51 protein-coding genes and 1 tRNA gene (1 of these 52 only partly in view) are annotated in these 57,671 nt (G+C 60.5%); 9 read left to right on the top strand and 43 right to left on the bottom strand.

The window, feature by feature from the left end:
* The 14 genes from DW645_RS02730 to DW645_RS02670 form a co-directional block, all read right to left on the bottom strand.
* Positions 1–14: the 5' end (the start) of a DUF192 domain-containing protein gene (locus DW645_RS02730; protein ID WP_233540698.1), read on the bottom strand. Its footprint begins 346 nt before the window's first position; only the first 14 of its 360 coding nucleotides appear in the window; the start codon lies at positions 12–14; the stop codon falls past the left edge of the window.
* Positions 11–487: a TadE/TadG family type IV pilus assembly protein gene (locus tag DW645_RS02725; RefSeq protein WP_117759589.1), complete on the bottom strand. Its 477-nt coding sequence runs from the start codon at positions 485–487 to the stop codon at positions 11–13. Before DW645_RS02725 ends, DW645_RS02730 begins: the two co-directional genes overlap by 4 nt.
* Positions 487–2,547 (bottom strand): hypothetical protein, encoded by a 2,061-nt coding sequence (locus DW645_RS02720; protein WP_118226160.1) that lies wholly within the window; start codon positions 2,545–2,547, stop codon positions 487–489. The genes DW645_RS02725 and DW645_RS02720 overlap by 1 nt, the downstream gene beginning before the upstream one ends.
* A gap of 64 nt (positions 2,548–2,611) precedes the next feature.
* Positions 2,612–3,148 (bottom strand): TadE/TadG family type IV pilus assembly protein, encoded by a 537-nt coding sequence (locus DW645_RS02715; protein WP_118226158.1) that lies wholly within the window; start codon positions 3,146–3,148, stop codon positions 2,612–2,614.
* Positions 3,084–3,302, bottom strand: coding sequence for a hypothetical protein (locus DW645_RS09875; RefSeq protein WP_147356623.1), 219 nt, complete (start codon positions 3,300–3,302; stop codon positions 3,084–3,086). The genes DW645_RS02715 and DW645_RS09875 overlap by 65 nt, the downstream gene beginning before the upstream one ends.
* Before the next feature lies 1 nt (position 3,303).
* Positions 3,304–3,867: a hypothetical protein gene (locus tag DW645_RS02710; protein WP_147326459.1), complete on the bottom strand. Its 564-nt coding sequence runs from the start codon at positions 3,865–3,867 to the stop codon at positions 3,304–3,306.
* Positions 3,831–4,064 (bottom strand): hypothetical protein, encoded by a 234-nt coding sequence (locus DW645_RS02705; RefSeq protein WP_117628991.1) that lies wholly within the window; start codon positions 4,062–4,064, stop codon positions 3,831–3,833. Before DW645_RS02705 ends, DW645_RS02710 begins: the two co-directional genes overlap by 37 nt.
* Positions 4,065–4,074: 10 nt before the next feature.
* Positions 4,075–4,716 (bottom strand): type II secretion system F family protein, encoded by a 642-nt coding sequence (locus tag DW645_RS02700; protein ID WP_055250542.1) that lies wholly within the window; start codon positions 4,714–4,716, stop codon positions 4,075–4,077.
* Entirely contained in the window at positions 4,713–5,639 is a 927-nt protein-coding gene (locus tag DW645_RS02695; protein WP_118226154.1) for a type II secretion system F family protein, read from the bottom strand. The genes DW645_RS02700 and DW645_RS02695 overlap by 4 nt, the downstream gene beginning before the upstream one ends.
* Positions 5,612–6,940 carry a CpaF family protein gene (locus tag DW645_RS02690; RefSeq protein WP_117634305.1) on the bottom strand — a complete coding sequence of 443 codons (1,329 nt, stop codon included), beginning with the start codon at positions 6,938–6,940 and terminating at the stop codon, positions 5,612–5,614. Before DW645_RS02690 ends, DW645_RS02695 begins: the two co-directional genes overlap by 28 nt.
* The gene (locus DW645_RS02685; RefSeq protein WP_118226152.1) at positions 6,937–8,586 is read right to left on the bottom strand and encodes a P-loop NTPase; all 1,650 of its coding nucleotides are present in this window, start codon (positions 8,584–8,586) and stop codon (positions 6,937–6,939) included. The genes DW645_RS02690 and DW645_RS02685 overlap by 4 nt, the downstream gene beginning before the upstream one ends.
* Positions 8,586–9,245, bottom strand: a complete 660-nt coding sequence (gene cpaB / locus DW645_RS02680; protein ID WP_226790441.1) for a Flp pilus assembly protein CpaB — start codon at positions 9,243–9,245, stop codon at positions 8,586–8,588. The genes DW645_RS02685 and cpaB overlap by 1 nt, the downstream gene beginning before the upstream one ends.
* 252 nt (positions 9,246–9,497) lie before the next feature.
* The gene (gene rsgA, locus DW645_RS02675; RefSeq protein ID WP_192934547.1) at positions 9,498–10,451 is read right to left on the bottom strand and encodes a ribosome small subunit-dependent GTPase A; all 954 of its coding nucleotides are present in this window, start codon (positions 10,449–10,451) and stop codon (positions 9,498–9,500) included.
* A gap of 469 nt (positions 10,452–10,920) precedes the next feature.
* The gene (locus DW645_RS02670; protein WP_118226150.1) at positions 10,921–13,602 is read right to left on the bottom strand and encodes a cation-translocating P-type ATPase; all 2,682 of its coding nucleotides are present in this window, start codon (positions 13,600–13,602) and stop codon (positions 10,921–10,923) included.
* 442 nt (positions 13,603–14,044) lie between these two features.
* Between DW645_RS02670 and pyk the strand changes: the two genes are divergently transcribed.
* Positions 14,045–15,505, top strand: coding sequence for a pyruvate kinase (pyk, locus tag DW645_RS02665; protein WP_117563711.1), 1,461 nt, complete (start codon positions 14,045–14,047; stop codon positions 15,503–15,505).
* A gap of 212 nt (positions 15,506–15,717) precedes the next feature.
* Here pyk and DW645_RS02660 read toward each other — a convergent pair whose 3' ends face one another.
* The 6 genes from DW645_RS02660 to pheS all read right to left on the bottom strand — a co-directional run bounded on the left by DW645_RS02660 (position 15,718) and on the right by pheS (position 23,375).
* A complete protein-coding gene (locus tag DW645_RS02660) occupies positions 15,718–16,566 on the bottom strand; it encodes a hypothetical protein (protein ID WP_118226148.1) in 849 nt (282 codons plus the stop codon).
* Positions 16,567–16,646: 80 nt separating this feature from the next.
* Entirely contained in the window at positions 16,647–17,417 is a 771-nt protein-coding gene (locus DW645_RS02655) for an energy-coupling factor ABC transporter ATP-binding protein (protein WP_233540697.1), read from the bottom strand.
* Between the two features lie 44 nt (positions 17,418–17,461).
* Positions 17,462–18,298 carry an energy-coupling factor transporter transmembrane protein EcfT gene (locus DW645_RS02650; protein WP_118226172.1) on the bottom strand — a complete coding sequence of 279 codons (837 nt, stop codon included), beginning with the start codon at positions 18,296–18,298 and terminating at the stop codon, positions 17,462–17,464.
* A complete protein-coding gene (gene cbiM / locus DW645_RS02645) occupies positions 18,276–19,358 on the bottom strand; it encodes a cobalt transporter CbiM (RefSeq protein ID WP_118226145.1) in 1,083 nt (360 codons plus the stop codon). Before cbiM ends, DW645_RS02650 begins: the two co-directional genes overlap by 23 nt.
* A 326-nt stretch (positions 19,359–19,684) precedes the next feature.
* Positions 19,685–22,138 (bottom strand): phenylalanine--tRNA ligase subunit beta, encoded by a 2,454-nt coding sequence (gene pheT, locus DW645_RS02640; RefSeq protein ID WP_118226144.1) that lies wholly within the window; start codon positions 22,136–22,138, stop codon positions 19,685–19,687.
* Positions 22,139–22,298: 160 nt separating this feature from the next.
* Complete coding sequence (gene pheS / locus DW645_RS02635; RefSeq protein ID WP_118226143.1) at positions 22,299–23,375, bottom strand: phenylalanine--tRNA ligase subunit alpha; 1,077 nt, start codon at positions 23,373–23,375, stop codon at positions 22,299–22,301.
* Positions 23,376–23,880: 505 nt separating this feature from the next.
* Between pheS and DW645_RS02630 the strand changes: the two genes are divergently transcribed.
* The gene (locus DW645_RS02630; RefSeq protein ID WP_118226141.1) at positions 23,881–25,455 is read left to right on the top strand and encodes a carboxypeptidase M32; all 1,575 of its coding nucleotides are present in this window, start codon (positions 23,881–23,883) and stop codon (positions 25,453–25,455) included.
* Between the two features lie 213 nt (positions 25,456–25,668).
* On the opposite strand, the gene glmM is transcribed toward DW645_RS02630, so the two are convergent.
* From glmM to DW645_RS02575, 11 genes are all read right to left on the bottom strand, one after another.
* Entirely contained in the window at positions 25,669–27,000 is a 1,332-nt protein-coding gene (gene glmM / locus DW645_RS02625; protein WP_117786090.1) for a phosphoglucosamine mutase, read from the bottom strand.
* Positions 27,001–27,083: 83 nt separating this feature from the next.
* Positions 27,084–29,396, bottom strand: coding sequence for a DUF4012 domain-containing protein (locus tag DW645_RS02620; protein ID WP_117790185.1), 2,313 nt, complete (start codon positions 29,394–29,396; stop codon positions 27,084–27,086).
* Between the two features lie 143 nt (positions 29,397–29,539).
* Positions 29,540–30,562 carry a DMT family transporter gene (locus DW645_RS02615; protein ID WP_199575473.1) on the bottom strand — a complete coding sequence of 341 codons (1,023 nt, stop codon included), beginning with the start codon at positions 30,560–30,562 and terminating at the stop codon, positions 29,540–29,542.
* A gap of 125 nt (positions 30,563–30,687) precedes the next feature.
* The gene (locus DW645_RS02610; RefSeq protein WP_117786088.1) at positions 30,688–31,392 is read right to left on the bottom strand and encodes a signal peptidase I; all 705 of its coding nucleotides are present in this window, start codon (positions 31,390–31,392) and stop codon (positions 30,688–30,690) included.
* Positions 31,392–33,629 (bottom strand): DUF2357 domain-containing protein, encoded by a 2,238-nt coding sequence (locus DW645_RS02605; RefSeq protein ID WP_118226139.1) that lies wholly within the window; start codon positions 33,627–33,629, stop codon positions 31,392–31,394. The genes DW645_RS02610 and DW645_RS02605 overlap by 1 nt, the downstream gene beginning before the upstream one ends.
* Before the next feature lie 69 nt (positions 33,630–33,698).
* Entirely contained in the window at positions 33,699–35,399 is a 1,701-nt protein-coding gene (locus DW645_RS02600) for a hypothetical protein (protein ID WP_117786086.1), read from the bottom strand.
* Positions 35,392–36,141 carry a signal peptidase I gene (locus DW645_RS02595; protein WP_117634337.1) on the bottom strand — a complete coding sequence of 250 codons (750 nt, stop codon included), beginning with the start codon at positions 36,139–36,141 and terminating at the stop codon, positions 35,392–35,394. The genes DW645_RS02600 and DW645_RS02595 overlap by 8 nt, the downstream gene beginning before the upstream one ends.
* A gap of 60 nt (positions 36,142–36,201) precedes the next feature.
* Positions 36,202–37,008: a hypothetical protein gene (locus DW645_RS02590; RefSeq protein WP_117634339.1), complete on the bottom strand. Its 807-nt coding sequence runs from the start codon at positions 37,006–37,008 to the stop codon at positions 36,202–36,204.
* 2 nt (positions 37,009–37,010) lie between these two features.
* Positions 37,011–37,988, bottom strand: coding sequence for a hypothetical protein (locus DW645_RS02585; RefSeq protein WP_118226137.1), 978 nt, complete (start codon positions 37,986–37,988; stop codon positions 37,011–37,013).
* A gap of 13 nt (positions 37,989–38,001) precedes the next feature.
* Complete coding sequence (locus DW645_RS02580; RefSeq protein ID WP_118226136.1) at positions 38,002–38,838, bottom strand: hypothetical protein; 837 nt, start codon at positions 38,836–38,838, stop codon at positions 38,002–38,004.
* Positions 38,839–38,849: 11 nt separating this feature from the next.
* Positions 38,850–39,734 (bottom strand): hypothetical protein, encoded by an 885-nt coding sequence (locus tag DW645_RS02575; RefSeq protein WP_118226134.1) that lies wholly within the window; start codon positions 39,732–39,734, stop codon positions 38,850–38,852.
* Between the two features lie 231 nt (positions 39,735–39,965).
* On the opposite strand from DW645_RS02575, the gene DW645_RS02570 reads away from it, so the two are divergent.
* Positions 39,966–40,040 (top strand) — tRNA-Val (locus DW645_RS02570).
* A 60-nt stretch (positions 40,041–40,100) separates the two neighbouring features.
* Positions 40,101–40,442, top strand: coding sequence for an ATP-binding protein (locus tag DW645_RS02565; RefSeq protein ID WP_117765506.1), 342 nt, complete (start codon positions 40,101–40,103; stop codon positions 40,440–40,442).
* 228 nt (positions 40,443–40,670) lie between these two features.
* Here the strand turns inward: DW645_RS02565 and DW645_RS09925 are convergent, their stop codons facing one another.
* A complete protein-coding gene (locus tag DW645_RS09925; RefSeq protein WP_158559600.1) occupies positions 40,671–40,820 on the bottom strand; it encodes a hypothetical protein in 150 nt (49 codons plus the stop codon).
* A 224-nt stretch (positions 40,821–41,044) separates the two neighbouring features.
* On the opposite strand from DW645_RS09925, the gene DW645_RS02560 reads away from it, so the two are divergent.
* Both DW645_RS02560 and DW645_RS02555 read left to right on the top strand, forming a co-directional pair.
* Positions 41,045–42,103, top strand: a complete 1,059-nt coding sequence (locus tag DW645_RS02560) for a DUF262 domain-containing protein (protein WP_117842766.1) — start codon at positions 41,045–41,047, stop codon at positions 42,101–42,103.
* 5 nt (positions 42,104–42,108) lie between these two features.
* Positions 42,109–42,915, top strand: coding sequence for an MAE_28990/MAE_18760 family HEPN-like nuclease (locus DW645_RS02555; RefSeq protein WP_117842765.1), 807 nt, complete (start codon positions 42,109–42,111; stop codon positions 42,913–42,915).
* On the opposite strand, the gene DW645_RS02550 is transcribed toward DW645_RS02555, so the two are convergent.
* Entirely contained in the window at positions 42,912–43,988 is a 1,077-nt protein-coding gene (locus tag DW645_RS02550; protein WP_118226132.1) for a DNA cytosine methyltransferase, read from the bottom strand. The two genes, DW645_RS02555 and DW645_RS02550, sit on opposite strands and share 4 nt — an antisense overlap.
* A gap of 285 nt (positions 43,989–44,273) precedes the next feature.
* Positions 44,274–44,522: a PriCT-2 domain-containing protein gene (locus DW645_RS02545; protein WP_118226130.1), complete on the bottom strand. Its 249-nt coding sequence runs from the start codon at positions 44,520–44,522 to the stop codon at positions 44,274–44,276.
* Between the two features lie 729 nt (positions 44,523–45,251).
* Between DW645_RS02545 and DW645_RS02535 the strand changes: the two genes are divergently transcribed.
* Positions 45,252–45,950, top strand: coding sequence for a DUF5710 domain-containing protein (locus DW645_RS02535; RefSeq protein WP_118226126.1), 699 nt, complete (start codon positions 45,252–45,254; stop codon positions 45,948–45,950).
* 100 nt (positions 45,951–46,050) lie between these two features.
* On the opposite strand, the gene DW645_RS02530 is transcribed toward DW645_RS02535, so the two are convergent.
* On the bottom strand, positions 46,051–47,556 hold the full coding sequence (locus tag DW645_RS02530; protein WP_158568658.1) for a Sau3AI family type II restriction endonuclease: 1,506 nt from the start codon (positions 47,554–47,556) through the stop codon (positions 46,051–46,053).
* Between the two features lie 141 nt (positions 47,557–47,697).
* Here DW645_RS02530 and dcm point away from each other — a divergent pair, with 141 nt between their 5' ends.
* On the top strand, positions 47,698–48,960 hold the full coding sequence (gene dcm / locus DW645_RS02525) for a DNA (cytosine-5-)-methyltransferase (protein WP_233540696.1): 1,263 nt from the start codon (positions 47,698–47,700) through the stop codon (positions 48,958–48,960).
* An 83-nt stretch (positions 48,961–49,043) separates the two neighbouring features.
* Here dcm and DW645_RS02520 read toward each other — a convergent pair whose 3' ends face one another.
* Both DW645_RS02520 and DW645_RS02515 read right to left on the bottom strand, forming a co-directional pair.
* Complete coding sequence (locus DW645_RS02520; protein ID WP_118226120.1) at positions 49,044–49,994, bottom strand: hypothetical protein; 951 nt, start codon at positions 49,992–49,994, stop codon at positions 49,044–49,046.
* A gap of 89 nt (positions 49,995–50,083) precedes the next feature.
* Positions 50,084–50,857: a hypothetical protein gene (locus DW645_RS02515; RefSeq protein WP_118226118.1), complete on the bottom strand. Its 774-nt coding sequence runs from the start codon at positions 50,855–50,857 to the stop codon at positions 50,084–50,086.
* 384 nt (positions 50,858–51,241) lie between these two features.
* Here DW645_RS02515 and DW645_RS02510 point away from each other — a divergent pair, with 384 nt between their 5' ends.
* Positions 51,242–51,766 (top strand): hypothetical protein, encoded by a 525-nt coding sequence (locus DW645_RS02510; RefSeq protein ID WP_147356621.1) that lies wholly within the window; start codon positions 51,242–51,244, stop codon positions 51,764–51,766.
* A 48-nt stretch (positions 51,767–51,814) separates the two neighbouring features.
* Here the strand turns inward: DW645_RS02510 and DW645_RS02505 are convergent, their stop codons facing one another.
* The 6 genes from DW645_RS02505 to DW645_RS02480 all read right to left on the bottom strand — a co-directional run bounded on the left by DW645_RS02505 (position 51,815) and on the right by DW645_RS02480 (position 57,643).
* Entirely contained in the window at positions 51,815–53,014 is a 1,200-nt protein-coding gene (locus DW645_RS02505; protein ID WP_118226115.1) for a hypothetical protein, read from the bottom strand.
* Between the two features lie 5 nt (positions 53,015–53,019).
* The gene (locus DW645_RS02500; RefSeq protein WP_158551649.1) at positions 53,020–53,685 is read right to left on the bottom strand and encodes a PilZ domain-containing protein; all 666 of its coding nucleotides are present in this window, start codon (positions 53,683–53,685) and stop codon (positions 53,020–53,022) included.
* Between the two features lie 552 nt (positions 53,686–54,237).
* The gene (locus tag DW645_RS02495) at positions 54,238–55,086 is read right to left on the bottom strand and encodes a PTS system mannose/fructose/sorbose family transporter subunit IID (protein ID WP_199408835.1); all 849 of its coding nucleotides are present in this window, start codon (positions 55,084–55,086) and stop codon (positions 54,238–54,240) included.
* The gene (locus tag DW645_RS02490) at positions 55,086–55,859 is read right to left on the bottom strand and encodes a PTS sugar transporter subunit IIC (protein WP_117563725.1); all 774 of its coding nucleotides are present in this window, start codon (positions 55,857–55,859) and stop codon (positions 55,086–55,088) included. Before DW645_RS02490 ends, DW645_RS02495 begins: the two co-directional genes overlap by 1 nt.
* A gap of 81 nt (positions 55,860–55,940) precedes the next feature.
* A complete protein-coding gene (locus tag DW645_RS02485; RefSeq protein WP_117583836.1) occupies positions 55,941–56,975 on the bottom strand; it encodes an SIS domain-containing protein in 1,035 nt (344 codons plus the stop codon).
* A gap of 194 nt (positions 56,976–57,169) precedes the next feature.
* The gene (locus DW645_RS02480) at positions 57,170–57,643 is read right to left on the bottom strand and encodes a PTS sugar transporter subunit IIB (protein ID WP_117583837.1); all 474 of its coding nucleotides are present in this window, start codon (positions 57,641–57,643) and stop codon (positions 57,170–57,172) included.
* Between the last annotated feature and the right edge of the window lie 28 nt (positions 57,644–57,671).

Raw genomic sequence — 57,671 nt, 5'->3', positions numbered from 1 at the left:
GAGACCGCGGTCACATGACCACCCCCGGACGCCATGGATCGACCGTCACCGCGCGCTCGTGCGACAACGTTGTCGGCGCCCCCAGCGTAACGCCAGCGATGCTGAGAGAAGTCGGCCACGGCTCATAGTGCATGGTGCAGGTGTAGGTCCTAAACGTACCGGATAGGGAGAGCAGGCCACCATCCGATGCCTCCGCGCCTTGCTCGCTCGACACTTCGATCTGCAAGCCATAGCCTTCCATGGCATTCAGAATTTGAGTCTGAACCGTCGCCGAGGCATCGGCAGAGCTTTCGTCGCCCTCCCCCTCCGACGCCACGGCGTGCGCCAACACGATGTCGGGCACCACGCGGTCGAAGCGCGCGACAGCGCTGGCAAAGATCATGACGTTGTATACGATGAGTGCCAGCACCAGCAAAACGGGCGTAACCACTGCCATCTCCACCGTCGCTTGGGCGCGCTCCTCGCGCAGACGCATGCGGATACTCATTACGACCCACCGCCCAGAGCGCCAACCAGCGTGGCGACATCGACGGTGAGCGGGATGGAGCCGCCGCCGGGCAGAGGAATCTCCGCAAGCGTGAACACCGTGCCGCTAATGGTGCGTTCGACTTGATATTCCAACGCCTCGCAAAGCGCCTTGGGATCGGTCACGCCCAACGGAATACTTCGCAGCTTGTCTTGCGCTTGAGAGAAACCAGCAATGTCAGACCCCGGGCTCTTAATGACGTTGGCGGAATCGGTCAGCACTGGCTTTCGCAGGCGCAAGTCGCACGGTTCCAAACCCAGCGCCGCCACGGACGCCGAAACGGTATCGCCGAGCCACGATGCGATGGAGCCCAACGCGCCGCTGCCCCCTCCTAGGCCTTTAATCATCTCGCCTATAAGTTCGTCGGCCGAACCTTGGATATCACCGTATCCCACAAGCAGCCGTCCCCAAACATCCATGACGCCGTCGAGCACACCGGCAACGCCGCCCGAGCGTTCCTTCAATGTCGAGAAAAATCGCGAAAGCACGTTGTTTTGCGCCGTCGCCTCATCGGGCGCCAGCACCGCGGCAGAGATGGCACCGCGATCGCCAAGCCTGACTGCCGTGTTAAACGAAGAGTTGAGCTCATCGGGGCTCGAGATGGCACCCGAAACCGCAAAGGCAACCACGCCGTTGCGACCGGACGGCGCGATACGTGGACGCTCACCGGAAAGTTCTTTGATGGCGGTATCGAACGCATTGCCCGCACGGTCGGCTTCGTCCTCGGTCTGACGCTCGAGCTCGAGCTCCTTGTTGCGACAGTCGACGTAGTCCTCCAGGGCGTCTTTAAACTTGTCAAAGTGATACTCGAAGCCGTTTTCGATAGAGGTTGAAGGCGCCGCAACAGCACCAAGCGACAAAACGCCAAAATGGCATTTGCTGCATTTATCCTGTCCATCGTAATCGGCAACCGAAGCAAATCCGCTCGGCGTCCCTTTCTTATAGTTAGGGCAGGTCGTCCCGTAATGCAGATACGCCTTGTCATCGTTCACGCTAGTCGGCCACACCGCATCGGTATAGAGTTCCGTCGCCCGAACCTCATCAGAGTTGCGCGGCAGCAGCGGAATATAGGAGGAAACCCTGTCTCCGTTCTCGGTTATATATGCCCGATCGACCTCCGCGTTCGCATAGGTATAAAACGCCTTACGCGCCGCAGACTCTGCCTTCATCTCGACACTCGAGCCCTGGGGCTTCTCATTTGTCAGACGCCAATGGTAGTAGTCCTTCGCGCGATCAAGGGCAACTTGAGGCTCCCACGTAACGCTCGATGAGTAATGCGGATTTTGAACACCGGAGAGATCCGTTAGGCTTTTCGCGCGCTCCCACATGCAAGAACAGCTGCCGACCGAGCCCTTGTCAGACCCACCACAATCCGCCAGCCAAGCACGCTCTTTAGCCTTCGCCGTGTCCTCAGAAGCCTTCCGCAGCTCCTCGGCCGCACGCTCTAAATCATCTGATGTGTCTTTAATGGTATCGGTCGAGATCTCGGACCCTTTGAGCGCAGCGAAGTCCGACTCGGATGTCCTGGGCACGGCAAGCGCCGTACCGGTATAGGTCACACTATCGGTATCCTGCGCCGACACCGCCTGCGTGGCACGCGCGGCGATCAGATACGGCAGAGCCGTCTCGATTTTCTGTAAGCCTTCCGATGCGCTTTTGGCAAACTTGTTGCGCGTTTTAATGATCTCGATCCCGGTGTCGACCATATTGCCGGCAACCGGCTCGGCACCCGGGATGAGGATGGCGACCAGGCCCGTCCCGATCGTGGCAAACCCCGCCAGCCCCAGACTCAAGATACTCGCATCAACCACCGTGGCAGCCGTGTGATAGGACGACACCACGTTGGCACCCGCCAGCGCGCCGCTATCAGCCGCCACCTGGGTGTCCCCGGCACGCAACATGCTCCATATCGCCGCGGTCGACGAAAACAACAATGTGAGCACCACTAGGATGACCACGGCAGAAGAAAGCGTGGTATAGGCACCGTCTTCGATAAACAGATCGACACCGGCTCGACCCATAAAGCCACCTCGCTTGCAATGGCAACTCGGACGGCGCGTCAAAACGCGTCTAGACCAGAAACGCTTAATCCCATGTAGCAATCCACGAATCATAATCTCCCTCCAGCCATTCGGGACGCGATTGATACGAGACATCGACCTTGAGCTCAACGTAGCCGCCCTCGGCGGTACCACCCATAGCCTGCGCAAACGCACCGATCACGGGCAACGGCTTGACCTCGCCGGAAACGGACACGGACGAGACGCCACCCGCACCGGCCCGGCCAAGCTCGATATCCCACGACAGCGGCCCGCCGGCATGAAAAATCGAAACGTTGGGCACTGCGGCAAGCCGGCGGCGAGTGAACTCCTCAAGATCGTCGTCCTCCGCCGTCGTCGTGGTCATGAGCCGCGCGGTCTCGGCGGCGGCAGACTCCATGACCGCGCGCGTATAGAGCAGGCACACCGGTTGCAGTGCGAGAAGGATGAGCGTCAGAAACGTCGGCAGCAAAAAAGCGGCCTCGACCGTAGACTGCGCCCGGTCCTCGCACGCGATATCAATACAACGCGATGTCCTCAGCGCCCGCAGCGGCGTCGATAACCGACATCGAGGCAACGCCATGGGATGCCGCCCGCTCAACCAGCGCCGCCAAGCGCCCATCGGTGCCAGCACGCCAAAGTCCCGCAATCGCCAGCACGATCGATAACAGCGCCACCGTGACGATGGCGTATTCCACAGTCGCTTGGGCAACCTCCTCACGCAGAACGCCATGCATTTCACGACCCCTCCTTTGAGCTTATTGTTTGCGGGACCAGGCGCACGGCGCGCAGACGACACGAAGCATCGCCAGTATCCGCAGCAACCGTCACCATATCGACCCAGCCGCGTCCGTCACGCACGATGGCGCCCCACACGTTTCCCTTGATGTCGAGATAGCCGCTCAGAGCAAGTTGCGCCGTGGGTACCTCGCGATAGGAACGCAGCATATCCGCCGCCGCTTCGGTCATCGGTCGGTCCTCGGACCATGCAAGCCGGACCACAATCGCGTTGCCCCCAGGCGAATCCGTCGCAGTGCCAGACCGCTTGTCGAGCGTCCGCAGAAAGGTTTGCGCCGTGACAGCGACATCCGAATCGTCCGCATCTCGCATCTCATCTTTTTGAGACGCCACCGCCGAATCTGAGCCCAAATCGGAGGCGGTCCCAGGACGCTGCTGCCGCGCGGCGTTAAGCCCCCAAAGCACCGCCGCTATCGCCACGGTCAGGCAAGCAAACACCAGCAGCACCCCGACGGGGCGCTCGCCCTCTACAGGCTGTTGATGCCCTCGCTGATAGCGTTCCATAGATCTTGGACCTTGCCCTTAAATGCGACGATGGCGATAATCGCGATCACCACGAGCACGCCGACCAAGATGGCATACTCGGTGGTACCCTGCGCACTCTCCTCCTGCAATAGTTCCTTGGCGCGCTGACGAACATGTGCCGCCCGGCAAAACGCCCAGCCCTGCACCTTGCCAGCAGTGTCAGTCATCGTGTTCATGTATTCCTCCCTACATCATCCCGCCTGCTCCCAGCAGCGGGCCCAATATGGACAGAAGCAACGCCGGCAAGATGAGCGTGCCGGTGGGAATCAGCAGCTTGACGGGCGCACGCTCGATCTCGCGCTCGACCGCGGCGCGATGAGCCGCACGGATCTCGCGACTTTGAGCGGCCAGCGTCTCGGCAAGTGGGGCACCCAGGGCGAGCGCCTGCCCCACCGTGATGGCAAAGGTCTCGAGCGCTCGCACGTCCAGGTCGCGCGCGGCGGCCAACAACTCGTCCTCACGCGTGCCCACGCCCACCTGCCACGCCATGCAGGCGCGCTCAAGGCGAAGAGCCAGCACTGACCGGCGGTTGGCGCAGAAAATCTCAAGCGCCGCATCAAACGAAAGACCGGCCGAAAGACCCAAGCGCACAACATCGATCATCTCGGAAACTTCGCCGAGCGACACTCGCGCCGGGCCGCCCGCTCCAACCGCGCCCTTCACTCGCGCGGTCAGAGCATCGACCACCGAGCGACCCGCGGCAGCGACCAGCACCGCCTCGCGCTTGCAGGCCCCTGCGATCTTGCGTGCATCCGCCCGATCCAAACCCGTCGCGACAAATACACTCAGGGCGCACAGGCAAGCCGCAACTGCAACCGGGGCGCTCATAGCTCCACCCGCATAATGCGCCGGATAACCACCAGGGCAACGGCGTTGAGGGCAAGACCCAGCACCACAGCGCCCGCGCCGGCGGGCGTCGCAAGACCGCGACGAAAATCTGCCGAAAGCAGCGCCAACACCGCGCACATGCCCGCCGGCATCGCCGCGACCATATGCGCAGACATGCGAGCCTGCGACGTCTTAACATCCAGGCGGCGCTTGAGCTCAATGCGCTCCCCCACCATGCTCGACGCCTCGGACAGTAAGTCGGCAAGCGGAGCGCCGGTGCGCTGAGACACCTTAAGCGCCAAGGTCACAAGCGAAAGACCGGGGGCGTCGATACGCACGAGCAAGTCATCGAGCGCGTCGGTCGCCGAGATGCCGCAATCGATCGCCGCCGCCACCCGCAAAAACTCGGTATGCACTGGCTCTTGCGCATGAGCGCCCACAAAGCGCATGCCCTGGGCCAGCGAATGTCCCGAGGCAAGCGACATGGAAAGTGCGGTAAACGCCTCGGGCATTGCCTCTTCTGCATCGTGTTGCTCGCGCCGGCTCTCAAAGCCATCCCAAGCGGCACCAACGGCAAACGGAGCAACAAGTCCCGAGGCAAATCCGAGGGGCGATAACGACACCATCGTTAGTAAAACGCAGCAGACACCGCTCGATAGCAGCAGAAACGCCAAACGTCCCGAAGCATCTTCGATCACGAGGCCAAGGCGATGCGCCGGAGCCAGCGATGCCCACGAACGGGCGATCTTTTTCAGCAGATCGTTTTCCACCAGCTCACGCGGCAGCTTCTCTGCCACCGTCTCGAGCGCCTGACGTGCCAGCTCCGCCGGCGGTACCTGCGGCACACGAGGTTCCGCCCCGCACGCCGTCGCGACAGAAAGCCCTGCCAAGCCCCCTACGACGAGGGGCACAGTGATCTCCATTCGTCCACCTCCTCTTGTGTGAGCGTCCCCGACCGCAGGCCTTCTGCGATAAACGGCGGCTCGCGGTCAAGCGTCCAGGTGCGCTCGGCGGCATCGAACGTCACATAGCGCTCGAGCTCTACGCCGCCCGATGCGGCGCGTCGCACCCCCGAATACGAGGAGACGAAGCGCCTGCCATCGGCGTGGCGCTCGGACATCACGATACCGTCGAGTGCCATGGCAATCTGCTCCTCGATGAGCTCGCTCGGCAGATCGATGCCATAACGTGCAAGCAACGTCAGACGCACCACGGTCTCCTGTTCTGAACCCGCATGAAGCGTGGTGAGCGACCCGTCGTGGCCCGTGTTCATGGCCTGCAACATGTCGCAGCACTCGGCACCGCGCACCTCGCCCACCACGATGCGGTCGGGGCGCATGCGCAGGGCATTAGTCACCAGGTCGCGGATCGTCACCGCGCCCTCGCCCTCAATTGAAGCCTCGCGCGCCTCTAGGCGCACCACGTGCGGATGATGCGCAAACTTGAGCTCGGCAGAGTCCTCGATCGTCACGATGCGCTCGCCGGTGGAAATCTCACATGACAACGCGTTGAGCAGGGTGGTCTTACCAGATCCCGTGCCTCCCGCAACCGCCAGGTCCTGTCGCAGCGACACCGCACACGACAGCAGCTGCGCATACCAAAGCGGCAGCGATCCCAACCCCACGAGCTCGTCCAGCGAGCAGATACGGTCCGAGAACTTTCGGATGGTGAGAATCGGTCCGTCAATCGCCACAGGCGGAATCACCGCGTTGACGCGATAGCCCGTTTTGAGGCGGGCGTTGACGATGGGGCTGCGCTCGTCGATACGGCGGCCAAGTGGCGAGATAATGCGGTCGATAAGCACACGGATCTGCTCATCATCCTCAAACGCATGCTCGATGGGGTACAAGACGCCGCCGCGTTCAAAGAAAGCCGAGCGGCAGCCGTTGATCATGATCTCGGTAACGGTGTCGTCCTCGATGAGCGGCTGCAACGGCCCCAAGCCCACCACGTCATCCAAAATCTCGTCGATGATGGTCTCGCGCTCGGGCGTCGCGAGATCGGTCGGCTCCTCAACATTGAGCGCCGCCTCCACCGCAGGACGCAATTCCGAGCGGGCAAGTGCCGGGTCGATATAGGCGCTGATACGCGCCACTTCGTCGTAACCCATGCGGTCCATCACGGCGCGCTTGGTGCGTCGTTTCACGGCGCGGCGACGCCCCACATCTACAGGCGCTGCCGCCGCCGCAGCGCCGGCAGCCTTAATCCTCGTTTGCAGGCTCATCGCTGATCACCCTCGCGCGACCAGGGAAGGCGGATACGCGGGCGTTCGGTGCGCGTTGCACGGTCGGCGACCATATCGCTCCAAGGGCCGACGGCGCACCCCAGTTCCACGAGCATCTCGCGCGTGGCCTCGCGCACGCTAGTCGCAAAAGCGCTGGTCTGCCCCACTGCCTCGTCAGCGCGCCCAAACGCCATGAGCGCGGCGAGATCCTGCCCGCCATCGGCGATACGAATCTTGGAGCTTAACGCACAGGCAATCTCAAAGCGCATGGCGACGTCCTCGTCTGCCCCGCGCGCACCGAACCGGTTGAACACGGCGCTCATGCGCGTGCGCGGCACACCTACTCGACCTGCCAGTTCAATGACGCGCGATGCCGATGCCGCGGACGACACCGCCGCATCGCCAACGACCAGGCAACGGTCGCTCGCCGCCACCGCAGCCGCCACGGCGTCGCCCCAAAAGACCGAGGTATCGATAAAGACCACGTCGGATTCGCGACGCAGAACATCAAGCAGTAGCTCCACCGGACGTGCCATGAGCTCGGCTTGCTCGGGCGCCGCGACGGGACCCCAGAGCGTAACGCCCGGCGCCACGCGCATCGAAGCGGCTACGATATCCGGCTCGGTGAGCATGCCCGCCGCCGACGGCTCGATAAGTGCCGCCATATCGCGCGGAGCATCGACGCCTAACAAGTCGTAAAGGTTTCCAAACATCAGGTCCAGGTCGAGCACGGCGGCACGCAAGCCCAACAGCGACGATGTGTGTGCCATGGTGGCAACGATCGTCGACTTGCCGCAACCGCCCGAACCCGAAATAGCGCAGATGACTGGAGCTCGATGCGGCGGAGCGGTAGCGTCTGCCGGCGGCATCGGAGGCGGCGGGGCGGGCGTCGGTGACAGCGCCCCCGTCTCCCCCGCCGCAACCACGTGCTGCGTCCAAGCCGGCATGGCTGCTTGTTCGGTCTGCGAGGCAGGCTCGTTCTGCGCAATCTGCTCATGCTGCATCAGCGACAACTCGCCGCACCCGGCAAGGCCCTCAACTTCGTCGAGTTCATCCGCCAGATTCACGCCGTGCACGTATCCCATATCTACTGCCGGGGAGTCGCCAGCATGCTGCGCCGGCCCTCCAGCGTCATCGTATACAAGGGGGTTCCGGGGGCGCCGACCATGCTCGGCTTCCGCTTTTCCATAATCATCAACACGCGGGCCTCTTGTAGCGCGAGGCGCCCCGGGTTCCCTATCAACAAAAGCATCGGGCTCAATCGTCATGCGCCGATCGGAATCAACCGCTCCCTCGCCCGCGCGCCCGTTGCCGCATATACTGTGTGCAGCGATGACCTCGGTCGCCCCCGCGCGAAACAGCCCCTCGATATCCGACGGATCGAGCGCTTCTATCAACACGACCACGCGACTCACGCGGCCTTCGGCCGTCAGGCGCGCAACAGTCTTGCGCACATCTTCGGTATCAAACAGAGACGCCGCGATGATGGCAGCCCCGCGGCGCGACGGAAACGCCCGCGCCATGGAAACCAGCCCGTCCAGGTCACCCACGCGAAGCACCTGTGCACCCGCATCACGGCCCTCGACTTCCCGCTGCAACAGCCCGTAATCGCCGCACGCGCAGCACGCAAGCCAGATCGCCTTCATCACTCGTCGCCTCCGCTCTTTTTGCCGCGCGCCGTGGCGGGAATCGTCAAGCTGACCGTTCCCTTGCCCGAGGCTCCCAGCAGTTCCTTGACGTCTTCGGGGTCAGCCGCCAGCGTCACCCATTCGATCTTGCCCTCGCGCGTGGCACCGGAATCCTCACTGGTATCGATCACGTACGCGCCGCACAGCCGATCGGTCACGCCGTCTTTTTGCACATACACATCCACGTAGCTGCCCACGCCCGTAGCACCGCCGACCGAGTGCTCGGCATCGACCGCCACCGAAACGGCGACCTTGCCCTTAGGCACCTCGAGCTTGCGGCTCTCGACCTTGGTGTAGACATTGCAGATCACGGCGTTTTTGGGAATACGCGAAGTCGTCACGTCGCCGCGCACCTGGCGCAGCTCGGTCGCCGCGTCACGCGGCAGCAGACTCGTCAGCCACTCCTGGGTTATGACATTGGTCTCATCGAGGGTCTCGCCCACATCGATATCGCGCGCCGCGACGCATACCTCGACGCGATCGCCACCGTACTTGGCCAAGGTCTCAGCCTGGACCTGTTCGGCTTGTGAGCGGATCGATGAGCCGTAAACCATGCAGAGCAGAGCAGCGAGCACGCCCGCGACCAGACTGATGGCGATGCGCTTGCTCTTGTTCACGGCCGCTCCTCTCATGGCAGTGCCGGGCGAATGCCCGTACCACCATTGTCTGGGCGGTCAGAGTGCAAAGCGGCGCAATCGCAATCTTGGTTTTCGATGTCAAACCAATCGCTGACCAAAAGCTGACCAGCCCGTCAAGCTCGTGGCAAGGTTTTGGTCAGCACGTCAGCAAACTGCATGTTTCGAGGCTTTTCCGCAGCAAAAAAGCCGTCTCCCGAACAGTTGGGAGACGGCAGTCATAGGAAAAATCAATTACAGATGGACATCGGGATCGAGCATTTGAGCACTCACGCGCATGGATGACGCCAGGTTTTGGAACGTTTCCAAACGCAGACTGTCGATCTGCCCGGCGTCCTCGGCCTCGCGAACGGCGCAACCCGGCTCATGGGTATGCGTGCAATCGCCAAACCGGCACGCGCGCGATGCCTCGACAATCTCGGGGAAGGCGCGCGCCAGACCCCGCTCGTGACCCACGAGCGGTAAGCTGCGCAGGCCCGGGGCATCGGCGATCACGCCGGCGTCGCCCGGCAGCGCTACCATCACGCGCGCGACGGTAGTGTGACGGCCCTGGTCGTCGCGTTCGCGCACACCGCCGGTCGCCAACGTATCGTGGCCCAGCAGCGCATTGAGCAGCGTCGACTTGCCGGCACCCGACTCGCCCAGAATCATGGCGCAGCTCCCGGCAGGCACGCAGGCACGGACCTCGTCCAGGCCGCGGCCCTCGGCAGAGGACGTCACGATCACGCGCACGTCCGGACCCACCAGGCGGCGCACGCGGTCTAGATCGCGCTCGAGCTCCCCGGCATCGCAGCGGTCAGCTTTGGTGAGTACCACCACCGGTTCGGCATCGCAGTCGAGCGCCAACACCAGCGAGCGCGCCACGCGGTCGAGCAGCACCTCGCCGGCACCGAGCGCCTGCACGATCAGCACGCTATCCACGTTGGAGCAGAGCACCTGACGCTCACCGCGAGCGCGTCCGCGCCAGCGCTCAAAACTCGTACGGCGCGGCAGCACGCACTCAATCACGCCCATATCGTGCCCGGGAGCGCGGCGCACCGCCACACGGTCGCCCACGGCAGGCAGCAGGACCTCATCCTCGCCGCGCGACTTGGCAAACCCCACGGCATGCTCGGCACGAAACGTGTCATCGGCAGTCGCCACCAGCGGAAACCCGCGGTCCAGGCGCACCACGGCGCCAAGCTGCATCTGCTCGGGCTCCTCGGCATGTGCGCAGAAATCATCAAAGGCAGCCTGCTGAGCTTCATCGACCGGCAGGTCATCAAACGCCGGAACATCCTGCAGCGCGTCAAGCCCCGGTACACTCGCCAGCAACTCCTCAGCAGATGCAGGGGGTTCGGTCGCGAGCTTCCGACGACGATCACGCTTAGCCCGCGCCCCCGTCGTCTTTTTCTTCGCTTTAGCCTTAGCCTTGCCCACAGATGCCTCCCAGCACAAAACCACACAACTGAGCAGGTATTTTAAATCAAAAAGAGCTGGCCGGGCAAAGCCCGACCAGCTCACAAACTTTCCCTCAGCCAATGGTCCCGAGAGGTTATCCGAAGGCCCGCCCGCCGGGAGGGGTTTCTTCCGAGCGATCCCGCAGCGCGAAGCGCGAGGACCAGCGAGGAAGAAACCCCGCAGGCGGTCGGGCCGGTGGGAAGGATGGCCTTTCGACCTACTCCTTCTCGACCGCGCGCATGATCGCCTTGTAGATCTCCATCAGCGGGATGATCAGGAAGGCCAGGCCCAGGGCAGCGACAACGCCCTTGAGCTCAAGCGTCACGGGGCCAAAGAACATCTCGGCAAGCGTCGGCTGCACGGTCACGATCACCGTCAGCACCAGTGCCAGCGCGGCGGAAGCCCACAGCCACTTGTTCTGCTTCTTCATGGTGAACAGCGACGCACGACGGCTGCGCATATTGAAGCAGTGGAAAATCTCGACCATGTTGAGCGTGATGAACGCCATCATCACGCCTTCCTCGTCGGCATTGCCGGCGATCATATCGGCGATGTGGATGTAGCCCATGTCAAAGTACACGCCCACAAAGAAGCTCGCCAGCACCAGCGCGGTGATGATTAGGCCCTGGACCACGCAGTCCAGACCCATATGTCCGGCAAAGACACCGTCCTTGGCGTTGCGCGGCTTGCGCTTCATGATGTCGCCCTCGGCATCCTCCATGCCCAGCGCAAGCGCGGGGAAGCAGTCGGTGACCAGGTTCACCCACAGCAGCTGCACCGGCTGGAAGATGGTAAAGCCGATGAGCGTGGCGATAAACACCGAGAACACCTCGGCAAGGTTGGCCGAAAGCAGGAACTGGATGACCTTGCGGATGTTGTCGTAGATGCGACGACCCTCTTCGCAGGCGCCGATGATGGTAGCGAAGTTGTCATCGGCAAGTACCATGTCGGCGACGTTCTTGGTGACGTCGGTACCGGTGATGCCCATACCAACGCCAATGTCGGCGCGCTTGATGGACGGGGCGTCGTTGACGCCATCGCCCGTCATGGCCACGATCTGGTCGCGCGACTTCCAAGCCTCAACGATGCGGGTCTTGTGCTCGGGCTGGACACGGGCGTACACGCCGTAGTTCTCGATGTGCGCGTCGAGCTCCTCGTCGCTCATGCGATCGAGGTCGGCACCGGTGATGGCTTGGCCGCGATCGGCGACGATGCCCAGCTGCTTGGCGATGGCCACGGCGGTGTCGATGTGGTCGCCCGTGATCATGACGGTGCGGATACCGGCGTCGTGCGCCTCGTGGATAGCGTCGGCCACCTCGGGACGGACCGGGTCGATCATGCCGGACAGGCCACAGAAGACCAGGTCATGCTCGAGCGCAGCGGGGCTGCAGTCGTCGGGAACCTCGGTGTAGGTGCGGCTTGCCAGCGCCAGTACGCGCAGGGCCTCGTCGGCCATGGCCTTGTTGGCCGCCACGAGCTCGGCGCGGCGCTCCTCGGTCAGGGGGACGACCTTATCGCCCTCGTAGATATGGGTGCACAGGCCGATCACCACGTCGGGCGCACCCTTGGTGTACTGCTCGTACTCGCCATCCAGGGTCTCGACGACCACGGACATCATCTTGCGGCCCGAGTCAAACGGGGCCTCGCCCACGCGCGGATGCTCGGCAGTCAGGCCAGTGAGGCCCGCCTTGCCGGCGTCGTTGACGAGCGCGCACTCAGTCGGCTCGCCCACGGCCTCGCCCAGCTCCTCGTCCCACTGAGCATCGGAGCACAGCGCCATGCCGGCCAGGAACTTCTCCTTGGGCGCAGCGAGCTCGTGCTTGACGACGGTCATCTTGTTTTGGGTAAGGGTACCGGTCTTGTCGGAGCAGATGGTCTGCGTGCAGCCGAGAGTCTCGACGGCAGAGAGCTTGCGGATGATTGCCTGGCGCTTAGCCATCTTGGTCACGCCAAGCGATAGCACGATGGTCACGACGGCGACCAGGCCCTCGGGGATGGCAGCGACGGCGAGCGAGACGGCGACCATAAAGGTATCGAGCAGGGCGGTCGGGTCGGTAAGAACGTTGCCCACGCCGTGGCGGATGATATCAACGCCAAAGATGACGACGCAGATGACGATAACCATAATGGTAAGGATGCGGCTGAGCTCGGCGAGCTTCACTTGCAACGGCGTGAGCTCTTCCTTGGCCTCGGCCAGGGCGCCGGCGATCTTGCCCATCTCGGTGTTCATGCCGGTGCCGACCACGACGGCGCGACCACGGCCGTACACGACGGTGGAGCCCATATAGCACATGTTCTTACGGTCGCCGAGCGGCACGTCATCGGTGCCCGCAGCGAGCTCGATCACGTTGGCGTGCTTCTCTACGGGCACGGACTCGCCGGTGAGCGCGGCCTCTTCGATCTTCATCGTGGCGCTCTCGAGCACGCGGCAGTCGGCCGGGACGGAGTCGCCCGCCTCGAGCATGATCACGTCGCCGGGCACGAGCTCGGCGCTCGGCAGGTGCACGAGCTTGCCGTCGCGCAGCACCTTGGACTGCGCCGCACTCATCTCCTGCAGGGCCTCGAGGGCCTCCTCGCTCTTGGCTTCCTGGACCACGCCCAGCACCGAGTTGACGATAACGACGAACATGATGATGGCAACATCGGCAAAGTCGGGCTCGCCCTTGACCATGCCCGTGAGCGCACTGATGACGGCGGCAACGATCAGCATGATGACCATGGGGTCGGCCATCTGCTCAAAGAAACGCTTCCACAGCGGTGTCTTCTCGGCTTCCTCGAGCTTGTTAGGGCCTGTCTTGGCGAGGCGCGAAGACGCCTCGTCGTTGCTCAGGCCGAGGTTCTCATCGACACCTTGGTCGCTGAGCACCTCCGCCGCGGCGGACAGGTATTCCTTTTGCATATAGAGTCCCCTCCTGGGATTCGGGCCACTCAGCAGATTGATGCCCGATCATAATTCCCAGGAGAAGGGCAAGGGCTCATCAAGGCTGCCGTGCTGAGCGGCAGTTGATAGTGGAGCTATGGTACCCCAAAGCGACGCGTCTAGCCAAAACAATCGGTTTGGAAATATGGTCCGCACGCAACGGTGCAGACCGTGTGATGCTCAACATTGGTAAAACGTTTTTTCTTCGGCACATCGCCAAACTGACATATCTCCCAGATAGCAGCGGTTGGAGTGGTTGGTAAAGATTTTTCATATACCGTTTTTCCCGCAAAAAATGAACTTCCATTTCGGCATACGGTCGATTTTTTGGGGTATTCGGTCGGCATTTCGTTATAATCATCTCGGTTTTATTTCTTATGGTTTATCTATCAGCGCAAGACGATGTCAGATGGAGGTCTGAATGTACAAGCGCACTAAGATTGTATGCACCATGGGTCCCGCCTGCGATAGCGACGAGACCATCCGCGAGATGATCAAGGCGGGCATGAACGTCGCCCGTTTTAACTTCTCGCACGGCTCCTACGACGAGCACCACGGTCGCATCGAGCGCGTCCGCCGTATTTCCAAGGAGCTCGGTCTGCCTGTCGGCATCCTGCTCGACACCAAGGGCCCCGAGGTCCGCACCGGCCTTCTGGTCGACGGCAAGAAGGTTGCCGTCAAGACCGGCGATAAAATCGTCGTCACCGCTCAGCCCACGTCCGAGGATTTCCACGGCACCTCTGAGCACATCTCCCTCGACTACCTGGCTCTGCCCTCCGAGGTCGAGAAGGGCTCCCTTATCCTGATCGATGACGGCCTGGTTGCCCTCGAGGTCGAGTCCGTCAGCGGCCAGGACATGACCTGCGTCGTTAAGAACGACGGCCTGATCGGCGAGCGCAAGGGCGTCAACATGCCCAACGTCAACATCTCGCTGCCCGCTATCACCGAGCGCGATCGTCAGGACATCCTCTTTGGCCTGACCGAGAACATCGACTACATCGCCGCTTCCTTCATCCGTGACGGCGAGTCCGTCCGCGGCATCCGCAAGCTTTGCCGCGAGAACGGTGGCGAGCACGTGACGATCTTCCCGAAGATCGAGTGCGCCCTGGGCGTCGAGAACTTCGACGAGATCCTCGAGGCTTCCGACGGCATCATGGTCGCCCGTGGCGACCTGGGCATCGAGATCAAGCCCGAGCTCGTTCCCCACATCCAGAAGGAGATCATCGCCAAGTGCAACGCGGCCTACAAGCCCGTCATCACTGCTACGCAGATGCTCGACTCCATGCAGCAGAACCCGCGCCCGACGCGCGCCGAGGTTGCCGACGTTGCTAACGCCATCTACGACGGCACCGACGCCGTTATGCTCTCTGGCGAGTCCGCTGCCGGTAAGTACCCGGTCGAGGCCGTCAAGATGCAGGCCAGCATTGCTCTCGAGACCGAGAAGTACCTCCCGGCCCACGCTCCGCTCGAGGTTCCGGCCGATGCTCACGGCACCCGCGTCGTCAACAACGTTGTGGGTATGTCCGCTGTGAACATGGCCACCACCGTTGGCGCCAAGTGCATCACCGTGCCGACGACCACCGGTCGTACCGCTCGCCTGATCTCGCACTTCCGTCCCAACATGCCGATCTGCGCGTTCTCCCGCCACGAGTGGGCCGTCCAGCAGATGATCATGTACTGGGGCGTTATCCCGCACCAGGCCGAGATTACCCAGGGCACCGTCAACGGCACGATCGTCAAGGCGATCGAGACCGCTAAGGAGCTCGGCTACGTCGAGGCTGGCGATTTGACCGTCGCTACCGCCGGCGATCCCCGCATGAGCGTCCAGCTCGAGGACAAGGTCTCCTCGACCAACGTCGCTTACGTCGCTCAGGTGCGTTAAGTCGTACTTGCAAGCATGTTTGCATTGCAAAGGGCCCGGAAGGCTTCGCCTTCCGGGCCCTTTTTCTGTGCGTCGATGCCTCCCGCACGGCATGACACGCAACCAGCTACTTATGGCATGCTATGAAATGTGCAGCTCGTTTGCCGTGTTTACGCCCTGCGACGGGAGCTGTTGGTCGATTGGGATGAGCTGTTCACTGCCGGGCCGGCCAGCTAGCAGCTAGCGATCAGGGGCAGAGCAGGAACACCGGGTGATGCGACGCGGGCGGCAAATCCCGCCTCGGTTAGCTCGATGACCTCGGTAAACGTTGCATCGAAAAACTCCTCGGTTAGCAGGCGATACGGCGGATGATTGGGCTCGCCGGGGTTTTCGCGTACAATCTCGTGCATAACGCCAATGGTCTTGAGCACATACTCCTTATGGATGGGATACTGCCCAAAACGTGCCGCAGCGGTATACAGACGATCGGTCGCACGCGGGATGGAAACAATGCCGAGCGTCTTACCAAACCAGTCAAAATCGCCCTGCTTTTTAATGCGGAATTCCTCGCACGGCTTGCCGCCGTGCGCCTCCAGGTACTGATTCACGCGCGTATTCCATACGGTATCGGCCACCAGATGCGACCAGACGCCCAGCGTTAAATCGAGCAGCGACTGCGCCACATCTTCGGACGCAAGCGAGAACTCACAGGCGCCGGGACCGGCAACCGGCTCGGCATCCTTGTAGCGCTGGGGATAGTGCACGCGGTTCAGTCGCTCGCGCTCCTCGATAATCGAGGTCGCCGCGGCTGGCGCACCGGTGGGCGAACTTTTAAGCAGCGGCGTCACATAGGTATCCCAGAACTCGTGCTCGCGTGGTTTGGGGATAGGCTCAGGCTTGGCAAAGTGCGTAATGCGGTACGGGATGGGATCGGCGATGCCAGGGACCATATAGCCCACGAAGATATCCGGAACCACGCAGCCAAACAAAAAGGCATTGCGGTCGCGCACGCTATCGGCAAGCGCACTGGTGCGCTCCAGCAAACGCTCCGTCTGAGCGATATGAATGTTCCAGCTTGGCATAGCCACCCCCATAAAAAACCTGGATAACTATACCATCACGGCAAAGCCGCGCGGGCGGCTACGCATCCTCTACGCAGCAACTAGTCCGCAGCACCGCTTTCGGTTCCATACGACGGCACGGGCGCCTCGACCACATGGTGATATCGATCGATATAGATGGCACGGGCCTCCAGGCGGCGCACCAAATCTTGATGGTGCGTACTCATCAAAACCGTCTTACCGGCAGCAACGTAGGCCAGCAAAAAGTTGACTACGATGTCGCACGAGTCCTCATCGAGCCCGTTGGTGGGCTCATCGAGCACTAGGATATCGGGGTTCATCGATACGACTGCCGCCAGCGCAACGCGCTTCTTTTGCCCGCCCGAAAGCTGATAGGGCGAGGCATCGACCAGATCGGCAACCTGGAACAGCTCCATGGCATCGCGGACGCGGCGCTCGAGCTCGTCTGTCGGCAGCCCCATCTGCGCGGGACCAAAAGCAACTTCCTCGCCCACCGTGGCACAGAACAGCTGGGCGTCGGCATTCTGGAACACAAAGCCCACGCGCTGATGAAAACGCTGAGCGGCTGCGGAATCCTTGAGATATGCCGCATCGACCACGCGCCCATCGAACAGGTACGCACCCGCGTCCGTAAGCTCAAGGCCGTTAATAAGGCGCATGATCGTCGTCTTGCCACAACCGTTAGGACCAAGCAGGGCAACGAGTTCACCACGATCGACCTGCAGCGACACACCATCGACAACCGTATGCCCCGCATAGGAGAACACCACGTCGCGAAACTCGATGAGCGGCACGCTCTTGGCGCCAGTAGCACCGCTCGCGCCCATCACGCCATTCGTATCGTTTGCCAAAACGTCGCCCTTCCCTATCCACATCGACGGCTCGGCCGCCCGCGCTACAGCACCACGCACAACACGGCGAGCAGCACCACGACGGCCGCATAAACCGCATCGCGCCAGCCAAAGCCGCTCCGCCCGGGCGCCGGGTACGCACCGGCAAAGCCGCGGCAGAGCATAGCCTCGTCCATCGCGTGGCTGCACTCCATCGCCTTGATAAAGGTCATGCCCATGATACCCGCGATCGAATCGGTACGCGAAAATCCCTCAGGCGCACGGCCAACGCTGCGCAGCATGACCGATTCGCACAGATCGTGCGCCGTGCGTCCCAGCACCTCGATATGCTTGAGTGCCATATCAAAGGTAAAGATGACCTCGTCGGGCAGGCGCAGCATCTTAAGCGCCGCCGACATGCGACTCCAGGTGAGCGTCCACGAAACGCCCAGCACCAGCGACACGTTAATGAACGTCTTGAGTGCAATCTTGAGCATGGCGCCCGTGGCAGACGCGCCTAGCAGCAGGGCAGGCAGTGCCAGAACCACCGCAAGCCCCGTGGCGCCGAGCGCCGGTACAAAGGTCGCACGCAGCCCGCGTACGGGGCGCACGGCAACGAGCACCAGCGCGATGGCCGCCATCAACATGAGGTACAGCGGGCTCTGCGTCAGACACACGCACAGGACGCAAACGAACATCCCCACCAGGCGCACCGGAGCCGAAACGCAAGAAAGGGCGCGGTCGACCATCGACCCGCCCTCGTGCGCGCCTCCACCCAGGCGAACCCGCTCAAGCAGGCTCGCCAGGTGCAGGACATTCTTTTGCATCACACGATGCCGAGCCCCCGCGGGCTCGTAACGCTCCTCGGCCGCAAGCCAACTAGGCAGCTCGGCTATTGCCATGAGCACCGCTTTCCTTGACCGTCAGCGAGACCAGGCGGAATGTGATGGTGAGCACCGCCACGCCAATCACGCCCGAAAGAATATACATCGCAGCCTGGCCGGCAAAGCCAAGGCCCTGCTCCTCGGAATAGGCCTGCAGATAATCGCCCGTGGGCAGGGCGTCGGCAAAGGTCGGGGTATCGAGGCCGACCGAAGCCTGCAGGCTGTCGTCGCCAGCCTCCTGAACGGCGGTCGCGGCGCCCTCGGCGTCCCACTCACCCCAGGCGTCACCGGTGGCGAGCAAGCCGAGCGGCGTAGCCACGACAAGCACGGCGACCAGAATGAGCGTGGGAATCAGGGAAGTCTTCTTGGCGGTACCATCGGCGGCAAGCTGGCCATCGGCGGCTTCGGGGCCGACGATAATGCTCGGCGCCGTCTTCTTAATGAAGCCGTAGATGGCGGACGTCGCCACGCCCTCGATCACGCCGGCAACCAGCATATGCGGGATCAACATGGCCGGAATAGCCACGGACAGCGGGAAGGGGCAGTACAGAGGGGCGCCCGAAGCGTTGGTGAAGAGCATCGGCTGAATACCAAACTCGATTGCCGCGCACAGGGCCGCCAGGCACAGGCCGACCCAACCGCTCACGATGGCAGAAACCGAGGTGCCCCAGCTCTTGTCGTGCAGACGGCTGTTGAGCGCACGGAACACGATAGCAGCGACAAACGGCAGCACAAAGGCCATGTTAAAGCAGTTGGCGCCAAACGACAGAACGCCGCCGTCGCCAAACAGCAGCGCCTGCAGCGCCAGAGCGACCGAGACAGCGATAGCCGCGGCCTCGGGGCCCAGCAGCAGCGCGATGAGTGCGCCGCCGACGGCGTGACCAGTGGTGCCGCCGGGCAGCGGCACGTTGAACATCATGAGCAAAAAGGAGAACGCAGCGCAGATGCCCAGGAACGCCATATGCTCGCGATCGAACGTGGCGCGCACCTTTTTGATGCAGTGAACCCATACGGGCACCATCGCCACCGCCATAACGGCATCGGTCTGCGGGGACAGATAATTATCGGGAATATGCATGAGCCCTCTCAATCAGAACGTTGCGTGTTACGTTTCTAACAATCCGTAACACCGACTCTGCATACTAACAAAAAGGCGCCCCGCCCACAACGCAGCACGCCCTTGCAATACGTACGTTATTAACCCAGGCCCACGCACCGCCCAATAAAGGGCCCTTGCACTCCCAACTATCCGGTCACCCGGAAGAAGGTGCGGTCCGCTCGCAACAAGGTTAGCGCAGGAACCCGCCCCCGAGAGGGGTTTTCTAAGGCAACATCCCGCAGCCGCGAAGCGGCGAGGACGTTGCCGTGAAAACCCCGCAGGGGGCGGGTTCCGAACAGCAAAGATTACGAGCGGACCTCGCCGTTTACGCCCTTGCACACCTTGGTGACGATCTTCTGGTGCGCCTTCTCGACCTCTTCGCTGGTAAGCGTGTGGTCGTCGGAGCGATACGTAAGCGCAAAGGCCATGGACTTCTTGCCCGCACCGATGCGGACCGGATCGCGGTAGACGTCGAACAGGCGCACGCCCTCGAGCAGCTTGCCGCCGGCACTGGTAATGCGACGCTCAAGATCCTCGCAGGTCACAGTGTTGTCGACCACAATGGCAAGGTCATGCTCAACAGCCGGGTACTGCGAGAACTCGCGATAGTTCTCCTGGTTGCGGGCGCCCTTGATCAGCTTGTCCAAATCGAGCTCAAAGGCAACGACGACCTCATCGATGCCCATCGCCTCGCGCGCCTCGGGGTGAATCTCGCCGACCCAGCCCAGCACGGTTCCGCCGGACAGAACCTCGGCCGCACGACCCGGCTGCAAGAAAGCGTAGCCCTCGCCCTCGACGGGACGGAAGCGAACCTTCTCGATGCGCAGCTGGGCGAGCAGCTCCTCGACAATGCCCTTGCCAAAGAAGAAGCGCAGCTTGCGGTACTTCATGTTCCAGGACTGCTCGCTCCACTGGCCCGAGAGCACACCCGCCACGGACTTGGTCTCCTTGGGCAGGCTGGCGTTCTCGCGACCGTGGAACAGGCTGCCGACCTCGTACAGATGCACGTTAGGCGTGCCGTGGGCCTCGTTGTAGGCCACAGACTGCAGCAGACCCGGCAGCAGCGAGCGGCGCATCTCGGTCTGCTCGGCCACCAGCGGGTTCATGAGAACCACGGGGCAGCCGCGGCCCTCGGTGGACATACCGATCTTCTCCAGGTCGCCCGGGGCGGCAAAGCCAAAGGTCGTGGTCTCGTTGAGGCCACAGGCGCGCAGGATCTCGCCGACCTTGCGGGTGAGCTTCTGCTCGCGGGTCAGGCCGCCGATGTGGTTCTTGGCAGCCGGGATGGTCGCCGTCACGCGGCCCATGCCCCACAGGCGCAGGACCTCCTCGATCAGGTCGATCTCACGCGGCAGGTCGGGACGGAAGCTCGGCGGCGTGACCATGAAGTCCTCGCCGTCGCGCTCGACGGTGCAGCCCAGACGGGTGAGCGAACGCTCGATAAAGTCGGGCTCGATGTCGGCACCGCAGATGGCATGCACGCGGGCCAGGCGCAGCCTAATGCTGTCGATGGTCTTGGGCGCGGGGAACACGTCCACATAGCCGGGGGCGACCTCGCCGCCGGCGATCTCCTCGATAAGCGCGCACGTCACATTGGCGACGTCCACGCAGCCGGTCTCGTCGACCTGGCGCTCAAAGCGGATGGAGGCGTCGGAGATCAGCGACAGGTCACGGCTGGTGTGCGAGGTGCGACCGGCGTTGAAGCAAGCGCTCTCGACCATCACGTCGACGGTATCGTCCTCGATCTCGGAATCCATGCCGCCCATGACACCGGCCAGCGCCACGGGACGCTCGCCGTCGGTGATGAGGCCCATGCCGGCGTCGAGCACACGCTCCTCGCCATCGAGCGTCGTGAACTTCTCGTCCTGCTGGGCGGCGCGAACCACCACGCGACGGTGGCCATCGCGCTCGGCAAAGGTGTCGAGGTCAAAGGCGTGCAGCGGCTGGCCGGTGAGCATCATCACGTAGTTGGTGATGTCGACGATGTTGTTGTGCGGGCGCACGCCCAGGGCGTTGAGGCGCTTGACCATCCAGTCGGGCGACGGGCCGACCTTGACGTTGCGCACGATGCGGGCAACGTAGCGGTCGCACAGGCCCTCGTCGGCAATCTCGACCGAAAGCTCGTCGTCGGTCGCGCGGCCGGTCTCGGCCTTGATGGCGGGCAGATCAACGTGGAAATCGCGATCGAAGATGGCGCCGGTCTCGCGGGCCATGCCGATCATGGACAGGCAATCGGGACGGTTGGGCGTGATCTCGCAGTCAAGCACAGTATCACTCGAGCCCACGTACTCGGCAAACGGCATACCGCAGGGCGTGTCCTCGGGCAGAATCATGATGCCGGAGTGGTCGCCACCCAGTCCGAGCTCGCGCGCAGAGCAGTTCATGCCCATGGACACGACGCCGCGAAGCTTGCTCTTCTTGATCTTGACGTCGCCGGGCAGGACAGCGCCGATCATGGCCGTGACGATGTGGTCGCCGGCCTCGAAGTTCTGCGCGCCGCAGACGATCTGCAGCGGAGCGGGGTTGCCATCGGCGTCGAGGTTCTTGTCGCCCACGTCGACCGAGCACACATACATGTGGTCGCTATCGGGGTGCGGGGTCTTGGTGAGCACCTTGGCGGTCACCACGTGGTCGAAGGATTCTCCCACGGTGTCAATCGCCTCGACCTCGGTGCCGGTACGGATATATTCGTCCGAAAGGGTCTTGGGATCCTCCGGAATATCGATCATGGTCTTGAGCCAGTCGTAAGAAACGCGCATCTAACTGGTCTCCTTTCATAAATGCGGCTTTGAGCCAAAAACTGCAACGGAGACGGGTTTTCCAAGTGCCGCAGATTGCCTTGAAAGAGGAGGGCCGCGTACTTAGGTACGCAACCGACGATTGAAAGGCAAGGTGCGGTGCTTGGGAAAGCCGCCGGGCCTAGAACTGATTTAAGAAGCGCATATCGCCCGTCATGAGCGTTCTGAGGTCGGGCAGGTCGTAGCGCAGGGCCGCGACGCGTTCGGCGCCAATGCCAAAGGCGAAGCCGGTATACTTCTCGGGGTCGATGCCACAGTTGATCAGGACGTTGGGGTCAACCATGCCGCAGCCCAGGATCTCGATCCAGCCGCTGTGCTTGCAGAAGTTGCAACCCTTGCCGCCGCAGACGTGGCAGCTCACGTCCACCTCGCAGCTGGGCTCGGTGAAGGGGAAGAAATGCGGGCGGTAACGCGTCTTGCGGTCCTCGCCAAACATGCACTTAACAAAGTAGTCGAGCGTGCCCTTCAGATCGCCAAAGGTAATGCCCTCGTCGACGACCAGGCCCTCGATCTGGTTGAACTGCGGCAGGTGGCAGGCGTCGGCCGTGTCGGGACGGTAGACGGTGCCCGGGCAGATCATGTAGATGGGCGGCTTTTGCGACTCCATGGTGTGGATCTGCACGCCCGAGGTCTGGGTGCGCAGCAGCACGTCGGACTCGCCGTGGGCGTGAGCCTCGGGGTGCGCGACGCTGCCGGGGTTGTTGTCGACCACGTAGAAGGTATCGCGGGCCGAGCGGCTCGGGTGATCCATGGGGGCGTTGAGCGCAGTGAAGTTGTAGTAGGAGGTGTCGACCATGGGGCCGGACTCGACGGTGTAGCCGATGCCGCAGAAGATGTCCTCGGCCTCCTCGATGATCTGCTTGATCAGGTGCTGGTGACCGATTTGCGGACGGATGCCCGGCAGCGTGATGTCGACGGCCTCGTGCTCGAGTGCATGCTTGAGAGCGGCGGCCTTCATCTCGGTGGTGCGCTCGTCAAGCATGCCCTCGATCAGCTGGCGCATCTCGTTGGCGCGCTTGCCCATGACGGGACGATCCTCGGGGGCGAGCTTGCCCATCATGCGCATCAGGCCGGTGATGCGGCCCTTGCGGCCGAGCAGCTCAACGCGCGCGGCCTCGAGCTTTGCGGCGTCGTCGGCGCTAGTGACGAGCTCCTTGGCCTCTTCCTCGAGTTTGACCAGATCATCAATCAGACTCATGTCTTCCCTTTCGTCTCTCGCGCATCCGCTTGCCGGGGCGGCTGGCACCGCCCGATGCTTACGAATGTGCGGCCCGGTTCGGTAACAAAAAACCGTCCTCGGGCATGTGCATTGCCCAAGGACGGTTGAATTCCGCGGTACCACCTTGTTTGACCCGGCGGATGTCTGGCCCGCCGCGCCCACTCTTTGCCCCTTTTCGCGAGGCTCACGGCTTCCCTACTGGGGCTTTGCCGCCGCGTGGCCGCGCGCCCGTTGAGGTTGCTGCTCGGGAGTGAACGCTTGGCCCTTGCCACCGCAGGAAGGCTTGCAGCCCATGACCTTCCCTCTCTTGCCGGCGACGCGGCGGGCAAAACCCTCTCCGTCAACGCATTGGGCTATAGGATACCACATCCTGCGTGCACATCGCCGCGTTCCGTTTTGTTCGCGCTGGGTACAAGGCAAGTAGCTGTGCAAACTGGCCGCGCCGCCGCATGCGACGGGCGACCTGCGAGATTAAGGATATAGCATGGGAAAGAAGCACGATAAGAAGGCCGAGGCCGCCGTGGGCAAGGCGTCCAAGGGCATGAAGATCGATAAGGCCGTCAAGAAGTTCCGCAAGCTGGAGGGCAAGCTGTGGACCCGCGAGTATCTGCTCAAGATTGCCGAGTTCGATGGCGCGACGATTGCCCCCGCCAACGGCGCCGCGGCCCGCGCCGACGCCATGGGCACCCTTGCCGGCGAGCATCACAAGCTCCTGACCAGCAAAAAGTCTGTCGAGCTCGTGCGCTCGCTGGCGCGCGAGACCGTCGCCGGCGGCAAAATCGACGACCCTCAGCTGCTCGACGAGATCCGTGTGCTCGGCCGCGATCAACGTGAGGCCAGTGCCATCCCCACCGAAGAAGCCGAGGCCTGGACCAGGCTCACCTGCGAGGCGGACGCCGTGTGGCACAAGGCCAAGGCAGCCAACGACTGGGCGAGCTTTGAGACCTATGTGGATAGAATCGTCGCCCAACTTAAGCATCAGGCCGAGCTCATGGACCCCAAGCGCGATCCATACGACGTTTGGCTCGACCAGTACGAGCGCGGCCTTTCCGCCAAGAGCTTCGATGCGTTTTGCGATGAGGTCAAGGCCACGGTCGTGCCGCTCGTGCACGCCATCGGCGAGCGCGGCCAGCAGCCGGCTGCCGACTTTTTGCACGCCCACGTGCCCGAGGCTGCCCAGCGCGCCATGAGCTTCGACCTTATGAAGCTTGTCGGCCTGGACCTGGACGACACCACGCTTGCCTTTACCGAGCATCCGTTTAGCGAGGGCTTTGCCGTGGGTGATGCGCGCATCGCGACGCACATCTACGAGGACGACTGCATCTCCAACGTCTACAGCATCATCCACGAGGCCGGGCACACCATGTACGAGCTGGGCGTCAATCCCGCCTATGCGCGCACGTGCTTGGAGGGCGGCACCTCCATGGGCATCCACGAGAGCCAGAGCCGCTTCTTTGAGAACACCGTTGGTCGCAGCCGCGCCTTTATGGGACCGCTGCTCGAGGTGCTGCGTCGTCACGCGCCCGAGGTCTACGGCGACGTCGACGAAGACACGCTCTACCGCGCCGTGAACATCGCGCAGCCGTCGTTGATCCGCACCGAGGCCGACGAGCTCACCTATCCGCTGCATATTATGGTGCGTTACCAGATTGAGCGTATGCTGTTTGCCGGCGAAGCCACGGCCAAGGACATCCCCGTGCTTTGGAATCGCTTTATGGACGAGTACCTGGGCATTCCAGTTCCCGACGACACGCACGGCTGCCTGCAGGATACGCATTGGAGCGGCGGTTCGTTTGGCTACTTCCCCACCTATGCGCTGGGCAGCGCCTACGACGCCATGTTTGTGCCGGCCATGTGCCGCGACGGTGTCGACCTCAACGGCGCCTGTGCGAGCGGCGATCTGACACCCGTCCGCGCCTGGCTGGGCGAGCACATTTGGCAGTGGGGCCGCGCCAAAGACGCGCCGGAACTCATCAAGGGCGCCTGCGGCATGGCCTTTGACGCCCGCTACTACTGCAGCTACCTGCAGGACAAGTTCACCACGCTGTATCAGCTGTAAAGCTTAGGCGACACGCCAACGCAAAGGGGGCGCCGCGGGTTGGTTCCGCGGCGCCCCTTTTTCATCTAAGCCAGAGACCCGGTACTTGGGGACGTTCCTTTCATGCCGGCACAATAGGAACGTCCCCAAGTGCCGGGTGAAATTGAATGTCAGATTGCCGCTTGGGGCCGTTTGCAGCGTCGAGCAGTTACGCGGTTTGGTAAAACAGCGTAACTAAAGAGCTTCCAAAGCACTTGCGATGCGCTTCATGGCGGCATCGGCGGATGCTTGGTCGGGCGCCTCGGCCAGCACGCGGATAACCGACTCGGTTCCGCTCTTGCGCACGAGCACGCGGCCCTCGCCTGCCAGCGCAGTCTCGGCCTCGGCGATGGCGTTCTGCACGCCCATGTTCTCGAGCGCGGCGTCCTTATCCGCTACGCGCACGGCAACCTGCGCCTGCGGCAGCAGCTTGCACGGAGCCGTGAGCTGCGAGAGCGTCTCGCGCTCGGCACGAATCACTTCCATCACGCGCAGCGAGGTCATAATGCCGTCGCCCGTGCGCTCGATATCGCCAAAGATCGTATGGCCCGTCTGCTCGCCGCCCAGGCTGTAGCCGCCCTCGCGCATCTTGGCATACACGTGACGGTCGCCCACGCCGCTGGTCACGGCGCTCAGTCCGGCAAGCTCCAGCGACTTGACCAGACCAAAGTTGCTGGCGATCGTCGGCACCACGGTACCGCCCGAAAGGCGACCGTGCTTGTTCAGATACACGCCACACACGTACAGGATCTGGTCGCCGTCTACCACGCGACCGCGCTCGTCAACGGCCAAGCAGCGATCGGCATCGCCGTCATAGGCAAAGCCCACGTCCAGGCCCTGCTCCACCACGTGGCGCCGCAGGCGCTCCATATGCGTGGAGCCGCAGTCGACGTTGATGTTAAAGCCATCGGGCGCGGCGTTGATCGCGCGCACGTCGGCACCGAGCGCGTCAAACACCGGCTTGGCCACCGAGGAAGCCGAGCCGTTGGCGCAGTCGATACCGATCTTGACGCCCTGCAACGAAAAGTTCGCGCTGGCGATGAGCGAAGCGATGTAGCGGTTGCGGCCCTGCATATAGTCCACCGTGGCGCCGATGTGGTTGCCCGTGGCCAGCGGCACCTCGCTCTTGCCATCGACGTACTCCTCGATGAGCTCCAGTACGTCCTCGTCCATCTTAAAACCGTCGCTATTGACGAGCTTAATGCCGTTATCGCAAAACGGGTTGTGGCTCGCGCTGATCATGATGCCGCAATCGAAGCAGCCTTCCACGGTCTGATGCGCTACGCCCGGCGTGGGGATCACGTGCAGCATATAGGCGTCCGCACCGCTCGCGACCAGGCCACTCACCAGCGCCGCCTCGAACATATAACTCGAGCGACGCGTGTCCTTACCCACGATGACACGCGCCTTGCGCTCGCGGTTGGCGCCGTAATACCAGCCCACAAAACGGCCAATCTTATAAGCGTGCTCTACCGTCAGCCCAACGTTAGCCTCACCGCGAAAGCCGTCGGTGCCAAAGTACTTCATGCGCTCTCCTTACAAAATAGGGGCGAACAGATTGCCTGTCCGCCCCAAAATGGTACTCGATTATCTGCGCTACCAGAAAAACCCTACGCCGACGCGCTGTCGCGAGCCGCCTGGCATGTAGGAGTCTGACGCAGCGTAAGCGGCTTGTCCCCCGCCTCGGCTGACGTGGTCAGCGTATATGTGATCGTCGTCGTCTCGCCAGCATGCAGGTCAACGGTGCCCGAATAGAAGGGGATTCCATGCCACGTAGCGGCGCCAAGACCAAACTGGGTGCCCTCGACGGTCAGATCAGTAATGTTGCCGCCCGTCGGGGCAAACAACGAGACATTCAGACGCTCGTCGTCGCGCGCGGCATCGGGCGCGCTCGCCGCGACGTAGTCGGGCAGTTTGCCTGCCTCCTCCTGCGTCATGATGTTCGTCAGGGTAACGGTGATGCGATACGAGCACGTGCCGTCGCCGTTCTTGACGCCCTGGCCAATCTGCGTATCGGCGTTCAGGTACCAGTCGAGCTTGGAGAAGCTCAGGTTGTTAAAGTAAACGCCGGCAACGGGCTCGGCACTCGGATCATCCGGATCGGGCAGAGAAGCGTCAATGCCCGTCTCTTTGATGGCATTCTGCTCATCATCGTTTCTCATCCAAGCAATCAGACGGCCCTCTTCGGCACCGCGCTCGAATGCACCGACAAGCTTTGTAACGTCGACGTCACCGATGCCACCGAGAATCTTGTCGAAGGCGGCGCTGGCAACAGCCGCAAAGATGCCATCCGATTCCTCGACCGGATAGTTCCAGTACACATCGTGCATGAGGACCTTTGCGGCGTTGGTGCCGTCGACAACCGTTCCGTCGGGCAGCGACACGTTACCGACCAGGCCCAGCAGATACTGCAGGAACACCGGGTCGATGCCGACGACGCCATCAACGTCCTGCCCATATTGGGACTTCCACAGCGCGGCGACACGCTGCGAGTTGCGGGGCCAATCAGGCGAATAGGTATTGCCCGAGTTGTACAGGTTACTGTGGTTGCCGAACAGCGCCTCATCCTCTTCGTCGACACTCTCGACTGCCTCATCCTCACTGAGCCCAATGCGGGGAACAAACTCGCCAATCGACATCTGGCCGTCGGTGACCGAAATCAAACCTTGCGAACCGCCAAAGCCGCCGCAGGCACGAATTTCGACGTTGTTCATGGCGTACACAAGGTAGTTACGCGTCTGGCCGTTGGCGCCGAGCATCTGGGGAAGGACGGGGGCGACCTTCTCCGCCGCGTCAACCGCGCCGTTGAGGGTGGCAAAGCCGTCCTTGGCCTTATCGACCAGCTCGGTCACCTGGGAAATATGAGTATCGCCAATGCCCTGGATCTTCTCGTTGGCGCTCTTGAACACCTTCGAGCTGCTGGAAAGCGAATCGGCGACCGCCTGCAGCGCGGACACGTTAATCATGCCGTCCTGAAACAGCTTGCCGGGCGTGGCCTGCGAAAGGTTATCGGCCATGGGAACCAGCGCATTGCTCGAGACATCGGACAGGGCGTCGATCATGGTGCGGGCCGCATTGATGTCGCTGCCATACACCGGGATAAACGAAGCCGCCGTCCACAGCGGGCTCGAGGTCTCCGCCTTCATGCTGTCGCAGAGCTCATCGATCTTCTTCGCGTCGTCAGGCAGCGTCGAAAAATCGCCCGACGTGACCTTGTCCTTAAGGCCACCGACGATCTCGACAGCCTCCTTCGCTTCGCTCTTTACGGTCTTTGCCGAGTTAAGCAGCATAAAGCCGCTTGCGCCAAGCACAACGAGAAGCACCGCGACTACAGCGGCAATAATGGCGCCAGTGTGACGCTTTTTGCGCTCGCCCTTGCGATGGCGATGACGGACCAGACCGTCAGAGGTCGAACTCGACGAAGCGTCGCTACCGTAGTTCAAGCCAAAATCGTAATAATCTTCCTTGGAACCCGAGCCCGCAAACTGGGCACCGCTATCATCCAGGCGGGCGAACGTGCCGGTCTCGGAGGCGCCGGTGTAAATCGTGCCAAGGTTACCCGTAAGCCCCGCGCCACCGGCAGAGGGGGTATTGTTGGCTGCCTTGCCGGCATTAACGTTGCCGGCGGCATTCGCGGCGTTGGCGGCACTTGCGTTGTTCGCAGGTACCGAAGGAGCCCCGCTCGGCTGCGACGTGGAGGTCGCACCGCCCGCAAAGACATTCCCTCTTGCACGGCCGGTCTTTTTTGCCTTTTGAGACTGCTCGTACAGAGCGGTAAACATCGCCGTCTCGCCCGGGGACACGCGCTTACCGGAACCGCCCTGCCCAGCGCCGCCCGGCGTGCCGGCCTTACCAGCCCCGTTCGGACGCGGCGGAACTGCAGGACGGCCGCTATCGCTGCCCTTAAAGTGATTACCAGCCATAAAGAAATCCTCGCAATTGAGTCGCAATGAAAAAGTCCATAACGTTACTAGTTTATGGCATTTTGAGCATCGACAGCTAAACTCCAGACACGGACATCAATTGGCGAAAATGTGGCACAGCACCTTTTCCGTCTTGGCGCCAGCTACACCGTGAGGAACACCATCGCGATAATCATGGCAAAGCCCGCCAGGTCGGTGGGCAAAAACACCGTTCCCAGCATAAGGGCGCTGGTGATGGTGGCCGAAACCGGCTCCATGGTTCCAAGGAGGCTCGCGCGCACCGAGCCAATCTCCTTAACGCCCTGCATGTAGAACATATAGGCGAAGAACGACCCCACCACAATAAATATCGCGAGTGCACCGACACCCGAGGGCCCGAGCGCCGGCATATGCGCCCACGGCTGGGTAAAGATACTCATCACGATTCCCGCCGAAAGCATGGCCGAGCCCGTGACGACCGGGCTTCCGTATTTGTTGAGGATTCCGGCAGGGATGATTGCTATGCAGGCACCGCCCACGGCGCACAAAAGGCCCGCAAGCAGACCCATCGGCGAGATGCTGAGCGTACTGGGGTCGCCGCCCGTGGCGATCAAAAACGTTCCGCCCAAAGCGAGCAAAATGCCAAGCGCCTCGCGCGTGCGCGGCAGTCGATGCGCGGTGACGCAGGCATACCCCATGACGACCACCAGCTGCAGGCACTGGAAGACGGTCGCGGTGCCCGCGTTGGTCAGGCGCACGGCTGACAGATAGCAAAGCTGGTTGAACAGCAGACCAAAAATCGTAAACAGAATGAGCTGCTTGCGATCGGCGGGGGTAGTCCACAGCTCGATCAAGCGGTCGCGGTCTTTTCTGAGCACAACGAACATAAAGAGCAGGCCAGCGATAACTTGGCGCACGCTCATCAGCCAAAACGTCTCGATATGGCACACGTCAAAGAGGTAGCTGGCGCTGGTGCCGGAAAAACCCCAAAACGTACCGCCGACAAACGCGGCGAGCGTACCCAGGGCCATCTTGCGCGCCTGGGCGTCGTTGAGGCGGTCGCGCCATGCGCGGCGGGTGCTGCGGCTCAGCTCGTCAGTTCCCTCGGGCACGACAAAATCGGCCGCCGCCGTCATCGGTACCGAAGCCTTTTCGCGTGCGTGCTGCGCCGTGCGCTCCTGCTCCATTCCACTCCCCCGAAATCAATTGGCAACAAAGCGCTCAAACTGTAGCACGAATATTGATATGGAAATGCGGACGATTCAGAACATATACGAGCGTCCAAACTGTAGGGACGAAAGGCGCGGATAAGCTATGCCGAGTGGTTGGAATCGTCTAGGGCGCCGGAGGCGGCTTCCGCACTTCCCTCAGCATGCTCGCCATCGTCCCGGTCCTTGTCGCTGTCCCGGCCCTCCTGCTCGCGACGGCGCTTTTCGCGAATCTGCTCAACGGCGGCTCGCAAGGCGGCCTCGTCCTCGGCGCGTGCCACCTCTTGCGTTGTCTTGACCATATGGCGAATCTCGAGCACCAGCAGCACGATCAGCGGCACCACGATAAGCGGAAAGAACAGCAGCGGATTGGTGAGCAACGAGACCACCACGCCCAGCCCCGCCGAGACAAAGACCACGCGCCCCACCACGTCGGCGGCGGGCACGGGCGCAGCATCCTCGACCGGATTGGCATCGCCCTTGGTGCGGTAAACCGGCGTGCCGTCGGCCGCATCCTCCACGGCAACGATGCGATGCGTGTTGAGCGAACCCTCCAGCGCGTCATCGGACGAATGGAAGGTGATGATGTCGCCGACCTGGTAGGCCTGGCTGTTGTCGGTATCGACGACGATAAACGAATGCACGGGAATCGCCGGCTCCATCGAGCCGGTCAGCGTGCGCATAAAGCCGTAGCCCATGATGGTGGGAATCTCGCCGGCGGGCGTGAACACCGTGCGCAGCAGCACCACAAAAGCGACCAGGATCACCACGGTCGCCAACACGTTGATCACGCGGAGCACGTGCTTCATCACTTGTCGGCGTCCTTTGCGGAAGGCTCGACGTCAGTGGCGTCAGATGCCGAAACGTCGGTCTCATCTCCCTCAACGGTCGTGGCGACATCGCCCTCGGCGGCCTCTCCGCGCAAGCGAGCCAGCAGATAGCGCGACAGGCTGTTGCCCTCGGCACGGCGCTCGGCGCGGGCGCGATCGCGCTCGGACTGCTCCAGCTCGTGTGCCAACGAGTCCAAGCGTTGCTGCATCTCCGCGCGAGCGGCCTCGAGCTCGCGCTCGTGCGCGGCCTTGGCGGCGGCGAGTTCCTGCTCAATACGCTCCCCTGCCTCGAGCTCGGCTGCGGCGGCACGCGCGTCGGCGTCGGCATGAGCCTCCTCGGCGGCACGCGCGGCGGCATCGCGCTCGGCAGCGGCAGCGGCGACCTTCTCGCTGGCATCCACCGCGGCCCGCTCCACCGCAGAATCGGCGGCCGCGCGGGCGGCATCGATTGCGGCATCGGCCGCCTGCTGAGCGGCGGAAACCTTCTCCTCGGCAGCGGCAACGGTGTCGGCAAGCGCCTGCTCCGCCTCGGCCGCGGCGACGTCGGCAGCCTCCTGCGCGGCACGGGCATCGCGCTCGGCCGCCAGCCGCACTTCCTCGATCTGCAGCTTGGCGGCGTCCAGCTTGGCATGCAGTGCAGCCGCTTCCTTGGCAGAGGCCTCACGCACGGCGGCGAGCTCGGCCGCAGCAGCGTCCTTGGCGGCCTGCAGCTCGGCAGCGTCGGCAGCCGTCTTGGCAGCCAGGGCCGCAGCGGCATCGCTTTTGACCTGCGCGATCTGCTCGGAGGCCGCCTGCTCGGCGGCCGCAACCTTTGCATCGGCATCAGCGTGAGCAGCCGTGACCTCGTCATCGGCCTCGACGCGCATCTGCTCAAGCTGTGCCGCCGCAATCGAGCGCACCTCGGCAGCAGCCTCCTCGGCAGCTTTCTTGCCCGCCTCGACATCCTCCAGCGAACCTTGCAGCTCCTCAACATCAGCCTCGGCCATCTGAGCGCGCTGCGTCAACGCCAGCTCGCGCGTCTTGGCCTCGTCCAGCTCGTCGACCAGGTCGTCGCGCTCGTCGGTCAACGCGTGCGCCTGCACCTTCCAGGATTTCACCTGGCCCTGCAGCTCCTCGATCTGCTCGCGGGCCTCGGCCAGCGCCTGCTCGGCATCGAGCTGGGCCTGCGTGACCTCCTCCACAAACACGCGACGGACCTCGACATCGGGCAGGTCGGGGCTATCGACCTGCACCTCCTTAATCTCCTTAATAAACTTGGGCGCCACCGGCGCGTGTTGCACGCTTTCGAGCTCCTGCAGGTTGCGCTCGTCGTCGGTCAGGCTCTTAAAGACGGCGTAGTTGTTAATGAGGTTGGTGTACATCTGCACCATGTACTCGTCATCGAACGCCAGTGACTGCTGCTGCACGTCGATGTTGTAGCCCACCTTGTCGTAGCGCTCCATAAACTGCCACAGCTGGTAGCACTTGCGGTAGTTGGGGTCCTTCATGATGAGGTTGGTGCGCTGGATGGGGCTGCGGACCGCGCTGCACCCGTTCATGATCTGGCAAAACGACGCGCCGCGCAGCGCCATGACCAGACGGCGCACACGGTCGATGCGCATAAAGACGTCCATGTTGTCGGCGTCGTTCTCGGCAAAGCTCTGGCGGTTTTTGACCGTCATCTCGACGTTATACTCGATCTCTTCGTACGCGTCGTCGATCTTGCTGTGCATCTTAAAGCGGTTGCGGATCTCATTGCCCGTCGACCAAAAGATCACGTCGGTGCGCTTGTCCACAAACGTCAGCAGGCGCTGAATCAGGTGGTAGATGAAGCGGTTCTCGTACAGATCGTAGGTCTCGACGGTATTGACGTTGAGGATGCGCGTGGGATGGACGCCGCCATCGTCGCTCGGCGCCAAAAACTGCGTGTTCTGGCTCAGGTGACGGACGCTGTCGGCGCTGATCTTTTTGGCGAGCGAGACCGGCACCACCTCTTCCTCGGTGGTGATAAAGCGCCGCGGCTTTTCGATAATGGTGTTGATGGCGTCGAGCGAGTCCTCGATCATGCTGATCCATTCCTCGTCCACCACCTTGACGAGCTCCTCGCGCTGCTGCTCGATCGTGGTGCCCGAGGCCTGCGCCATCTCAAACAGATAGCGGAAGTAGCGGTTGTCCTCCTGGATGGGCTCCATCTGCTCGGAGAAGCTGGTATAGAGGTCCTGAATGGTCTCGGACATGGGTTACTCCATAGATTGGATCGATCGGAAAGGGGCGGGGCGACATCACGCCGCCCCGCACTTACGCCATTAGTAGAAGTTCTGGATCCGCTGCAGGTACATGACGGAATCGGGCAGGCCGCCCTCGCCAAAGGTCTTCTCGATGTACTCGATCAGGCCCTTCATCTCGTCGCGCACAAAGCTCACGTTCATGGACTCAAACTTCTTGAGCACCTTGCGGGCGATGATGTAGTCCATGCCGCCCAGCTCGGTGCCGCCGCACGCCACGTACACGGGGATAAAGTCGTACATCTGCTTGATGATACGGTTACCAAAGGCCAGCTTAAAGCGGGTCTGCAGGTACTGGTCCAGCTTGTGCATCTTCTGGAGCAGCTCGTCGTCGATTACGTACTCGACCTTAGCCTTTTGGAACAGATACTGCAGGTGGTCGGCCGTCACGTGCACGCGCTCGTGCGGCTCGCATTCAAACGCGTCGGCACGCTCGTTGAGCTCGATGGGGATTGCACGGTCGTACACCTTGTCCGTGATGGTAAAGGTGGAGTCGTCGTTGTTGGCCGTGCCGATGAACCACAGGCTGTCGGGGATGGTGAGCTTGCCGTCGTGCAGAGCCTTGGGATCGGCGGCCCACTGGGTGGGGACCAGATCGAGTACCCACTCGTCGTGGCTGGGCATCTCGAGCACCGACAGGATCTCGGCAAAGTAGTACTCCACGCGGGCGAGGTTCATCTCGTCAAGCACGATCATGGACGGGTCCTGGCGAAGGCCCGCCTCGTACACGGCGCGGAGGAACTCGGTCTCGTTAAAGCGCTTGGAGAACTCGTTAAAGTAGCCCAGTACCTCGGTGCGATCGCGAAAACTCGGCTGCACCGACACGATGGTCGCGGGGTTATCCAGATAGCGGCTAAAGCTGTAGGGCAGCGAGGTCTTACCAGTACCCGAGATGCCCTCCAGGATCAGCAGCTTGGAGGCGGCCATGCCGGCCACAAAGCGGCGGATGACCTCAGGCGTGTAGTAGAGCTTCATCTGGCTGCAGGCGAACGCGCGGAAGCTGTCGACAAAGTCCTCCAGCGAGATGGCATCGTCGTAGGCCGGCGATTCCCAGTCGCGGTACTTAAGGTCCACAAGGGACAGCTTGGGGAAGCGGTTGGCCTGGGCGATCTCTTTTTCCTCGGCAAGGGTCTTGGCCTCGACGGTGGCCTTGGCCATGGCGGCCGCGGCATCCTTGACGCCCTCGCCATCGAGCGCGAGCGACGCGTTGCCCGACATGACGGCCGTCGCCGCAGCGCCCTCGCCAGCAGCCGTACCGGCGCCCGCAGCGGCGCCCACCACGTTGCCCACCGTGGGCAGGTGGTCGTCGGCCAGGGCCGAGGCACCCACGTACGGAATCTGCTTGGTGCCGCCCATGGCATTGACCTTGAGCGCCAGCAGCTTGTTCTTCTCGTCCATAAGGTCGAGCACCTGCTTGTTCAGGCGGCCGATCTCGCGATAGAGCGCCTTGTTGGACGTGTCGTCGCGATGCAGGCGGCGGTTGATGCGGTAGCGGTGGACCAGAATGGCCACGATCAGCACGGGAACCGCGATGAGCATGGCAAACAGAATGACCGCACCGATCTTGCCCACCAGGTCAAACGTGGTGAAGTAGGTCATAAAGATGTTGAAGTACTCAACCCAGCCAAACACCAGCAGGTTAAGGATAGAGCTCACGACGGCAACGACGTTATAGACGACCTTTGCCAGCAGCTCCCAGGCAAATCCCAGAAACTCACTCACCGTCGGTATCCTCCTGCTTGGTCGCGTTCATCGCCGCCTCGGCCTCGGCCTTTAAACGACGGGCTTCCTCGAGCTTGGCCTCGGCCTGGGCGAGCTGCTCGGCGGCGTTATCGGCGGCAACGGTGGCGGTGTCACCCTTGCCCTCGGCGTCCACGATGGCAGCCGCGGCGGCCAGGCGGTCCTCCTCGGCCATAGCGCGCTTAAGGTTCATGCCCACCACGATAAGGTGATACACCTGGTAGATAAAGAACAGCAGCATGGGCAGGACAATCACGATGAGGAAGCCCATGGAGCTGGACAGGAAGTCCATGACCTTGCCCATCTGCGGCAACGCGAACAGGTACTTACCAACGATGTCTCCGTCGCTGATGATGTGCGTATCGGCCACGTCGTTGTTGTCGCCCTTGGTGGTAAAGCTGCGCATGCCGTTGACCTCGTCGATCGCGGCGATGCGGTGCGTGTTGAGCGCGTACTCGTTGTCGATGATGGTGTGGAACGTCACGATGTCGCCCACCTCGAGCTTGGAGGTGTCGCACTTTTGGATGACGATGAGGTCGCCCTTGTTAAACGTGGGCGCCATGGAGTCGGACTGCACGGCGAGCGGGGTGAAGCCGGCGATGTCCGAGACGCTGCCGTCCTCGCGCGTGGCGAGCGTGGTGAACGCGTACAGGGCCGCTACCAGGATGATGATCCACATGACGACGCTCAGTGCGATGGGTGCGGCTTTTTTAACAGATTGCATGATGTCCCTTACTACCGTGTCTGACTAGGTCGTGCGCGGCCCGGTGGCCGCCGTGCATATCTACTGTTCTTCGATGCCCTCAAAGCGCATCGAAACCGAATAGTTAGCTCCCTTTAGCATATTAGTGCAATTTGGGTCCGTTCCCTCGAGCCATATGCGAACGGTTACCGGCTTGTCCGTATCTTTTATTAGGTCGAACATGTCGCTGGCAGCGTTCGCTGCTCCCGAGTCGAGCCCAAAGACGGTGGCCGCACCAGACGAGCCCCCGCCTCCGTTGGGGTTGTAGACCCAGGTGTGGCCATCGGCGGTAAAGCTCATGCGCATGGCGCTGGCCATGCCCTGCGTGTCGGAGCTAAACCGCGTGCCGGACACGCCGCCGTCGCCGTCCTGCCCGGTCAGGCGAACGCGCAAGTCCGTGCTGCTCATAAAGTGCAGCGTGAACTCCAGGTAGGCGCCGGTGGCGGGGTCGGCGGTAGAGCCGTCTTCGAAGGTGAAGGTCTGGTAGTCGCTCGTGGTGACGGGCTTGAGCTTGGACGCGTCGATGTCCACGCCCTTTTCGCTGGCGATGCGCGCCGAGATCTGGTCGAAGCCCAGGCTGTGGACGTATTCGTCGAACGTGGCATGCTCGTCCAGGTCAAAGCGCAGCGAACCGTCGGCGTTGGCGTCGATCATGAGCATGCGGGTTTTGGCGCTATCGGCGATGGAAAACCAGGCAAAGGTTGCCATGGCTATTGCCACCAGGGCAAACAGCACCAGCACCACAGTGGTGGTGAGCTTGCGGCGCAGGTCGGTTTCGGCGGGCGCGGCGGCGCCGGCGGGCTTGCCGGTGGCGGGCGTGCAGCTGGCGGCGGGTTGCTTACGCGTCATGGCTACTCACCGTCCAGGGTCGCAAAGAGCGCCAGGTGCAGGGTGCCCGGGTCTTGATGCAGGTAGTCGGCGCTATCGGGGTCGGTTCCCTCGATGTAGTAATAGATGTCCAGGCGATAGATCTGGCCCAGCGCCAGCGTGGCGAGCGAGTTTTGCGGGCGCTCGGCCGTCTCGCTCGTGTCCAGCGTAAAGGTGGCCGGGTCCTGCGTCACGTTGGCGCCGCAGGTGAGCTGACCGTTTTGCCAGCCCAGGAGCATGCCCTCGGTGTAGCCCGCCAGGCCTGCAGGGGCAGTCGCCGGGTGCTCGGCGCGGTGACCACTATCGGAGCTATCGAGCTCAAAGATGTTGGCGGCAAGCACCTGGTTGCCGCTCGAGATCTTTATGCCCACGCGGGCCGCGCGTAGCAGATCGGCATCGGCGCCCTGCGGGACCAGCGATTCGGCCAGATACAAGCTGACCTTACCCTTTACTTTGCTGGCGCCCGTTCCGGTAATGGTGGGGCGCAGATTGATCCAGCCGTGGTAGAACGCTGAACCGTTGTCTTTTGCCTGCTCAAACACCGTGGCATCGCCGGCGGAGTTGTTTTGCGCGCAGGCAGCAAAGCCGTTGAGATCGAAGGTCGAGACCGGATAGAGCGTCACGGCGCCAGTCGCATTGGAAGTCAGGGAAACATCGCCCTGCTGCGACCAGCTGCCGCGATCGGCGTCGCCCAGCTCCAGCACCAGCTTGGACGTGTCGCTGTGCACACTCACCGAATTGGTGTTGACCTTCATGTTGTTGGTAAACCAGGCGTAGGTCGCGGCGCCCAAGGTGGCGGCGAGCGCCACCATAACGAGTGCAATGTAAGCACACGCGCGGCGGGTGTGGTGGCGGGTGGTGGTTGCGGGCTCGGTGGGCTCGAAGGCGGCGGTTGCCGCCGTGTTGACGCGCGCCGTCTCTGCCTCGCTGCCGTCTAGCTGCATCTGCTTCTTATCTTGCATGCCACTCGCCCCCTTATGCCTTGGCCGCGGCAAAGGCAAGCTGCAGCGCCACATCGCGGGCCTGGGCCTCGTCGATGCAATTGGCGTCGCAGCCTTCCATGTACACAACGTAGCGAACGCTTGCCACCTCGTTGGCGGCCAGCGTGCAGATGGGCGTGGCGGCTGCGCGCGCCGTGGACGTGTCGCCGGTGCCGTCCATGCTGTAGGCGCTTATGGCGCGTGCGGGATCGGCGGTGTAGGTCCAGCCCGAGGCGCCAGCTGCCACGACCACGCCGTCTTGCGCGGTGGTGCGCCTACTGGTGGCGCCCGCGGTATTGCCCAGATCGTCGCAGGTAAAGATATGCGTTTGCGTGCCCGACTGGGTTGTAATTACCAGACCCAGGCGCAGCGCGGCCAGCAGCTGCGGGTCGCTCGTCACGCTCATCTGGCCCTGATACAGGTACACGTTGAGCGCGCTATCGCTGCCCTTAAGGTACAGCGTGCCCGAGAGAGCGTAGTCGTCCAGCTGTGCGGTGCAGTCGGCGTAGTCGGTCGTGATGCCCGCGGCGTTTTGGAACGTGCCACGCCAAAAGCGGGAAAGGTCTGCCGTCGAGATGGGATAGAGCGTCTTGTCGGCGGCGGCAAGCGTTGCCGTTGTGTCCCAGGGTCCGTTGGCCGAAAGACCAATCTGCAGGTCGGTACCCTCGTCGCTTACCGTGTGCGCCACGGGCGTCACGTTGGTGTAGCGCGAGTTGCTAAACCAGGCGTAGGTGGCCGCGCTCATGGCGGCTACCAACACCAACATCCATGCAGCCGCGGCAACCATGCGACGGCGCGAGTTTAGGATGTCTTTGATGTTCGATGTACTCATACCCAGCCCCCTTACGAACGCTTGCCGGCAAAGCGCAGCGCCAGCGATTGCAGGCTGGTGGCGGCCAGATTGTTGGTACAGTCGGGGTCGCAGCCTTCCAGCCACACGTACACATCCACGCGCACGGGCGTGCTGCGGTTGGTGCCCTTGGCAGCGGCGGGCAGGCTGCAGATCTTGGTCGTAGCCTTCTTGAGGCTCACGATGCCAGTGTCTTCGTTGTAGTCACAGAAGTTTGCACTGGTCAGCTGGTCAAAATGAACCGTTGTTCCATCGGAGCGGGTGCTGTCGAGCACCAGGTGATTCTGCTCGTTCTCGCCGGCATCCTTGCCGTCGAGCGTGTTGTAGCGCGCCTGGGGATTGCGCTCGCCCGAGACCTCAAAGATGTACTGGCCCGTAACGGTATCGCCCTGCCCCGGCGCATAGGTAACCAGGCCCACGCGCAGGGCGGTGGAGATGGGGTTTGCCGTGTCCTGCTCGGTAAAGTCGATGCCCGACAGGTACACGTCAGTCGCGGCCGAATTGGTAGCCAGGTACAGGGAGGTCTTGTAGTAGTCGGAGTGCTCGGCGGCGCCAAACATGCTGGCAAAGAGCGAGTCCTGGGTGGTTCCGCCGGTAAAGCCCGTTACCTTTTGAAAGCCGTTGAGCACGTTGTCGGTCGAGACGGGATCGAGCAGACCCGTAAAGCTCAGGCCGGCGTTGGTTTTGTATTCGCCGTCGTACTCGTTGGAGATGAGGAAGGTCACGCCCGTGCCCGCGGCCATCTTGACGTCGGTGATGTGGCGGTTGGCGTTGTAGATGTACCAAGCATACGTTACGGCTCCGGCAGCAGCAAGCGCCACCAGCAACGTGGCGAGCATGCGATTGAACTGTTTTCGCAGCGAGCGCGCGTCCGACATGCCCCTCCCCAAAATGCCGTGTTGCAAACTACCTGGACACCATTTGCCCATAATGGGCATTATTTTACGCGAACGTGCAGTTCATCGGGGGTACAAACGCGACTTTTCGCGTGCTGTTCGCGCTGCGGCAGACTCCGATGGGGCCACAATTCACCAGTTTTTTAAAATAGTTCTTGCCACTGGGTGGGAGCTCCGTTATATTATTCCCTGCGCACTCGCGCACCCTTGATCGGGCGTTTAGCTCAGGGGGAGAGCGCTTCCCTGACACGGAAGAGGTCAGAAGTTCAAATCTTCTAACGCCCACCAATTATTCAACCGGTCTACCTGCGGAAATGCGGTAGACCGGTTTCTTGTATATAGCGCTGTATCCCAAATGTATCCCAAAAGGCGGCGCGCGAGCACTCGCTGGAGGCGGCGATGAGGGACATCGCCAGAAACGACCTGGTCATCCTGGACGAGTTCGGCTACGTGCCGCTGGACCTCGACAGCGCGAGGCTGCTGTTCCAGGGGGTGTCGGACTGCTACGAGAGGCACAGCCTGGTCATCACCACAAACATTGAGTTCAGCAAGTGGGGCACGGTCCTGGGGGACGACAAGATGGCGGCGGCGATGATCGACCGCATCGTCCACCACGGCCGCCTGGTCGAGTTCACCGGCGCGAGTCACCGTATGGAGGCGACGCTCATGCTCGGCAAGGCGGTGGGATAGGTTAACGCGGCGTGTTTGCCAAAGTGCTCAATTTGGTCGCGCCACAATGTTCAGTTTGTCGTCGGCACAAACAGCGGCTCCCGCGTTTGACAGCCCCGTGATCCCAGCGGGCGCGGGGGGACCGAGAAGAGCCAGGGCTCCGCCTCCTTGAGCGCGCCCACGTCGCCCCCGTGTTCGTCGAGAAGGGCACGCGCGGCCTTGACGCTCCGCGCCCCAGCGAGCCTAAGCTCAGTACTCCACGCGCTCGTCGGCTGCTGCGCCCTCCACCGCTTCGATCTCCGAGCGAAGGGCGTCCGCCACCTCTGCCGACCTCGCGTCCTCTTGCCCTTCCGCGAGCTCGACCTTCGCCGCCTCGTCGCCATGAGTCTCACCGTCCATGTATCCTGCTTTCAAATCGCGGCAGGCACAACAAGGCGCCCGCCCAGTTACTCGATACGAGCAGCCTAGACGGGCGTCACAAAGTGGCAGAGGGGCACGACTCTAATGCCAGGCATCTGCTGGTATCATTAGAGTGCAGCATTGGTTATGGGAGAGGACTTCACATCCCACAGCCAGTCAGACCTAAGTTGGCTTCGTCCTGCTATAGATTGAGGTGAAGGCGATTGACTGATCAACAAAGTGAGACGATCGAGATTTCCGAACAGATTCGCGACAAGAAAAAGGATGTGCGATTCAGCACTCGCGAATACGTTGCGGAATACCTCATCAATAAGTTCAATGCTGATGCATTCTACATTCCGCTTGACTATCAACGGAACTTCGTCTGGACGGACGTTGACTGCAGCTACTTTATTGAGTCTGTGCTAATTGGTCTGCCCATTCCCTACATGTTCTTTGCCGATGCTGAAGATGGCAGAACGGAAATCGTTGATGGAGCGCAAAGGATGAACGCCTTGGTGAACTTTGCCAGAGGCGATTTAACCTTGTGCAATCTAAACATCCTTACATCTGTCAACGGAAAGACCTATTCAGAACTTCCCATAGAAGTACAAAGAAGATTCGATAACGCGAGCTTTCGAGTGGTTTACCTTGAGGAAGGGACCACCTTTGACGTCCGACAGGAGATTTTTCGTCGTATCAATTCATCGGGCAAGCAGCTCAAATCGCAAGAAATTCGCCGTGGCTCCATGGGCGGCGATTTTACAAAACTAGTAAGCGAGCTCTCCAATGATCCGCTCTTTATAAAACTTGCCCCGTTAAGCGAGACGGCGCGCAAACACTACGATGACATGGAACTTGTCACTCGTTTCTTCGCCTATGCAGACGGCTACCCAGATTTCGAGGGTTACAAAGACCGCGTTGCTAGTTACCTGGATGAATACACGAATCGCATGAACATCGAGCTTGCCGAGTCACCTGACAAGCGCAATGAACTCGTCGCTCGCTTCAAAGAAATGTTGGAATACGTTGAGAAGTGCTTGGGAGACAGGGGTTTCAAAAAGACACCGACAGGAAAAACGACTCCTCATGCGCGTTTCGAAGCTATTGCGGTCGGCGTTGCCGTGGCGTTGTCGGAGGACAAGGACCTTTCGCGCAAAGACATGTCTTGGGTTGATTGCGAAGAGTTCCAGACCCTTGTGCGGTCAGACTCGGCAAACGTAAAGGCCAAGTTGAAAGCTCGCATTGATTTCGTTGCCAACAAGCTGAAGGCGGAGCGGTAAACCTTATGGATTCCAATGACTTTAACTTGGGGTACGAAGAGGTCTACAACGACCGCCTTGGTGAGACCAAGAGCATGATTACGCTCGCGACCCTGCTCGATTCGCTTGACCAAGGTGCAGAGGGCGTGCGCTACAATGCTGTAATGCGAGGAGCGTACGAAAACGCTGAAAAGGCAAATCCCAGTGGCCTGCCCTCATCGACACCAGATGTGACCCTCGTTTCCAGTGTCATCCGCTCCAACGTCAAGCTTATGATCTACAACATCATTGAGTACTCGGTCACTAATCTCATGCAGGCGATTTACGACAGAGTAAAGGACGAGGGTTGCGGCTACGCTGAGGTTTCCGAAAAGCTTCAATCGATTTGGCACCATACCCAAATGTATAACGGGTTGAGCGACCCAAAAGCCAGCAATAGTACTGCCGAGTCCATAAGCAAGAGGTTGCTTGATCATGCTGTTAAAAATAACGTACTTCAATTCAGCGTTCGGAACACCATCGCCGGTGGAAATCTAGATGCAGACAAAATCCTCAAGCTCTTTGATGACCACGGAATATCGATTCATGATGATATAGCGAACTGCAAGAGGGATGAGATTAAGAGCGAGCTTAAAGACATCAAGAATCGACGGAATGACCTAGCTCATGGATCAATTTCGTTTGCAGAAGCAAGCAATCAGGTGACAACATCGGAGCTTGCGGAGCTAGTCAATCATGTTGACTCATTTTTGATGCAGCTCCGCAAGGATGTTTCGACCTATCTCAACGCCGGTGAATATCGGCGCGGTATGACCGAATCAGAAGAGGGCTAGTGTACGCAAGCGGCAATTATGCTTTTGCCAACCGCTTCGCCGAGCTTTGGTGGCACGGCGTTTCCAATATGCCGTGCCACAGCTTTCTTGCTGATCTTCTCGCCAGGCCTAATGAACTTGTAATCCTGCGGGAAGCTCTGCAAGACGGCACCCTCACGCAAGGTTAGGGCTCGATTTTGCTCTGGATGCCCAAACCGGCCCGTACCGTACATATAGAACTGCGTAGTTATAGTTGGGGACGTCTCGTCCCAAGCCATCCTCCCGTAGACCGCAGGGTACGTTTGGCCAGCAGCCTTTTTATGACAATCAAGCCTCAGGTCCTCAGGCCAATCTCGCCACGTGCCATTAGGCGTCGAAGCCTTAATGCGCTTCAAGTTTAGTTCTGATAGCGCCGACGCCGTTTGCAGAGAGTCCCCCCTGCAAGAGCCGCCAGCGCTCACGGCAGGCAGCGCACCTATTGCCTGCCGAACCGTAACAGCATGAGCGTTATCATTCGTAGGGTCAATCAAGCTGATGGACCCATTTTTAGAAGCTAGCAGAATCAATCGCCGCCGATGCTGGGGCACACCGTACTCCTCAGCCTTTACGACGCTGTATTCCACCGAGTATCCGGACTCCTTAAGCGTGTTCAAGAAACCAGAGAAGATGCTCTCCTTCTCGAGCTCGGGCACGTTCTCCATGGACACGTAATCTGGCTGCACTTCACGTACAAGCCTCCCAAACTGCGCAAGCAACCCCCAGTCCTTGTGCTTCTCGCGATGCTTCTTGTCCTTGCGGTGCTTCGAGAAGGGCTGGCAAGGAGCGCACCCTACCAAGACTTTGATGTCAAAGTCCTTCAGGAGCTCCTTGACTTCCTCCCCGGTGACCTCGGCGATGTTCTTGCAGATGAACTTGTCCTTGCCGTTGTTCGCATCGTAGGCGTACTGGCAAGAGGAATCGAGGTCAAACCCAGCCACCACATCGATGCCAGCGGTGCGTAAACCGTAGGTCAGGCCCCCGACCCCGCAAAACAAATCCACAGCACCAATGGAGGCGCTCTGAGCCTTATCCTCCGTGGAACTATCAACGCTCATCGCAATCACCCCTTCGGCGTCCTAGAATGACCGTATGCGAGCGTCACAAACTCGAAAAGAATTCAACTCGCTAACTTTATAGATTAGCAGCAATCAGAGGGATTGGAGACCTGAGCTTTAAAACGTCACCGAACGGCTGTTTGCTTCCCGTGAACAGCAGAAGTGCAGGTAAAACGCCTTGGCCTCGATTTGCTTGATCGCCTGCTCCAAGTACGGCAATCCGGAGAGGTCATGGCCGCCGGAGGCCGTGCAAAGCGCTCCGCTTGTATGGTCGCCCGTGCTCTTTCAGCCTGCGTTCGCCGCATGCCAGATGAGCGTGCCCGCCGTGATCCTACCGCCCTCGTCCACATGCTCGAAGAGCTTGCGGGTAACGGCCTCGTCGTACTTCTCGGGGTCGTGGGAGCACCAGCTGAGGAACGTGTCGTGGTCGCCTCCAGCGGCCTCGTAGCTGATGCCGATGTTCTTCCAAGTCTCGTAGTTCTTGGGCGGCTCCATAGAGAGGAACGCCAAGTCGGCCTTCTCCTTATCGTTCATGCTGGCTCACCCCGCAATCGAGCTGCGAGGCGGCGCTCCCCGTGACCGAGCTGTAAGATGCAGCCACGACAGGCCCCCGGCCTGTCCACTCGCCGCCGGTGGCCCCGCCGCCAAGTATACGGCCACCGGTGTCATTTTCCTTGAATGCTTCCATAGGCATCGCTAGTCCTCAATGCCGAGCATGTCGCAGATTTTCTGCCCGCTGATCGCTCAGGTGCCGCCGATCATCATCGCGGGGAGCGTCCCGTCCGCGCACCACTTCTGGACTTGGCGCAGGCTCCACCCGCCGATCTCGGCCACGTGCTTGGGGGTCTCGCACACCTTCACGTCCGCGCGCCGGATTTGCGAGCAGCCGAGCGGCTCCTTCCCATGCCCTATTCTCGCCTTTGTACCGAGCCATTCAGTCACCGCCCTAACCTCTGAGCTACTAATGACGTGTGATCACGGTTAAGACTGTACAAGAGCGAATTGCCGCGTTTAACTGTGATTATGTAGTGCAGCAGCGGCAAAACTGCTTGACGGCGCGGGACTTCCATTTTGCTTTGCGACTGCTTGGACGGCCAAATTGCTCATTTGCTGACTTATAGCAATGCCCCAACGGCACCGTCGCGTTTGCAAACAGCCGCGGCCAACAGCAAGAACATCAGCAATTCCGTCGGCATGCATCGGACGTCCGCCGCTGGGGTATCCTTGGAGCACATGCACCACAAGCCGCACAAAGGAGCCGCCATGCGCACCGAGCTCGATGTTCCCTTTTTGCACAAAGACGAGGCCAAAGCCCTGGGCGCCAAGTGGGACCGGATCAAAAAGATCTGGTACGTGCCCGATGGCGTCAACCCCGAGCCCTTTGCCGCGTGGCTGCCCGGCGTGGATCGCTCCGACCCCAGCGCACCCTACATCTACCTGGTGCTGGGCAAGCGCGAATGCTGGAAGTGCCACGAGCAGACGACGGTCGCGGCCTTTGGCATTCCGTATCGGGTGGCCGAGGACTCGGGCAGCAAGGCTGCGCTCAGCGCTGCGCTTGCCATGGACGACGTGGGCCACATCGCGATCGACACCGCCCGCGCCAACGCCGTGGCCATCGTCCCCGCGCTGGGCTGCGTGCCGGCCGAAATCCGCGACTACCTGCGCGAGCGCTGCGGCTACAAGCCCGTAACGTCGCGCACCACCAAGACCGTATCGCTCTCCAGCACCTGCGCCGGCTGCGGCGCGCTGCAAGGCAGCCATTACCTGTTCGAGGAGCCCACGTCGCCGTTTGCACTCACGGCCATCAACAAGCTGCCCGCGCTGGAGTTCGTGCGCGTGGAAGTCGCCGGCGTCTACGGCATCCCCGACAGTCAGGACAACTTTGACCAGGCGCTCTTCACCTGGGCACGCGACCACCACACCCAGTTCCACAAAACCCTGTGCGAGGGGATTTACCTGTAGGGCAAAACTCGAAAATCGAGTCCAGTTATCCTCGGAAATCGAGTGTGGAATTCCTCGAAAATCGAGTATGCGCAGGTAGCTGAGTTGCGGGCTCGAGGGATTACAGCCCCAGAATATGTTCCAGATAGCCCTTGTTGAACCAGAACGATTGCTTGGTCATCCAGCGTCCGTCGGGCAGCTCGTAGGCGTTCCTCGTAATATCGCCGATTTCAGTTCCATCGGCGAATTTGTACGCAGCTTTTGACGTATGCGGGCGAACATGAACAATTGGATTGTCGGCCATACCGGGCAGATTGTTGGTCACCTTGAGCTTTCCGCTTGCATCCCGATACGGATTGAGCTCAACGCCCTCGCGAATGACCTTTCGCATCTCATCCCAGCAGGCCTTTGCGGGACCCTCGATTTCGTTTGCCGGCATTGCCCAGAATAGGCAGCGGTCAAGACGCCACTCCCCCTCGTGGTCCTCACGGAACACGACAAAGAAGAAACGGTTGGTCTCAAGGCGCGCACGGAAGGAAGACGTCTCCCACTCCTCGTTGATTAACTGCTTAAACTCAAACGGAGGGAAAGACATTGCCTGCTCGATGTGCCCCCTCTTATTAACGCGACAAACACGGACGTTAATCCCGGCCTTAACGAACTCCTCGGCGGCATTGCTTTTAATACCGAGCATACGATAAACGAGCGTTGTCCATTGCGCTTTATTGCCCGTGTACTCCAACCCGTACTGCTCCGCAATTTGGCGGTCGGTTTCGCCATAGTGACGCTCGATAAGACCAGTTACGCAGCTTTCGAAATCCGTGGACTCGTCCGCAGCCCGAACGATGCTCTCGCCAACACGCGGGGCACCGAGCACGTAGGTATGAAGCACGTAGTCCATATACGAGCGCTTGAGTGAAAAGGCGCGACGCTTTGCGCGGCGGCGTTCAATCTCGCCTGTATCGGTATTGAGATGCTCGTAATACTGGTCAACCCACATCGTCGCTTCGGTTGTGCCCTTTGTGCAGGCGCCCAAGTAGGTCGTCATACCCTCCGACAGCTCATCCGCGCGACCATCCTGAATGTACGAAATGATCTTCTCGTAGTCGGCGCGAATGATTTTCATGTCCTCTTCGGGCAGATGAACCATAACTGCACGCTCAATGCGCTGGTCGTATTTGTCGATCGAGCGGTCGCGGCCGTAGTAGATAAGCAGGATATTGCTGAGCTTGGTCTTAAGATGCGAACTATCGTAATCGAGTGACACCGGGCGATCGTAAGGAATCATCGTCAGAACGAGGCGCTCGCCGGCAGATTTGCGACCGTTCTTGAGCACATCGAAGCACGTTGCCTTGAGTTCGACGCCTGCCTCGGGAAAATCCGGCCGATCATCGCTGTTGGCCTTGTAGCCAAAGTAACGCTCCTCGATAAGGGTTCCCATGCCACCCTTGTACTTCTTGGACCCGAAGTCCTTGGGCGCACTCTCCCCCTCCGGCGCAATGCCAAGCTCAAGAATATCGCGAAACGTCATGCCGTCAAGATTGGCAGCATAGCGTTCAATGCTTGAGGGGTCAGAAAAATCAGTATCGTCAAGCATGCGCTTGAAATCGAGGTGCTTCTTTGACATGGTGTACCTCCGAAAGTCGCCGTTAGCCCCATGGTAGTTCAGAGCAGCATTTTCCTCCATGAAATTGAGGGCTTGATCTTGTCCGCTCGATCGGTTATTGTTGTGAGCACCATAAACGGACACAGCAGCGATTGGAGAAACGTGTCTGAGATTAACATTGCCGAGCTTTTTGCGGGCGTCGGCGGATTTCGGCTGGGCCTCGAAGGCTATGCCGACCCGCGTCATCCCGAGTTTTACATGAAGCCCGCCGGCCCCTTCCATACCATTTGGGCCAACCAGTGGGAGCCGCCCGGAACCAAGTCCCGTCAGTTCGCAGCCCGTTGCTACATGGACCGCTTTGGCGAAGATTCCGTTGTCAACGAAGATATCAATAAGGTATTGGAGCAGGCTGAGGCCGGCGAGATTGAAATCCCCGACGTACAAATGGTCGTCGGCGGCTTCCCCTGCCAGGACTACTCTGTTGCACGTCCGCTCAATCAAGCGCACGGTATCGAAGGCAAGAAGGGTGTCCTTTGGTGGGACATCTATCACTTTCTCGAGATGAAAAAACCCCGCTTCGGTCTCTTTGAGAATGTTGACCGTTTGCTCAAGTCGCCCGCATCTCAGCGCGGTCGCGACTTCGCCATCATCTTGAGCTGCCTCGCCGATCTCGATTACACCGTCGAATGGCGTGTGGTCAACTCTGCGGAATACGGCTTTCCCCAGCGCCGCAAGCGCGTTTACATCTTCTGCGAGAAGAACGCCAGCAAGGTCGATCTTGCCGATCGCATGCGTAACGGCGTTATGGCAAAGGCCTTCCCCGCCATCTATCCCGACGAAATGGCCGAGCTCGATGTCCTACCTGATCCTTACGAGAACTCGACTCGCTTTGGCGTTGGTCAAAAGACATCGCAGTTCAAAAACGCTGGCGTCATGCAGGGCTGTCATGTTCTGACGTGCGACTTCACTGAGGACTATCACGGCGAGCGCCGCGTGCTTGGCGATGTGCTTGTCGATGAGGCACTTGTTCCAGAGCAGTTCTACATCTCTGACGAAAAGCTTCCCGACTGGCGCTACCTTAAGGGCAGTAAGCGCGAAGAGCGCACCAATAAGAAGACGGGCTTTACGTACACGTATTCCGAGGGAGCCATGAGTTTCCCGGATGCCATCGATAAACCGAGCCGCACGATTCTCACGGGCGAAGGCGGGACGGGAGCCAGCCGTTTCAAGCATGTCATCGAGTGCCCCGACGGTCGTTTCCGTCGCCTTGTCCCCGACGAGCTCGATCAGCTCCAGGGATTCCCGAAGGGCTGGACCGACACCGGCATGACCGATGGCCATCGAGCCTTCTGCATGGGCAATGCCCTGGTCACGGGTGTCCCTCATCGCATCGGCGAGGCCATGGTTGAGGTGTACGGGCTGTAATTAAACTGCTTTTAGCATAAAGAAAACAAGGGCCAGTTCAATCCAGAACTGGCCCTCGTTATTTAGCTATCGAAAAATTCGAATTACTTGCCGTCAGGCACGATACCGACCAAGCTGACCGTTACGTCAAAGGTCGGAGCAGTGGTGTTCTTGCCCTGCTCGGACCAGTTTTGGCAGTCGGAGTCGGTACCTTCCATCCAGATGACAATCTTCATGTTCGTGCCGTTGTAATCGACGCTCGAAGCGACCTTTTGCGCGTTGCCGCTCGGCTTAATGTAGGCTTCGCCCGCTTTCGTGGCACCCCAGTTATCGCCGTTTTGATCAAGCGAATCAGTGCTAGAAAGGTGTAAATACGTAGGAGCAACAACCTTGTTTAGAGATTCGGAGTCGACGCACGACCAACCTGCAACGGTAGCCACGTCGTTGCCCGTATCGGTTGTCGAGGGAGCAGCTGGCGCATAGACAACGCGCAACACACCGTTGATCACAATGCCCACGCGCAGGCTGCCTATGATTTTATCGAACCATTTCTGCGTGCCGCCATGCTGCGTGATCGTAATGGGCGAGCCGTTGCTCGCGTCCAAATACGCATCGGCAACGCCCGTGTTCGCCACGGTATACAACGTGTAATTCGCAGCGGTGAATGCATAGTAATCGTTGCCCTGAATGGTGTACTTGCCGGGAGTCTCACCCGAAATGGATGTGTCGACTTTTTGATAGGTGCTCACATTAACGCCCTGCCAGCCTTGGGGAACGTACCAGTTTTTGGCATCGTTCGTCGATGACGGGCTAATCTCGTGACCGGTTGCAGAAGCAATCGTAGAGGTGTCGGAGCCGTGGTCGGGTGTGTCACCCTCAACGATTTGGAGTACCATGCCATTCGCTTGAGCAGAAATGGTGCTGGTAGTCGCATGAACTCTACTATTCGTGACAAACCATGCGTAGGTAGTTGCAGAAAGCGCCACCGCCGAGACGACGACGGTTAGCGCCGCTCCAATCAGCTGAATCTTGAGTTTCTTTACCGAATCGTGCATATCCGTCGCCTCCCTCCGTTAAAAAAGGGCAGGATCCCGGGCTGGGAACCTGCCCTTTTACCCAAAAAGCAAACAGCTACAAATTGGGCTTAGTTCTGATTGTTAGCAGTTGCGGTGAAGTTAATCTTCACGCTCTGCGACTCATCAAGCAAATTATCCTGAAGGTTCTTCGTATGAATGTTGGTATCGGAGCCCTCGTAGAACACATACACATTAACAAGAGTATCCTGACCAGCAGTCACAGTGCCGAGAACCGGTGCGGCTTTATTGCCCGCAGAAGAAAGCTTGATTTCGTACTTACCATCGTTCCCAAGACCATAAACAACCCAAGCAGAGTTATTCGCATTAGTGATAAGCACGCGGAAGGAAGTCTTCAAAAGCTGACCATCGGCTGCATCATTCAAGCCGTCAACGCTCTCAACCTTGAGATCGCTGAGGTTCTGTCCCTTGGAGCTGATGTTGAATTGCTCCTTCTTGGCAAATTGCTTATCGTTTGCCTGGTCAGGAGTTCCAACGGTCTTTAAATCGCCGTCAAGAGCGCCATTATCGAGATCCGTGCCGTAACCGGTCATAAACGTACCCTCGGTGGCCCCACCTTGCTCACCAAACGTAGCAGGATAAAGCTTGATAGGACCGGTAATTTGAGTTACCGCACTAGTCTTATCAGAATTATGGGCGCCAGTCTCCCCATTAGCGATTGTCATATACGCAGCATTAGATTGAGCGGCGATATTCGTAGTGGTAGCGTCGACCTTACTGTTCGTCACAAACCATGCGAAGGTGGCGGAGCCGAGGGCTACGGCTGCCACGAGGACCATGGCGATGGCGGCGCCCATCTGCTTCTTTAATGCCTTGGTATCCATACGGACCCCTTTCTTTCCCCATTCATCCCAGATGACCCTCGAGAAGCCCGGAAGGGGAGCCCGCGCTTTCGTGTTGGATGTTGCTTGCCCATCCTTTAGACATGGAATTGAGAATACCATAATTCTTACGATTTCCTTATGAGTTTTCGGCAGCCTACATTCAGGCAGATTCATAGGTCTACCTCGGGCTATATGTGGTGCTATGTGAACATCGTTTACCCTATTTGACCTCTCTCCCGCAAAGCCGTAAGCCCCTCTTAAGGCTTGCGACCGCAGCGACACGCCGTCGCATACATTCACCCTCCGCCATGCTTCGCCCTAGTCCTTCCCCCTCGCTATACTGGTGTGGCACGTGTCATTTTTGCCTGCTAAACGGGCTATTTGTTGGGAGGGCTCATGCCTGCCGCCACTCAACCCAAGGGAAGCGTTTCCGCCGGATCGATCAAGCCGGTGACGCGCAAAGCCGTCCGCTGCCAGCGCGAAGTCGCCTGGCTGGTCACGCAAGCGGCCGGCAAGCTCGTCGCCACCACCGACGACGTCAACGCGCCCACGCCCAGCTTTGTGCTGGCGGCGGCGTTGTCGTACACCCACGAACAGGAGCAGGCCGCTCAGAACCGTGACACCGCGATCGACTACAAGGCCGTCATGAACCCCGACCTCGCGAACTTTTGTGCGGCTGCGGGGCTGCCCGCAGCGCCCAACGCGCTTTCGGACGCAGGCTACATGTTCACGCTCTCGGGCGCTGACCTCATCCGCGACCTCTACGCCTACTGTAATGACCTGGACGAACGCATGGGAGACGCGACGCAGGTCAAGCCGGGCTACGCGATCAAGCTCGCGCTGCGGTTGTTCTTGCTGAACGGCGCCGCCGGCAACGGCGCTACCTCCGCAGACAACGCCTCCGCATAACAAAAGCGCCGGGCCGGAAAATCGATTCCGGCCCGGCGCTTGTTCGTTCTACTTGTCCCCATCTCCTGCGGGCGAGTTCTTTTGGTTGCGGCGGTTACTCCAAGTCACGTTGTGCTCCTTGTAATAATCGGGCGCCTCGTTGCCGCTCGCGCTAATGGGGTCGCTGCCGGTCAGGGTATCGGCAATATCCTGCACGAACTTAACGAACAGGCTCGAATCGTCGGTCTCGGACGATTCAAAGTCAAAACCAAACTCCACTGCGCCACCGATGATCTTGTCCACGCACTCCGGGTCGTCGCCGTCTAGCCAAATGACTACGGTGTACTTGTCCACGTCGCCCACGCGAAAGTTCTTGTGGCTAATGGTCGTCACCACGTCCTTGGACGCAAACGGCTCGGTGTTGGGCTCGGGGTTGCCATCGGCCGCAGCCGCCGCATAGGTGGTGGGCTCGCCATTGCGATACACCCTCACGCGCGCCGCCTTCTCCACGCCCTTGCTGGCGCTGACCACCTTGAGCTTGGCGCTATAGCCCAGATCGGTCTTGCCGGCGTTGCGGATATAGAAGGTGTACGCCACGTAGTTCTTGCCGTTGTGGCTACCGTCGATGTCGTCCAGGTTGTCGGGCAGATCCTCGGCAGCAATATTGGTGCCGTTATCCACGGCATCGGCGGCCAAGCGTGCGGTGGCGTTGTTAAAGTCGCCGTTGTCGGCAATGGCCACGCCGCGGCGGAACAGCTCCAAGCGGTTGAGGTTGATAGTGAAGTTACCCATGTTTTCCTGCATAAACGACAGGGCGAACAACACGCCAAAGGCAAGCGCCAGCACCACGAGGGCCTTTTGCAGCTTGTCCATGCGCAGCAGCGCCGTGCCGATGCGCTCCATGCGGCGCTTGGGCATGTACATGGAGACGACCGCGTCGGGGTCGATGTCGTCGAGGTCCTGGTCGGCCAGCGCCTGCTCCAGCTCCTCGATGCGCACCACGCCGCGCAGGTCGCGCTTGTGCTTGCTTTTGGGCTTGGACTTGCCGAAACGCTTGCGGGAGGTGGGAGGCTGATCGAGGGCGGAGTCCTCGCCGGGCGCGTCCTCGGCATTGACGCGGGGTGCGTTCTGCAACGTATCCTCGGCCTGGCCCTCGGTCAAATCCTCAGCCATGCCCTCGGCCAAATCCTCGGCTACACCCTCAGCCTGATTCTCGGCCAAATCCTCGGCAGCTTGATCTTTGTTGTCGTTGCGCTTGAACAGTGCCATGGCGATCAGAGCTTATATTTGGCGCGGATGTAGCCGACGTATTCTTTGACGAGCTCGCGCTCCATGTCGTCGGCGTAGCGGAACTGCAGGCCGCAGACGTTGCGGTACAGGCTGCCCTTGGGCGCGCGGCGCACCCAACACACGATGCCCAGCTGCTCGGGCAGCTCGTGGCGCTCGCCCTGCAGGCGGATCGTGGGCATTTGCACGGCCAGGGCCTCGCCCACGTCGGGGTAATCGTTGAGGTAGATAGCCAGACCGCCGGCCGAGACGTCGATGGTCATGGCGTCCTCGGGCTCGGGGGTCGGCGCGTTGTCGCGCTGGTAGGTCAGGCGCATGGCGACCTTAAAACGCTCGTCGCGGCGCTTGACAAAGCTGCGCTGCTCGGCGACTTTGCGCATTTTCCAATAGGTGCGGATGCCCTTTTTCTCGACTGCCTCGGGATAGCCGGCGAGCACGAACGTCTCCTCGCCTACTTTGTACTGCAGCAGCAGCTTTTGGTTTTCGTCCATGAGCAGCGGCTTGCCGGCAAGCATGGGCGCGCTCATAAGAAAGTACGCCTCGTCCAGGTCCTCTTTGTACGTGGCGAGCATGTTGAAGTCGGTTTTTTGGCCCATGGGCACGTCGAATGCCACCTGAAGCTTAGTCCCCGGCGTTATCTGTTGCTCTGCCATGTATTCTCCCCTAGTCGCGGGCGCCGATATCATCGTCGTGCGCGATGCACATTGGGCTATTGTAACTGCTTTGCCGCAGGTTTCGGTGGGCAGTGCGCGAAATGGCGGGATGTGGGGCACGGGTGAACGCGCAGCCGCTCTGTGCGCGGCATCAATCTGGCAGCGATGCATGTCCCCCGACAGACCGTCTGTCTGTCTCTCAGCCATCTCTCATTTATCTTTCAGCTTAGAGATGAGTGAGAGATGAGAGACAAAAATGCCGTTATCGGTTCAAGCAAATCACGTTCGCGCAGGTAAACTCATGTATACGGGAACTTTGACTCGATCCCCTAGCCACCTTGCAGCATTGTTATCTCTCATATTTATCTCTCGTCTTTCTGTTATCTCTCGTATTAGTGACGAATGAGAGATGAGAGATGCGTGAGTGATGGACGAGTGTGATTTTTTGGACGGTCGGAAAATCCCTCAAATAAAAAACGGGGCCGGCCTTACGCCGAGCCCCGTTTTCAAACGGTCAGTTAGTTATCCAACGCGCGAGCATTGCAGTCAACATTACGCCGCCGCGAACACTCCCAAGCCCGTTCCGATGATGCAGATTGCGAAGATGCCCAAGATGATCCAAATGGTCTTGACGCCCTTTTTATAGAGGGCAACGCAAGCGAACGTTGCCAGCAAGGGCAGCAGACCGGGGAAGATCGAATCGAACAGATCCTGCAGGACAATCTCCGAACCACCCACGTCAAAGGTCAAAGCAGTGGACAGTGAGACCTGCGCCGCAATCATCGCGCCAATGACGGTCATTCCGAGGACACCGGCAGCATGCGTCATGCGAGACATAAGGTTGTTCTCTTCGGACTGCTGCAGGAACTTGGTTCCCAGGTCGTATCCCAGATGGGCGGCGACGATACGCGTTGCAAAGTTAATCACGGAGTAGATGAGCGCGTACACGATGGGGCCGAGCGGGTTGCCCGTCGAAGCGATGCCAATACCAATGCCGGCGGCAACCACGCGGAACGTACCCCAGTAGAACGAATCGCCGATGCCGGAAAGCGGTCCCATGAGGCCGACCTTCATGGCGTTAATCGAGGACGTGTCGAAGTTCTTATCGGCAGCCGCCTGCTCTTCCATCGAAACCGTTAGACCGGCTACAAACGGAAGCACATGAGGCGTGATGTTAAAGAACTCGGTATGGCGATCGAGCGCCGCATAGTAATCGTCGTCGTTGGGATAGATCTTTCGCAGGGGCTTCTGAATGGTGTACATGAAGCCCATTGCCATCATCTTGTCGTACGACTGCGAGCACTGGCTCGTAAACTGGCGAAGGAACATGCTCCGATACATATCGGGAGTCATAATCGCGTCCTTCTTGGCCTCTTTGAGGTCAGTGTTCTGGATAGCCATTAGAAGTCCTCCTCTTCATCTGCAGCAACCGTCTGCGGACCGGACGAGCCCTCGCGGAAGGCCAGGAGCAGCGCGACGCAAATGGCAGCTGCGGCGACGCCGACCACGTCCATCTTGAGGTAGATGACCATAATGAAGCCCAGGAACAGCCAGGGAAGGAGCTTGTTATCGCCCATGGTCCTGATAAGAAGAGCGAAGCCGATGCAGACCATGACCCCGGACGCAACGTTGAGGCCGTCCATCACAAACTGCGGAATCGCGTTGAGCGCATTGTTGATAAGGTCGGCACCAAAGAACAGTGAGCCAAACACCAGCAGTGCAGACGGAATGCCAATCGACAGCGGCACGATAGTCAGATGGTACAGATTCGCCTTGGCAAGATCGCGATTTGCCAGAGCGGTCTCAATCTTCTTGCAGGCAAAGGCACCCGGAACGGCGTAGCAGAAGTTGCGCCACACCTGAAGGAAGACGGAGACGGGAAGGGCGAGCGCGACGGCAGTTGCCGTGCCCGTACCCGTAATGACGGCAAACGCGCAGCCAAGCACGCCGGAGGCATAGACCTCGGGAGGAACCGCCGCGCCGACCATGATGGCGCCCATGAACATGGATTCCAAAGCCGCGCCGACGATAACGCCCTGCTGGACATCGCCAAGGATCAAGCCGACAAACAGGCTCGTAAACAGCGGACGACCAAGCATCGTAATGCCAAATAATTGCTCGTCCATGGACGCAATAAATGCGACCAGTGCAACTAGAAGATACTGGACAACCATTTCGATCAACCCCAGAAACAGGTCTGCAGGCGAGGCATTCTGCGCAGCTCGCCTGCAGACAACCGCAGCAATTTGAGAGGATTAGTAGTTCATCTGGTGATAGTAACGACGCGTGGTGAGCGGGTGGTTACGGACGTGCTCGAGATGGCAGCTCAGACGCTCGGTGATGGTGTAGGTGACCATCGGGGAGACGATCTTGCGGAACTCGGGGTCGCTGAACGGCAGCTCGACCTCGGCGGTGTCAAACTTGTTCACGCGGACGTTGACGCCCTTCTCGTCGGCGAGCATGTGAGTGAAGTTGTCCACGCGGTCCATGAGCTTACGGGTGTCGTCCTCGCCGTAGAGCATGATGAGGCTCGTGCCTTCCTCGCACAGCTCGATGGTGCCGTGGAAGAACTCGGCGGCGTGGATGGACTTGGTCTTGATCCACTGCATCTCCTCGAGGATGCACATGGCGTAGTCGTAGGCCTCACCCCAGAGCATGCCGGAGCCAATCACCATGTGGTAATCGGTGTCCTTGAAGTCCTCGGCCATGGCGGCGCAGCGCTCGTCCTGAGCGTCCTTGGCCTTGATGAGGTACGGAGCGATGTTGCCGAACTCTTCCATGAAGGTGTCGTACTTGGGGAAGGCGCCGGCGTTCTTGAGGAAGCGGGCGATCAGCGTGATCTGGTAGGTGTAGATGGCCTCGCACAGAACGTCGTCCTCGGCGAAGCTGAAGAACTTGTAATCGGCGTACTCGGTGGCCGGGGTGTTGTCGTTGGAGACATACATCAGCGTGCGGGCGCCCTGCTCCTGGCAGAACTTGGCAGCCTCAATGATCTCGGGGGTGGTGCCGGTACGGGTGGAGAAGACGCAGACCGAGTCCTTGTTGAAGGTCTTGGGCGGGCATGCGAGGAACTCAGCGGCGATCTCGCAGTGGACGTCGACGTCGGCCGTGGTGGTCTCGACCCAATACTTCATCGGGAGCGTGTGGGCCCAGGTGCCGCCGCAGCCGATGAAGAAGATGTTGGAATAACCCTGCTCGCAGACCTTGTCCACGGCAGCCTCAATCTGAGGACGGAGAGCGAGGGCATCGCTCACAACCTTCTCGTAACGAGGCTCATCGAAATTGAACATCCCTTACTCCTAACTCACTTGGATGAACCCTTCATTCATCCCATGACGTTATAATACTTTATATAACTAACTATGCAAGAACTATTTCAGATTTTTTTGATTTTTCTTTAATAAAAAGCCCGCCGATCAAATGATCGACGGGCATAGGCATAGAGCATTGGTTCAATAAATGCCGAGCATCAACGTGTTTCCGGCTAGAGAACGTCCTTGGCAAACACCTTAGCGTCATTGGGGACCTGACGGATTTCGATGGCCACGCCATCGCCCAGGAGCTCTTGGATATGCTCGGCATCTTTCTCGGTCGCAAAGATCGCAGGGGTCGGATGAAGCGTGGTCTCAGGGGTCTTTCGGGTTCCGCCCAGATTGATCTCTTTGATGTCTTTGCAACCCTTAGCGAGACGATAGACATCTTCAATCGTCTCAGTGATGATAAACAGCGAATACTTGTCGGTAACGCCGCTGTTGAGCGCCTCGATAGCAGCGTCAACATCCTTGATGACGAGTTTAACGCCGTTGGGGCGGGCGAGCCTCAAGGCCGCCTTCCTCATGTCGTCTTTTGCCACAGCATCGCTGGCAAGCAAGATGCAATCTACATCCAAAGCGTGAGTCCAGGACATGGCAACTTGGCCGTGAATCAGTCGGTAATCAACTCTCGTAAGCTTAATCATCGTTATCATCTCCGCACGTGATAAAGGG

Origin of the sequence: Collinsella sp. AM23-17, assembly GCF_003470945.1 — a bacterium.
GTDB lineage: Bacteria > Actinomycetota > Coriobacteriia > Coriobacteriales > Coriobacteriaceae > Collinsella > Collinsella aerofaciens_O.
Note: the sequence above shows the minus strand (reverse complement) of the source record. Positions and strands in the feature narration are given on the sequence as shown.

What these genes read in the sequence shown, in the direction of transcription:
- glmM (WP_117786090.1), bottom strand. Translation starts at nt 27,000, where the DNA reads ATGAAGTACTTTGGCACCGACGGCTTTCGCGGTGAGGCTAACGTTGGG.
- DW645_RS02605 (WP_118226139.1), bottom strand. Translation starts at nt 33,629, where the DNA reads ATGTCCGAGACCATTCAGGACCTCTATACCAGCTTCTCCGAGCAGATG.
- DW645_RS02710 (WP_147326459.1), bottom strand. Translation starts at nt 3,867, where the DNA reads ATGGAACGCTATCAGCGAGGGCATCAACAGCCTGTAGAGGGCGAGCGC.
- pheS (WP_118226143.1), bottom strand. Translation starts at nt 23,375, where the DNA reads ATGAGTCTGATTGATGATCTGGTCAAACTCGAGGAAGAGGCCAAGGAG.
- DW645_RS02720 (WP_118226160.1), bottom strand. Translation starts at nt 2,547, where the DNA reads ATGGGTCGAGCCGGTGTCGATCTGTTTATCGAAGACGGTGCCTATACC.
- DW645_RS02715 (WP_118226158.1), bottom strand. Translation starts at nt 3,148, where the DNA reads ATGGCGTTGCCTCGATGTCGGTTATCGACGCCGCTGCGGGCGCTGAGG.
- DW645_RS02575 (WP_118226134.1), bottom strand. Translation starts at nt 39,734, where the DNA reads ATGTCGGACGCGCGCTCGCTGCGAAAACAGTTCAATCGCATGCTCGCC.
- DW645_RS02690 (WP_117634305.1), bottom strand. Translation starts at nt 6,940, where the DNA reads ATGAGCCTGCAAACGAGGATTAAGGCTGCCGGCGCTGCGGCGGCGGCA.
- DW645_RS02500 (WP_158551649.1), bottom strand. Translation starts at nt 53,685, where the DNA reads ATGGCAGAGCAACAGATAACGCCGGGGACTAAGCTTCAGGTGGCATTC.
- DW645_RS02670 (WP_118226150.1), bottom strand. Translation starts at nt 13,602, where the DNA reads ATGCAAAAGGAATACCTGTCCGCCGCGGCGGAGGTGCTCAGCGACCAA.
- pheT (WP_118226144.1), bottom strand. Translation starts at nt 22,138, where the DNA reads ATGCGCGTTTCTTACGACTGGCTCAAGACCATGATCGATATTCCGGAG.
- DW645_RS02585 (WP_118226137.1), bottom strand. Translation starts at nt 37,988, where the DNA reads ATGCAAGATAAGAAGCAGATGCAGCTAGACGGCAGCGAGGCAGAGACG.
- DW645_RS02485 (WP_117583836.1), bottom strand. Translation starts at nt 56,975, where the DNA reads ATGTTCAATTTCGATGAGCCTCGTTACGAGAAGGTTGTGAGCGATGCC.
- DW645_RS09875 (WP_147356623.1), bottom strand. Translation starts at nt 3,302, where the DNA reads ATGCATGGCGTTCTGCGTGAGGAGGTTGCCCAAGCGACTGTGGAATAC.
- DW645_RS02535 (WP_118226126.1), top strand. Translation starts at nt 45,252, where the DNA reads ATGCGCACCGAGCTCGATGTTCCCTTTTTGCACAAAGACGAGGCCAAA.
- DW645_RS02590 (WP_117634339.1), bottom strand. Translation starts at nt 37,008, where the DNA reads ATGACGCGTAAGCAACCCGCCGCCAGCTGCACGCCCGCCACCGGCAAG.
- DW645_RS02620 (WP_117790185.1), bottom strand. Translation starts at nt 29,396, where the DNA reads ATGGCTGGTAATCACTTTAAGGGCAGCGATAGCGGCCGTCCTGCAGTT.
- DW645_RS02490 (WP_117563725.1), bottom strand. Translation starts at nt 55,859, where the DNA reads ATGGTTGTCCAGTATCTTCTAGTTGCACTGGTCGCATTTATTGCGTCC.
- DW645_RS02630 (WP_118226141.1), top strand. Translation starts at nt 23,881, where the DNA reads ATGGGAAAGAAGCACGATAAGAAGGCCGAGGCCGCCGTGGGCAAGGCG.
- DW645_RS02695 (WP_118226154.1), bottom strand. Translation starts at nt 5,639, where the DNA reads ATGGAGATCACTGTGCCCCTCGTCGTAGGGGGCTTGGCAGGGCTTTCT.
- DW645_RS02610 (WP_117786088.1), bottom strand. Translation starts at nt 31,392, where the DNA reads ATGAAGCACGTGCTCCGCGTGATCAACGTGTTGGCGACCGTGGTGATC.
- pyk (WP_117563711.1), top strand. Translation starts at nt 14,045, where the DNA reads ATGTACAAGCGCACTAAGATTGTATGCACCATGGGTCCCGCCTGCGAT.
- DW645_RS02595 (WP_117634337.1), bottom strand. Translation starts at nt 36,141, where the DNA reads ATGCAATCTGTTAAAAAAGCCGCACCCATCGCACTGAGCGTCGTCATG.
- DW645_RS02555 (WP_117842765.1), top strand. Translation starts at nt 42,109, where the DNA reads ATGGATTCCAATGACTTTAACTTGGGGTACGAAGAGGTCTACAACGAC.
- DW645_RS02580 (WP_118226136.1), bottom strand. Translation starts at nt 38,838, where the DNA reads ATGAGTACATCGAACATCAAAGACATCCTAAACTCGCGCCGTCGCATG.
- DW645_RS02495 (WP_199408835.1), bottom strand. Translation starts at nt 55,086, where the DNA reads ATGGCTATCCAGAACACTGACCTCAAAGAGGCCAAGAAGGACGCGATT.
- DW645_RS02520 (WP_118226120.1), bottom strand. Translation starts at nt 49,994, where the DNA reads ATGCACGATTCGGTAAAGAAACTCAAGATTCAGCTGATTGGAGCGGCG.
- DW645_RS02530 (WP_158568658.1), bottom strand. Translation starts at nt 47,556, where the DNA reads ATGTCAAAGAAGCACCTCGATTTCAAGCGCATGCTTGACGATACTGAT.
- DW645_RS02545 (WP_118226130.1), bottom strand. Translation starts at nt 44,522, where the DNA reads ATGAACGATAAGGAGAAGGCCGACTTGGCGTTCCTCTCTATGGAGCCG.
- DW645_RS09925 (WP_158559600.1), bottom strand. Translation starts at nt 40,820, where the DNA reads ATGGACGGTGAGACTCATGGCGACGAGGCGGCGAAGGTCGAGCTCGCG.
- rsgA (WP_192934547.1), bottom strand. Translation starts at nt 10,451, where the DNA reads ATGCAGCTTGGCGCCGTGGTGCGCCTGGACCGCGGGTTTCCGCTGGTG.
- DW645_RS02705 (WP_117628991.1), bottom strand. Translation starts at nt 4,064, where the DNA reads ATGAACACGATGACTGACACTGCTGGCAAGGTGCAGGGCTGGGCGTTT.
- DW645_RS02515 (WP_118226118.1), bottom strand. Translation starts at nt 50,857, where the DNA reads ATGGATACCAAGGCATTAAAGAAGCAGATGGGCGCCGCCATCGCCATG.
- DW645_RS02700 (WP_055250542.1), bottom strand. Translation starts at nt 4,716, where the DNA reads ATGAGCGCCCCGGTTGCAGTTGCGGCTTGCCTGTGCGCCCTGAGTGTA.
- DW645_RS02505 (WP_118226115.1), bottom strand. Translation starts at nt 53,014, where the DNA reads ATGGCACTGTTCAAGCGCAACGACAACAAAGATCAAGCTGCCGAGGAT.
- DW645_RS02685 (WP_118226152.1), bottom strand. Translation starts at nt 8,586, where the DNA reads ATGAAGGCGATCTGGCTTGCGTGCTGCGCGTGCGGCGATTACGGGCTG.
- DW645_RS02660 (WP_118226148.1), bottom strand. Translation starts at nt 16,566, where the DNA reads ATGCCAAGCTGGAACATTCATATCGCTCAGACGGAGCGTTTGCTGGAG.
- DW645_RS02615 (WP_199575473.1), bottom strand. Translation starts at nt 30,562, where the DNA reads ATGGAGCAGGAGCGCACGGCGCAGCACGCACGCGAAAAGGCTTCGGTA.
- DW645_RS02725 (WP_117759589.1), bottom strand. Translation starts at nt 487, where the DNA reads ATGAGTATCCGCATGCGTCTGCGCGAGGAGCGCGCCCAAGCGACGGTG.
- DW645_RS02550 (WP_118226132.1), bottom strand. Translation starts at nt 43,988, where the DNA reads ATGAGCGTTGATAGTTCCACGGAGGATAAGGCTCAGAGCGCCTCCATT.
- DW645_RS02650 (WP_118226172.1), bottom strand. Translation starts at nt 18,298, where the DNA reads ATGGCAATAGCCGAGCTGCCTAGTTGGCTTGCGGCCGAGGAGCGTTAC.
- cbiM (WP_118226145.1), bottom strand. Translation starts at nt 19,358, where the DNA reads ATGCATATTCCCGATAATTATCTGTCCCCGCAGACCGATGCCGTTATG.
- DW645_RS02480 (WP_117583837.1), bottom strand. Translation starts at nt 57,643, where the DNA reads ATGATTAAGCTTACGAGAGTTGATTACCGACTGATTCACGGCCAAGTT.